This window comes from Haemophilus influenzae, from assembly GCF_019703545.1.
Taxonomy (GTDB): Bacteria; Pseudomonadota; Gammaproteobacteria; order Enterobacterales; family Pasteurellaceae; genus Haemophilus; species Haemophilus influenzae_E.
Map to the genome: position 1 here is coordinate 980,415 of NZ_AP018771.1, position 57,671 is coordinate 1,038,085.

54 protein-coding genes and 5 tRNA genes (2 of these 59 cut by a window edge) are annotated in these 57,671 nt (G+C 38.0%); 32 read left to right on the forward strand and 27 right to left on the reverse strand.

The window, feature by feature from the left end; genetic code table 11:
- The 9 genes in view from K6J66_RS04895 to K6J66_RS04935 are tightly spaced (at most 41 nt apart) and all read left to right on the forward strand, a layout consistent with a single transcriptional unit that may run on beyond the window.
- Positions 1-651: the 3' portion of a phage tail tape measure protein gene (locus K6J66_RS04895; protein ID WP_105888545.1), read on the forward strand. Its footprint begins 1,419 nt before the window's first position; the window shows 651 of its 2,070 coding nt (coding positions 1,420-2,070); the start codon falls outside the window, past its left edge; it ends in the stop codon at positions 649-651.
- Between the two features lie 3 nt (positions 652-654).
- A complete protein-coding gene (locus K6J66_RS04900; RefSeq protein WP_015979431.1) occupies positions 655-990 on the forward strand; it encodes a DUF2590 family protein in 336 nt (111 codons plus the stop codon).
- On the forward strand, positions 983-2,152 hold the full coding sequence (locus K6J66_RS04905; RefSeq protein ID WP_110442724.1) for a baseplate J/gp47 family protein: 1,170 nt from the start codon (positions 983-985) through the stop codon (positions 2,150-2,152). Before K6J66_RS04900 ends, K6J66_RS04905 begins: the two co-directional genes overlap by 8 nt.
- 9 nt (positions 2,153-2,161) lie before the next feature.
- On the forward strand, positions 2,162-2,686 hold the full coding sequence (locus K6J66_RS04910; RefSeq protein WP_015979433.1) for a phage tail protein: 525 nt from the start codon (positions 2,162-2,164) through the stop codon (positions 2,684-2,686).
- A gap of 29 nt (positions 2,687-2,715) precedes the next feature.
- Positions 2,716-5,490, forward strand: a complete 2,775-nt coding sequence (locus K6J66_RS04915; RefSeq protein ID WP_110442723.1) for a phage tail-collar fiber domain-containing protein — start codon at positions 2,716-2,718, stop codon at positions 5,488-5,490.
- A gap of 11 nt (positions 5,491-5,501) precedes the next feature.
- The gene (locus K6J66_RS04920; protein WP_221260112.1) at positions 5,502-6,104 is read left to right on the forward strand and encodes a hypothetical protein; all 603 of its coding nucleotides are present in this window, start codon (positions 5,502-5,504) and stop codon (positions 6,102-6,104) included.
- 41 nt (positions 6,105-6,145) lie between these two features.
- Positions 6,146-6,913, forward strand: coding sequence for a hypothetical protein (locus K6J66_RS04925; RefSeq protein ID WP_103757482.1), 768 nt, complete (start codon positions 6,146-6,148; stop codon positions 6,911-6,913).
- Entirely contained in the window at positions 6,900-7,463 is a 564-nt protein-coding gene (locus K6J66_RS04930) for a baseplate complex protein (protein WP_015979437.1), read from the forward strand. Before K6J66_RS04925 ends, K6J66_RS04930 begins: the two co-directional genes overlap by 14 nt.
- Positions 7,460-9,061, forward strand: a complete 1,602-nt coding sequence (locus K6J66_RS04935; protein WP_110442593.1) for a type VI secretion system Vgr family protein — start codon at positions 7,460-7,462, stop codon at positions 9,059-9,061. Before K6J66_RS04930 ends, K6J66_RS04935 begins: the two co-directional genes overlap by 4 nt.
- Positions 9,062-9,608: 547 nt before the next feature.
- Here K6J66_RS04935 and K6J66_RS04940 read toward each other — a convergent pair.
- The 4 genes from K6J66_RS04940 to K6J66_RS04955 all read right to left on the reverse strand — a co-directional run bounded on the left by K6J66_RS04940 (position 9,609) and on the right by K6J66_RS04955 (position 10,004).
- A tRNA-Lys gene (locus K6J66_RS04940) sits at positions 9,609-9,684 on the reverse strand.
- 50 nt (positions 9,685-9,734) lie between these two features.
- Positions 9,735-9,821, reverse strand: a tRNA-Leu gene (locus tag K6J66_RS04945).
- A gap of 27 nt (positions 9,822-9,848) precedes the next feature.
- A tRNA-Cys gene (locus K6J66_RS04950) sits at positions 9,849-9,922 on the reverse strand.
- A gap of 6 nt (positions 9,923-9,928) precedes the next feature.
- Positions 9,929-10,004 (reverse strand) — tRNA-Gly (locus K6J66_RS04955).
- Positions 10,005-10,250: 246 nt separating this feature from the next.
- Here K6J66_RS04955 and K6J66_RS04960 point away from each other — a divergent pair.
- The 3 genes from K6J66_RS04960 to trxA all read left to right on the forward strand — a co-directional run bounded on the left by K6J66_RS04960 (position 10,251) and on the right by trxA (position 12,811).
- Entirely contained in the window at positions 10,251-11,360 is a 1,110-nt protein-coding gene (locus K6J66_RS04960) for a methionine biosynthesis PLP-dependent protein (RefSeq protein WP_038439586.1), read from the forward strand.
- 12 nt (positions 11,361-11,372) lie between these two features.
- Complete coding sequence (locus K6J66_RS04965) at positions 11,373-12,368, forward strand: 2-hydroxyacid dehydrogenase (protein WP_038439587.1); 996 nt, start codon at positions 11,373-11,375, stop codon at positions 12,366-12,368.
- Between the two features lie 119 nt (positions 12,369-12,487).
- On the forward strand, positions 12,488-12,811 hold the full coding sequence (trxA, locus tag K6J66_RS04970) for a thioredoxin (protein ID WP_005689970.1): 324 nt from the start codon (positions 12,488-12,490) through the stop codon (positions 12,809-12,811).
- Between the two features lie 49 nt (positions 12,812-12,860).
- On the opposite strand, the gene K6J66_RS04975 is transcribed toward trxA, so the two are convergent.
- From K6J66_RS04975 to K6J66_RS04990, 4 genes are all read right to left on the reverse strand, one after another.
- Positions 12,861-13,076 (reverse strand): hypothetical protein, encoded by a 216-nt coding sequence (locus K6J66_RS04975; RefSeq protein ID WP_246587776.1) that lies wholly within the window; start codon positions 13,074-13,076, stop codon positions 12,861-12,863.
- A gap of 70 nt (positions 13,077-13,146) precedes the next feature.
- On the reverse strand, positions 13,147-13,362 hold the full coding sequence (locus K6J66_RS04980) for a hypothetical protein (RefSeq protein WP_246587777.1): 216 nt from the start codon (positions 13,360-13,362) through the stop codon (positions 13,147-13,149).
- A gap of 103 nt (positions 13,363-13,465) precedes the next feature.
- Positions 13,466-14,254, reverse strand: coding sequence for a TatD family hydrolase (locus K6J66_RS04985; protein ID WP_038439590.1), 789 nt, complete (start codon positions 14,252-14,254; stop codon positions 13,466-13,468).
- Between the two features lie 54 nt (positions 14,255-14,308).
- The gene (locus K6J66_RS04990) at positions 14,309-14,818 is read right to left on the reverse strand and encodes a peptidylprolyl isomerase (protein ID WP_005690982.1); all 510 of its coding nucleotides are present in this window, start codon (positions 14,816-14,818) and stop codon (positions 14,309-14,311) included.
- 102 nt (positions 14,819-14,920) lie between these two features.
- Between K6J66_RS04990 and cysS the strand changes: the two genes are divergently transcribed.
- Complete coding sequence (gene cysS, locus K6J66_RS04995) at positions 14,921-16,300, forward strand: cysteine--tRNA ligase (protein ID WP_038439591.1); 1,380 nt, start codon at positions 14,921-14,923, stop codon at positions 16,298-16,300.
- 160 nt (positions 16,301-16,460) lie between these two features.
- Here the strand turns inward: cysS and tesB are convergent, their stop codons facing one another.
- From tesB to nrdD, 5 genes are all read right to left on the reverse strand, one after another.
- Positions 16,461-17,321 carry an acyl-CoA thioesterase II gene (gene tesB, locus K6J66_RS05000; RefSeq protein WP_014326554.1) on the reverse strand — a complete coding sequence of 287 codons (861 nt, stop codon included), beginning with the start codon at positions 17,319-17,321 and terminating at the stop codon, positions 16,461-16,463.
- A gap of 129 nt (positions 17,322-17,450) precedes the next feature.
- Entirely contained in the window at positions 17,451-18,575 is a 1,125-nt protein-coding gene (locus K6J66_RS05005; protein WP_005663200.1) for a M20/M25/M40 family metallo-hydrolase, read from the reverse strand.
- 13 nt (positions 18,576-18,588) lie between these two features.
- Complete coding sequence (locus K6J66_RS05010) at positions 18,589-19,059, reverse strand: YjiG family protein (RefSeq protein ID WP_005663201.1); 471 nt, start codon at positions 19,057-19,059, stop codon at positions 18,589-18,591.
- Between the two features lies 1 nt (position 19,060).
- Positions 19,061-19,693 carry a nucleoside recognition domain-containing protein gene (locus tag K6J66_RS05015; protein WP_005649745.1) on the reverse strand — a complete coding sequence of 211 codons (633 nt, stop codon included), beginning with the start codon at positions 19,691-19,693 and terminating at the stop codon, positions 19,061-19,063.
- 150 nt (positions 19,694-19,843) lie between these two features.
- Positions 19,844-21,967, reverse strand: coding sequence for an anaerobic ribonucleoside-triphosphate reductase (gene nrdD, locus K6J66_RS05020; protein ID WP_110442594.1), 2,124 nt, complete (start codon positions 21,965-21,967; stop codon positions 19,844-19,846).
- A 281-nt stretch (positions 21,968-22,248) separates the two neighbouring features.
- On the opposite strand from nrdD, the gene K6J66_RS05025 reads away from it, so the two are divergent.
- Positions 22,249-22,680 (forward strand): HI0074 family nucleotidyltransferase substrate-binding subunit, encoded by a 432-nt coding sequence (locus K6J66_RS05025; RefSeq protein WP_110442595.1) that lies wholly within the window; start codon positions 22,249-22,251, stop codon positions 22,678-22,680.
- 1 nt (position 22,681) lies between these two features.
- A complete protein-coding gene (locus K6J66_RS05030; protein ID WP_005690991.1) occupies positions 22,682-23,026 on the forward strand; it encodes a nucleotidyltransferase family protein in 345 nt (114 codons plus the stop codon).
- Between the two features lie 12 nt (positions 23,027-23,038).
- Here the strand turns inward: K6J66_RS05030 and grpE are convergent, their stop codons facing one another.
- Positions 23,039-23,635: a nucleotide exchange factor GrpE gene (gene grpE, locus K6J66_RS05035; protein ID WP_146208514.1), complete on the reverse strand. Its 597-nt coding sequence runs from the start codon at positions 23,633-23,635 to the stop codon at positions 23,039-23,041.
- 99 nt (positions 23,636-23,734) lie between these two features.
- Between grpE and K6J66_RS05040 the strand changes: the two genes are divergently transcribed.
- On the forward strand, positions 23,735-24,625 hold the full coding sequence (locus K6J66_RS05040) for an NAD(+) kinase (RefSeq protein WP_005657722.1): 891 nt from the start codon (positions 23,735-23,737) through the stop codon (positions 24,623-24,625).
- A gap of 111 nt (positions 24,626-24,736) precedes the next feature.
- Complete coding sequence (gene recN, locus K6J66_RS05045; RefSeq protein ID WP_110442596.1) at positions 24,737-26,413, forward strand: DNA repair protein RecN; 1,677 nt, start codon at positions 24,737-24,739, stop codon at positions 26,411-26,413.
- A gap of 84 nt (positions 26,414-26,497) precedes the next feature.
- Here recN and glnE read toward each other — a convergent pair whose 3' ends face one another.
- From glnE to dksA, 8 genes are all read right to left on the reverse strand, one after another.
- Complete coding sequence (gene glnE / locus K6J66_RS05050; RefSeq protein ID WP_110442597.1) at positions 26,498-29,443, reverse strand: bifunctional [glutamate--ammonia ligase]-adenylyl-L-tyrosine phosphorylase/[glutamate--ammonia-ligase] adenylyltransferase; 2,946 nt, start codon at positions 29,441-29,443, stop codon at positions 26,498-26,500.
- Between the two features lie 5 nt (positions 29,444-29,448).
- Entirely contained in the window at positions 29,449-30,384 is a 936-nt protein-coding gene (miaA, locus tag K6J66_RS05055) for a tRNA (adenosine(37)-N6)-dimethylallyltransferase MiaA (RefSeq protein ID WP_110442598.1), read from the reverse strand.
- Positions 30,385-30,391: 7 nt separating this feature from the next.
- Positions 30,392-32,281, reverse strand: coding sequence for a DNA mismatch repair endonuclease MutL (gene mutL, locus K6J66_RS05060; protein ID WP_038439596.1), 1,890 nt, complete (start codon positions 32,279-32,281; stop codon positions 30,392-30,394).
- Entirely contained in the window at positions 32,282-33,580 is a 1,299-nt protein-coding gene (locus K6J66_RS05065; RefSeq protein WP_038439597.1) for a LysM peptidoglycan-binding domain-containing protein, read from the reverse strand.
- A gap of 7 nt (positions 33,581-33,587) precedes the next feature.
- Complete coding sequence (tsaE, locus tag K6J66_RS05070; protein ID WP_005657736.1) at positions 33,588-34,064, reverse strand: tRNA (adenosine(37)-N6)-threonylcarbamoyltransferase complex ATPase subunit type 1 TsaE; 477 nt, start codon at positions 34,062-34,064, stop codon at positions 33,588-33,590.
- A 75-nt stretch (positions 34,065-34,139) separates the two neighbouring features.
- The gene (gene folK, locus K6J66_RS05075) at positions 34,140-34,622 is read right to left on the reverse strand and encodes a 2-amino-4-hydroxy-6-hydroxymethyldihydropteridine diphosphokinase (protein ID WP_005657739.1); all 483 of its coding nucleotides are present in this window, start codon (positions 34,620-34,622) and stop codon (positions 34,140-34,142) included.
- Between the two features lie 8 nt (positions 34,623-34,630).
- Positions 34,631-35,989 (reverse strand): polynucleotide adenylyltransferase PcnB, encoded by a 1,359-nt coding sequence (pcnB, locus tag K6J66_RS05080; protein WP_005657742.1) that lies wholly within the window; start codon positions 35,987-35,989, stop codon positions 34,631-34,633.
- A gap of 247 nt (positions 35,990-36,236) precedes the next feature.
- A complete protein-coding gene (gene dksA / locus K6J66_RS05085; protein WP_005657744.1) occupies positions 36,237-36,674 on the reverse strand; it encodes an RNA polymerase-binding protein DksA in 438 nt (145 codons plus the stop codon).
- A 259-nt stretch (positions 36,675-36,933) separates the two neighbouring features.
- On the opposite strand from dksA, the gene K6J66_RS05090 reads away from it, so the two are divergent.
- From K6J66_RS05090 to K6J66_RS05115, 6 genes are all read left to right on the forward strand, one after another.
- Complete coding sequence (locus tag K6J66_RS05090) at positions 36,934-39,300, forward strand: DNA internalization-related competence protein ComEC/Rec2 (protein ID WP_105197542.1); 2,367 nt, start codon at positions 36,934-36,936, stop codon at positions 39,298-39,300.
- Positions 39,301-39,340: 40 nt separating this feature from the next.
- The gene (gene msbA / locus K6J66_RS05095) at positions 39,341-41,104 is read left to right on the forward strand and encodes a lipid A ABC transporter ATP-binding protein/permease MsbA (protein WP_038439599.1); all 1,764 of its coding nucleotides are present in this window, start codon (positions 39,341-39,343) and stop codon (positions 41,102-41,104) included.
- 72 nt (positions 41,105-41,176) lie between these two features.
- On the forward strand, positions 41,177-42,175 hold the full coding sequence (gene lpxK / locus K6J66_RS05100) for a tetraacyldisaccharide 4'-kinase (RefSeq protein ID WP_038439600.1): 999 nt from the start codon (positions 41,177-41,179) through the stop codon (positions 42,173-42,175).
- 70 nt (positions 42,176-42,245) lie between these two features.
- Positions 42,246-43,010, forward strand: coding sequence for a 3-deoxy-manno-octulosonate cytidylyltransferase (kdsB, locus tag K6J66_RS05105; RefSeq protein WP_038439601.1), 765 nt, complete (start codon positions 42,246-42,248; stop codon positions 43,008-43,010).
- A 146-nt stretch (positions 43,011-43,156) separates the two neighbouring features.
- Positions 43,157-44,986: an excinuclease ABC subunit UvrC gene (gene uvrC, locus K6J66_RS05110; protein WP_038439602.1), complete on the forward strand. Its 1,830-nt coding sequence runs from the start codon at positions 43,157-43,159 to the stop codon at positions 44,984-44,986.
- A 97-nt stretch (positions 44,987-45,083) separates the two neighbouring features.
- Positions 45,084-45,797 (forward strand): TerC family protein, encoded by a 714-nt coding sequence (locus K6J66_RS05115; protein ID WP_038439603.1) that lies wholly within the window; start codon positions 45,084-45,086, stop codon positions 45,795-45,797.
- 52 nt (positions 45,798-45,849) lie between these two features.
- Here K6J66_RS05115 and uxuA read toward each other — a convergent pair whose 3' ends face one another.
- The 3 genes from uxuA to K6J66_RS05130 all read right to left on the reverse strand — a co-directional run bounded on the left by uxuA (position 45,850) and on the right by K6J66_RS05130 (position 48,212).
- Positions 45,850-47,034, reverse strand: a complete 1,185-nt coding sequence (gene uxuA, locus K6J66_RS05120) for a mannonate dehydratase (protein ID WP_038439604.1) — start codon at positions 47,032-47,034, stop codon at positions 45,850-45,852.
- Between the two features lie 19 nt (positions 47,035-47,053).
- Positions 47,054-47,809 (reverse strand): FCD domain-containing protein, encoded by a 756-nt coding sequence (locus K6J66_RS05125; RefSeq protein WP_005672670.1) that lies wholly within the window; start codon positions 47,807-47,809, stop codon positions 47,054-47,056.
- A 100-nt stretch (positions 47,810-47,909) separates the two neighbouring features.
- Positions 47,910-48,212: a transposase gene (locus K6J66_RS05130; RefSeq protein ID WP_370684008.1), complete on the reverse strand. Its 303-nt coding sequence runs from the start codon at positions 48,210-48,212 to the stop codon at positions 47,910-47,912.
- A 321-nt stretch (positions 48,213-48,533) separates the two neighbouring features.
- Here K6J66_RS05130 and K6J66_RS05135 point away from each other — a divergent pair, with 321 nt between their 5' ends.
- The 6 genes from K6J66_RS05135 (at position 48,534) to K6J66_RS05160 (ending at position 55,541) form a co-directional block, all read left to right on the forward strand.
- Positions 48,534-49,379, forward strand: a complete 846-nt coding sequence (locus tag K6J66_RS05135) for an SDR family oxidoreductase (protein WP_038439606.1) — start codon at positions 48,534-48,536, stop codon at positions 49,377-49,379.
- 22 nt (positions 49,380-49,401) lie between these two features.
- Positions 49,402-50,229 (forward strand): HAD family hydrolase, encoded by an 828-nt coding sequence (locus K6J66_RS05140; protein WP_038440236.1) that lies wholly within the window; start codon positions 49,402-49,404, stop codon positions 50,227-50,229.
- Between the two features lie 10 nt (positions 50,230-50,239).
- Positions 50,240-52,000, forward strand: coding sequence for a glycoside hydrolase family 3 protein (locus K6J66_RS05145; protein WP_038439607.1), 1,761 nt, complete (start codon positions 50,240-50,242; stop codon positions 51,998-52,000).
- An 18-nt stretch (positions 52,001-52,018) separates the two neighbouring features.
- On the forward strand, positions 52,019-53,422 hold the full coding sequence (locus K6J66_RS05150; protein ID WP_038439608.1) for an MFS transporter: 1,404 nt from the start codon (positions 52,019-52,021) through the stop codon (positions 53,420-53,422).
- Between the two features lie 68 nt (positions 53,423-53,490).
- Entirely contained in the window at positions 53,491-54,894 is a 1,404-nt protein-coding gene (gene uxaC, locus K6J66_RS05155) for a glucuronate isomerase (protein ID WP_038439609.1), read from the forward strand.
- 8 nt (positions 54,895-54,902) lie between these two features.
- Positions 54,903-55,541 (forward strand): bifunctional 4-hydroxy-2-oxoglutarate aldolase/2-dehydro-3-deoxy-phosphogluconate aldolase, encoded by a 639-nt coding sequence (locus tag K6J66_RS05160; protein WP_038439610.1) that lies wholly within the window; start codon positions 54,903-54,905, stop codon positions 55,539-55,541.
- Between the two features lie 52 nt (positions 55,542-55,593).
- Here the strand turns inward: K6J66_RS05160 and K6J66_RS05165 are convergent, their stop codons facing one another.
- Positions 55,594-55,920, reverse strand: a complete 327-nt coding sequence (locus tag K6J66_RS05165) for a zinc ribbon domain-containing protein YjdM (RefSeq protein WP_010868923.1) — start codon at positions 55,918-55,920, stop codon at positions 55,594-55,596.
- A 102-nt stretch (positions 55,921-56,022) separates the two neighbouring features.
- Between K6J66_RS05165 and K6J66_RS05170 the strand changes: the two genes are divergently transcribed.
- Positions 56,023-56,577, forward strand: coding sequence for a YtfJ family protein (locus K6J66_RS05170; protein ID WP_005687488.1), 555 nt, complete (start codon positions 56,023-56,025; stop codon positions 56,575-56,577).
- A 56-nt stretch (positions 56,578-56,633) separates the two neighbouring features.
- On the opposite strand, the gene K6J66_RS05175 is transcribed toward K6J66_RS05170, so the two are convergent.
- A tRNA-Ser gene (locus tag K6J66_RS05175) sits at positions 56,634-56,723 on the reverse strand.
- 180 nt (positions 56,724-56,903) lie between these two features.
- On the opposite strand from K6J66_RS05175, the gene K6J66_RS05180 reads away from it, so the two are divergent.
- The gene (locus K6J66_RS05180; protein WP_005649826.1) at positions 56,904-57,566 is read left to right on the forward strand and encodes a Bax inhibitor-1/YccA family membrane protein; all 663 of its coding nucleotides are present in this window, start codon (positions 56,904-56,906) and stop codon (positions 57,564-57,566) included.
- 59 nt (positions 57,567-57,625) lie between these two features.
- Positions 57,626-57,671, forward strand: partial view of a YcjF family protein gene (locus tag K6J66_RS05185; RefSeq protein ID WP_038439611.1) — the 5' portion only. 1,019 nt of this gene lie beyond the right edge of the window; 46 of the gene's 1,065 nt are visible here — the first part of the coding sequence; its start codon is at positions 57,626-57,628; its stop codon lies beyond the right edge, outside the window.

A 57,671-nucleotide genomic window follows, 5' to 3' on the forward strand; every position in this document is an offset into this window, starting at 1 on the left:
AAAATCGGCGCAACTATTGGGCGTATTATTGGCTTATTTGGCGGTGCTTCTGATTCAGCTTATAGTTTTCAACAATTCGGTATTGATCTTGGTTATGCACTGGGCGTTGTGTTTAACACGGTGCTTGATGCAGTTGAATTGGTCGCACAGGCATTTAATTTTGTTGCAGATGTGTTTTCTATTGTGGTGAATAGCATTATAGATGGTTGGCAAGCCGTGCTAACCCTATGGGATAGTAGCGCACCGATTGATAGTTTTCTAAAAATTGGTGATGCATTAGGAAATATCTTTTTAAATGCTTTCCAAGGTATTGTGAATGCTTTTGTCAAAATGCTGAATTTTATTATTGAAAAAGCAAACTCATTACCTGGCATTAATATTCCGTTAATTCCAGAGTGGAAAGATAACCCTACCGCACAAGCATTAAGCCCCGCGCTAGCTACGGGGGTATCAGACGGTTCAAATTTCAGTTTAAGCGATAGTTTACAACCACAATTAAATTCGATGCCTCAAGGTTCTGTGACAAAAACATTGACACAAAACCGCACAGAACAACGCACCGTAAATTATGGTGGTGTCACTATCAATAGTAACAACAGTGAAGAAATTTGGCAGAAATTGCGCAATAAAGAACAGTTAGCGGCAGGGTGATAAATGGAAAAACTTTACCTTGATTTACTGATTACGGGCGAAGACATTACGCTAGATAGCGGCAATCAGCCGTTAATTTGCGATAACCGAATATCTATTGCGCAAGATATTAAACACGCCATTTTAGAAAGTGGATTGGCGACACAACTTATCGCAGAGCGTTCGCGCATTTTACGTCGCGATATTATTTTGCAAATGGTGTTATTGGTTGAAGAAGATGTGCGCTTGATTCCAGGTACTGTTTCCATTAGCGAAGAACGTTTAGGGCAGTTATTTATTACCGCTGAAACTTATGAATTTGGGCGACTTGATGAATTGGAGTTACGTTTAAATGAGTGAAAATTTTAAACAAATGTTAGCTGAAAGCGGATTGCCCACAGAAGAAACGCAAATCCGACAAGAATTTGAACGCTTAACTGCAGAAGAAGGATTGATTACTAACACAAGCCGAATGAGCCCATTCTGGCGATTAATCACTGCCATTGCGGTTAAGCCTGTGAAGTGGCTGACAGATCATTTAATTGCTGAAATTCTGCCGAATTTATTTGTAAAAACAGCAAAAGATAGTTGGTTACAAATTCAAGCCTGGGCAGTGGGCTTAGATTTTAAAGCCGCAACAAAAGTAGAAGGTGTCGTGCATTTTACAAAAGAAAGCGATGTAACCGATCTCACAATTAAAGCGGGCACAGTGATTCAGACAGAGCGTATTAATGATGTGATTTTCCGTTTGATGGTGACGAAAGATACCCTTATTCCTAAAGGTGTGTTGCGCGCGCCTGTGCCAGTAATCGCAGAGCAGGCTGGCGCAAATTTCAATTTGGCTGCAGGTTATTACCGTATTTTGCCAGAATCTATCGCAGGGGTAAGTGCGGTAGAAAATTTAGAAGATTGGCTAACATCGCCAGGTGCTGACAGAGAAACTAACGACGAATTACGAGAACGTTACCGCACACAATTTTCGAGTGTTGGGCAACACCATATTGACAGCGTTTACAAAGGCATGATTGCGAAAGTTGCCGCTTTATCGGTGGACAGAATTTATTTTAAACACGATGCGCCACGTGGGCCAGGTACAGCAAACGCTTATTTGTTATTAGACACAGGCGTAACCAGTCAGCCGTTTATTGATAAAGTCAATCGCCATGTGCGTGACGAGGGTTTTCACGGACACGGTGACGATTTAATTTGCTACGCCATGCCAGAAACTAAACATAATTTAACGTGCGCCATTTACTTCCAGCCATCTATTTTTGTTGGTGATGTGCGTAAACAAGAAATCGTGCAACAAGTGGAAAATATGATCCGCTGCGCATTTCGCGAAAATAATAATTATGGTGTAACAAGAACTTACCCTTTTAGCCGTTTTAGTTGGTCGAAATTAGGCGAAGAAATCCACGACAACATCAGCGAAATTGCATCTATCGTATGGGGGCAAAGCGACATTCAAAGCGAGTTATCTATTCCACGTATTCAGCAGTTATCGGTCACTGTGCAAAAGTAAGGGAAGCAAATGAAAATAAAATTGCCTTTTTGGATGGATAAAGGCGAATTAAGCAAAATCGCCGTGCTATTCGGAAAATGGTGGGATTATGTTTTAAGTGCGGTCAAGTTTCCCTTCAATATTTTAGATGAAGAACACTGCAGTGAACGCATTTTAAATTTAATCGCCTATCAACGCGACGTAGAACGATTTGAGGGCGAGCCGTTAGAACTCTTCCGTAAGCGTGTGAAATATGCCTTTTTAAATGCGAAAGATGCGGGCAGTAAAGCGGGCTTTATCCGCATTTTTGAACGCTTAGGCATTGGCTATGTAGAAATTGAAGAACGTTTTGACAGAGAAAATTGGGATGTTATCAAAATTCGAATCAGTGATTCACAATTAGCAAAGAAAACAGAATTACTCAATTTAATCATTCGAAAATATGGCCGCACTTGTCGGCGTTATACCTTTGAAGTGATCACTAAAGAAACTGTGAGTATTTATCACGGCGAATTTAACCATGATCACCAAAGTTTTTATGTGAAAGTAAACTGATAATAACAACAATAATAAGAGGTTTATTTATGGCTAGTTTAATTACGCCACAATTTGAACGCTACGTTGCAGAACAAACTATTGCACGTGGCACAGTACAGTTTGATGAATTTATTTTCGCCAATATTCCAGGTTTAAATGAGAACAATCTTACTCAACATCTTACGATCCCCACATCCGCACAAATTGTACATCGCCAAGCCGTATCGCAAAGTGGTGTGATTAATGAAAATGCCGTTGTGTATTCTGTGACTATTGGTACTGAAGTAGGCGATTTTGATTTCAATTTTATTGGTTTGATTAATCGTTCTAAAAATCTTTTAGCTGTTGCAGTGCAAACGGATACAGTGAAAAAAATCCGAAATAAAAATGCTGTGCAAGGCAACAGTATTACGCGCAATATGCTTTTAGAATTTAGTGGCGCAAAAGCTCTAACGGGCATTAATGTCAATGCGAACACTTGGCAAATTGATTTTACTGTGCGACTACATGGACTTGATGAAAAAATTCGTTTAACCAATCGTGATCTGTATGGCAGAGCAGTATTTTTCGATGATAGTTTTCTGGTTAAACGTAAAACAGGCAATCAATTTACGATTCAACCAGGCAATGCTTATGTTGAAGGCGTTCGTATGGATTTAGGCACAGAGCATCATCTTACTGCTAATAGCTTGCCTTGTTCTATTTATGCGGATGTGGTGCATCATTGCACCGTAACGGGCGAATATCAAACCGAAATTAAGTATCTCACGCAATCAAAAGCGGATTATGTAGATACTGCAAACCGCCAACATTATGTACAAATTCTGGCGGATATTGACAGCCAAGGCAATGTGACAGATCGTCGCTTGCTTTCGCCGTTTTTGGGTATGAATCCGCTCACATTAGATGACACAACCGAAAACACTAAAGATAAACTGGGTCATACGCACAAATTACCGATTGCCAGCATCAAGAAACGAGGCATCACGAAACTAAGCTCCGCCACTAACAGCGACAGCGAAACCCAAGCGGCAACCTCAAAAGCGGTTAAAACCGCCTATGACAAAGCAGTAGAAGTCAAAACTACGGCGGAGAGCAAAGTAGGATTAAGGGGCAATGAATCGATTCAAGGTACCAAAAGTTTTGAATCTAAAATCATTGGGTTTCGTGGCATTGGGGTGGCTGATTCGCAAACTTATGCAAATGCTAATCACCTCTTAAATATGGGGGCAAATGATGGCGACGGCTGGATAGAGTATAAAAAAAGTAACCGAGTTATCGGCACCATTCGTATTCGGGCAAATGGGGAATTGTCATATAACAATCAAAAAATCTATCACGCTGGGGCAAAACCGCAATTTAATACGGATATTGAAGGCAAGCCTAATACACTTGCAGGCTATGGTATTGGGAATTTTAAAGTAGAACAAGGGCAGGGCGATGCCAATGGCTATAAAACCGATGGCAATTATTACTTAGCAAGCGGTCAAAATCTACCCGAAAATGGGGCATGGCATATTGAAGTAGTGAGCGGTGGGGCAACAAATGCGGTGCGTCAAATTGCACGTAAAGCAAATGATAACAAAATCAAAACACGCTTTTTTAATGGCTCAAATTGGTCAGAATGGAAAGAGACAGGCGGCGACGGCGTGCCACTTGGTGCGGTGGTGTCATTCCCTCGTGCAGTAACCAATCCTATCGGTTTTTTACGTGCTGATGGTTCGACGTTCAGCCAACAAACCTTTCCCGATTTATACCGCACTTTGGGCAACAGCAACCAACTTCCTGATTTAACTCGTAGTGATGTAGGCATGACGGCTTATTTTGCCGTGGATAACATTCCTGCAGGCTGGATTGCCTTTGATTCAATCAGAACAACCGTTACACAGCAAAATTACCCCGAGTTATATCGTCACTTAGTCGGTAAATATGGCTCAATTGCAGCAGTGCCAAAAGCAGAGGATAGATTTATCCGTAATGCTGGCAATGGTTTGCAAGTGGGGCAAACGCAAGAGGATGAATTCAAGCGACATGTGCATAGAGTACCGATAGACTACGATTCTTGGTTTAATCACTCAAGTCAAGGAAGCAAAAATCCATATTTTGACTATACAACATTTGCCCAGTCTTCAGATTTGTGGAGCACTCTTGGTTATGACAATGCAGATAGCGATAATGGTTTTGTTTCCCCTAAAGACACCTCTCAAATGGCAACAGGTGGAAATGAAACTCGCCCTAAATCATTAATCCTCAAATTATGTATCAAGGCCATTAATAGTTTTGATGATGTTGTGTTTTGGATTAAATCGCACGGTGATGTAACTAATGCAGGATTGCTAGACGCGGGCAGACTTGCGCAAAATATGCAAGCGTTATCTGAGAGTGTTAAACAAAAAATAGAAGAGAATAAACAATCTACTTTACAAGAAATAAACAATGCAAAATCTGATATAAATCAGCAATTTTTGCAGGCAAAAGAGAATTTATCTCAAATTGGTACATTAAAAAAAGTCTGGGAAGGTAACGTGAATTCTGGGCAAATCGAAATAGCAGAGAAGTGCTTCGGTAAAACGTTAATTTTTTATCTCCAACTATCTGAAGAGAGTAATTATGATCCTGACACTACTGAATTAGTCAGTTTTGAGGTGGGTGCAGAAGATGAAGGCGGAGGTCGTTTGACTAGTATTCGTGAAATAGTATCCAGCTATAATTATCGTCAAACACTACCCAAAGAGTTCACTGTGTATATTGCTGGTGACGGTAAAACTATAAATATTGGTCAAATTGATAATCGTTATATAAAACGTATTTATATCCGATAAAGGAGTGATAAATGAAAGTCTATTTTTTAAAAGAAAATTTGAATAGTTATCAAATTTTCCCTATTCCGCAAAACTTAAATGATTTTGTGGAAATGGAAGTAGAAAACGAATCAGAGCTTGAGACTAAACAACTTATTGATTTTAAAGGCCAATATATTTTAGTTGGCAGACAACCAACAGAATTACACAAATGGAGTGGAAAGAGTTGGATTGTCGATGAAAAAAAGAAAACTGAAATTAAGCGTAAACTCATTAAAAATCTAGTTGATAGCATTGATGATACAGCGGCTAACATTAGTGCAAGATGGACAAGGTTTGCCGAGGAATACAAAGAACGTGAATCTGCAGCTCTGGCATTTAAAGAAGCGAATTTTACTGGCGAAGTAAGCATCTATATATCAAGTTTTGCAACTGTCGCAGGACTTGATAATAAATCAGCAACATTGCTAATTTTAAAACAGGCTGAAGGATTACGAACACTGCAAGAACAACTCGCGGTGCAGCGTATGCGTAAGTATGAGCTCAAGCACGAAGAATTGAGTGAAGAAGAATTACAGCAAATTCATAATGACATTATCAGAAAAATGAAAGCATTAGCGGAGGCGCAACAATGACGGAAGGTTTTAAAACTAATGAATTTTAGGTGATGTTTAATATGTGGAAACAACAAAAACTAAAAGTATCCCCACAGGCAAAAACAACATTACAAAACGCACAAAAGGGGATTCTTTCCCCTTTTTCGCTATCTGTAAGTGGCACTAAATTAGGCGTGCATAATTGGTCGCACGGCATCAAAGAAAAATCAAACCATTATTTGTCGCCAGAAAATGCCGTGAAAGCACTAGCGGCAAAGTTGGTTGATTATGCCGATCCGAATCGCCCTAAAGGTGTGCAGGATGTCGTGGTCATTATGGTGACAAGTAGCAATATTGATCAGTTTATTGCAGAGTTGGAAAAAGTGCGAGAGCTATTGCCAGAGCCAACATTTAAGCAAGCGCTAGACTATGCGAAATCAAGTAAAGATTTACAAGAAACAAAAATGATAAAAACGCCAACCATGGCAAGTCCATCATTTTCCAATAGTGCCGATATTACGCCAGGTTCCGCCCGCACGATGCAAAGTATTTTACGCAATGCGACATCTGCAGCGGTTGCGGCGCAAACTAAAGATCCGATGGCGATGATTGAGGCGTTAAAGGCGGCTAAAAAAGAACGCGATAAAGCCAATAATGAAAAAGTCGAAAAAATGTTGAATACATCGGCGAATGTATATGCTTTTGTTGTTTCAGATTATCTTGAAATCGCAGAAAGTAAAATGAAAGTGAATGTGCCGAAATCCAGTAATGTATTTACCGCTTGCGTAATGTTTATTGGCTCAGATTTAACCAATATTAGAGGAATGTTGCAACATGCAGAAACGTAATCCCAGTGTACAACTTGCACTAAATGGCACGCCAATTTATTTAAACAATATTTTAATGTCGGTTTCGGTCAAACGTGAAGAAAAAGACATGAGCGGTCAAAAATCAAGTACCAAAAAATCAGATAAAGGCGTAAAAGCCAAAGAGTTAAGCGTAACGGGGTTTATTCCATACAACAGGAAAGAGTGGCTGACGCAGCTTTTCAATTTAGCTGAAGCAGAAACGGGCAAAGGCGAGCAAACAAAATATCGGGTATCTTGTACTGTGGCTGAAGCCGTGAATATGCGCGAAGTGCAATTTAGTGGAGAGGTATCCGCAACTGAGCAAAATGGGCAGTTGGGGTGGTCGATTTCATTTAGATTGCGTGAAGTCAATTCCGTTGCCGAGAAAAAAGACCAGCGCAAGAAAAAACCAAAGGTAAAAACGCAAGGTGAGAACGCGCCAGTAGCAAAAAGTGCGGGTGAAAATTCGGGGAAATTAGAAGAACAGAAAGACGAAAGAAAAGGAATCGCAAAAGATATTGATGATTTTTTCGGAGGTATTGACGGATGAAAATAATTAAAACGTGCCTTATTGACGGCGAAGAATTAGAACTTGCCGATGAAATGATTATTTTGGAACTCAACAACACTGGGCGCGGATTTGTTACTGTGCGTACCGAAAAAGACTGTGTAGGAAAAAGTGCGGTATTTGAAATGGGCGAATACGATCACTATTACAAATGGTTTGACGGTATTGTTGAGCGTGAACAAAGTGCGGAAAACGGCTATAAAAAATTATTTATTCGCGAAAAAGTGGCTGTGTTTGAAAAGCCTTTAAACTGTTCTCACAGACACATAACCTTGCGTGATTTATGCGCATGGATTACAAGCCAAACAAAAATCCCAGTAAAGGTGCCGCAAGTGGATTATGCGGATACGCCGATTTCGTTATTCACTCATAATGGCAGTGGTTATCAGCTTTTAGCCAATATTGGGCGACAATATCAAATCGCTGATTATATGTGGCAACAATCGCCAGACGGTTCTTTGTTTGTTGGTTCGCATAAAGATTCACGCTGGGCAGGTAAGAATATTGAGTTTGACGAAAGCATGACATTAACAAGCGGCAGCAATGATATGACCATTCCAATTACTGCTGCTATTCGACCAGGTGCGATTATCAATGGCAATAAAATTCAGAAAGTAGAATTGTCTGGCGATGATTATGTGCTTTCGTGGGAAAATTTAGGCAAAGATGGTAAGCCAGAACAAAAAAGCCCAGAACGCCGCCAAATGGAAAAAACATTCCCCGAACTGGCTGGCGGTTATCATTTGCCGAAGTATGCTAAAGTTGTTGGTATAGCAGATCCCTCAAGTGGTGGCGATATTTCCGATCCATTCCGCCCAAAATATGCCGTCGAGTTGCAACTACTGGACGAAAACGGAAACGAGGATAAAACTGTGCCAGTTTATCCAGCCGTGCCTTTGCCTGTAACAAGTACAGGTTCACAAGGCGGAGATTTTGCTTTTCCTGAAGTGGGCTCAATGGTTGAAGTAGGTTTTGCTTATGGGCGAAGTGATCAGCCTTTTGTACGCACTATGTTAGCACAAGGAAAAACAGTACCGAGTGTTGCACCTGGAGAACAACTCAAGCAGCAACGCCCCGAAGTGTATGAGCGCACCGATGCCGCAGGCAATAAGATTCGCGAAACCGATCAGAAGATTACAGATAAATCCTTTGAACGACACATCGAAACAGATAGTGAAGTAAAACAAATTGGTACATCGACAAAAACAGTAGATTCAGATAGTACGCAAACTATAGGCGGAAATAAAACTGTTAGCGTATTGGGTAGTATCAATGACACGACTGCAAGCAATCGTACTGTGGGAACTGGTGGCACGTTACAAGAAAAAATCGTGGGACTAGCGCAACGTGTTTCGGACGAAAAGAATAAATTTGTGGCACCGCTAAGTTATATAGGAACAGAAAGTCAGAATATTTTTAGATTGTTAGAGGATACTATTCAGCTAGTAGGCGAAGTTGCAAGCACCTTGGCAACGCATACGCACAGAGGTTCACCTCCGCCAGATCAAGCAAGCACATTTAACCAGCAGGCAAACAAAGCAAAAACAATCAAAGGTAAACTCACGCCTATCATTGAGTAACAACCGCAATTTATATCAAACCAAAGCCGCACAATGTTGCGGCTTTTCTTTATGTTTCTGACATGTATGTCGGAAACATCAGCCACGGAAAATCTAAGTTATTGTTATAACAAATAAATCTACGTAATAAGCAATATAGAACAATTCCACGGAAATTTTTCACGTAAAAACACAAGGCACGGAAAATCCACTTCCTCCCCCGCCGAATTTACGTTAAAAATTTGTGTTTTTTCAGTTAGATTTCAAAATAAAAATTAATCTAACTTATTGAAGTAAAAGAGATCATTAATGCAACTGAATAGAGATCTTAACTGTAAAAATTTCAATCTTTTTCATCATTTTTCACTTAAAATAGATCATTGATAATAAGAATAACAAGATAACCTAATGATTTTTAAATTGTTTTTAAATTTTCCGTGTGAAATATGAGAGTAATTGATTTCAGTTAATTGACTGGCGGTTATCGCCATTGTTTAAAGATAGGTTTAAAAGTAAAGATAAAAACTAGATATTTATAACCGCCACTTTGTCGCCAGTTGAATATTATTGGTGGGTCGTGAAGGATTCGAACCTTCGACCAACGGATTAAAAGTCCGCTGCTCTACCGACTGAGCTAACGACCCAATTAGATGATTTTAAAGTGAATTTTAAAACCTTTAGATTGGTATTTAAATGGTGCCCGAAGCCAGACTTGAACTGGCACGCCTCGAAAGGCGAGGGATTTTAAATCCCTTGTGTCTACCGATTCCACCACTCGGGCATATAGACAACTAACATTTGCGTATTATGGAGGCGTGTCCCGGAGTCGAACCGAGCTACATGGATTTGCAATCCAGTGCATAACCGCTTTGCTAACACGCCACGAATTGGAGCGGGAAACGAGGCTCGAACTCGCGACCCCGACCTTGGCAAGGTCGTGCTCTACCAACTGAGCTATTCCCGCATTCGCTGTTAGTGGTGCGCATTTTACGGAAATTCAGATAACTGTCAATTACAGATTTAAAAAAATTGTCTAACCGTTTAAAAAAAGTTCATTTTGTTCAAATAAATCACAGAAAATGATGGAAAAATGAAATTTTATGTAATTTTCTAATTTCTACTTTTATCACTTTTTCCTTTGTGCCAAAATGCTAAACGTTTTTTAACACGTAAAGTGCGGTCAATTTTTTCATTATTTTTAGAGGATGTTATGACACAACAATATGCTATTGATACTTTATTAGCTCAAGCTGGCAATCGCAGTGATGAGCGTACGGGCGCGGTTTCTGCACCAATTTTTCTTTCTACGGCTTATGGTCATTGTGGTATCGGTGAAAGTACGGGATTTGATTACACACGTACCAAAAATCCAACTCGCACAGTATTAGAAGAAACGATAGCTAAATTAGAGAATGGAGATCGTGGTTTTGCTTTTTCTTCTGGGATGGCTGCAATTCAAGTTTTGATGACACTTTTTACCGCCCCAGATGAATGGATTGTTTCTAGCGATGTGTATGGTGGTACTTATCGATTATTAGATTTTTCTTATAAAAATAACAATAGTGTAAAACCTGTTTATGTTAATACAGCATCTGCTTCAGAAATTGAGGCTGCCATTAACCCAAATACGAAAGCGATTTTTATTGAAACCCCATCAAATCCTTTAATGGAAGAATGTGATGTGGTTGAAATTGCAAAACTTGCGAAAAAACATAACTTAATGTTGATCGTGGATAATACGTTTTTAACGCCTGTGCTTTCTCGTCCGTTAGATTTAGGTGCTGATGTGGTAATTCACAGTGGAACTAAATATATTGCTGGTCATAATGATGCACTTGTTGGTTTAATCGTTGCAAAAGGGCAAGAACTTTGTGATCGCATTGCTTATATTCAAAATGGTGCAGGTGCGGTGCTTTCTCCTTTTGATTCTTGGCTGACTATTCGCGGTATGAAGACCCTTTCTTTGCGTATGAAACGCCATCAAGAAAATGCACAAGCCATTGCGGAATTTTTAAGAGCTCAACCACAAGTGGAATCGGTGCTTTATCCGAATAAAGGTGGAATGTTGTCTTTTCGTTTACAAGATGAAGCTTGGGTTAATATATTCTTAAAATCCATCAAATTGATTACTTTTGCAGAAAGTCTAGGCGGCACAGAAAGTTTTATTACTTATCCTGCCACTCAAACTCATATGGATATTCCAGAATCCGAGCGTGTAGCTCGTGGGATTACTAATACCTTGTTGCGTTTTTCAGTCGGTATTGAAGATGTAGAAGATATTAAAGCGGACTTATTACAGGCTTTTGCAAACTTAAAATAATTGGAGCAAACCATGAAAATTGCAATCTATAGCACTAAAAGTTATGACAGAAAATATATTGAGCTCATTAACGCGAAATATAATTTCGATTTAGAATTTTTTGATTTTATGCTGAACGAAAGCACTGTGCGTTTGGCAGAACATTGCGAAGTAGTATGCATTTTCGTGAATGATAATGGTAGCCGAAAAGTATTAGAAAAATTAGCCGCACTTGGTGTGAAAATTGTGGCTTTGCGTTGTGCTGGCTTCAATAATGTTGATTTAAAAGCAGCTCAAGAATTAGGCATCCAAGTTGTCTGCGTTCCAGCTTATTCGCCTGAAGCGGTGGCGGAACATACCATCGGTTTGATGATGACACTGAATCGTCGAATTCATCGTGCTTATCAGCGTACCCGAGAAGCGAATTTCTCTCTTGAGGGGTTAATTGGTTTCAATATGTACGGACGCACAGTCGGCGTAATCGGAACAGGAAAAATCGGGATCGCAGTGATGCGAATTTTGAAAGGTTTTGGCATGAATATCTTGGCGTACGATCCTTTTAAAAATCCAGTGGTGGAAGAACTGGGGGGACAATATGTTGAATTAGATGAGCTTTATGCTAAATCTCATGTGATTACGCTTCATTGCCCGGCAACGCCAGAAAACTATCATTTATTAAATCGCGAGGCTTTTGCAAAAATGAAAGATGGCGTGATGATCGTTAATACGAGTCGCGGTTCTTTGATTGATACTCAAGCTGCAATTGATGCGTTAAAACAGCGTAAAATCGGTGCGTTAGGTATGGATGTTTACGAGAATGAACGTGATTTATTCTTTGAAGATAAGTCTAACGAAGTGATTCAAGATGATATTTTCCGCCGTTTATCTTCTTGCCATAATGTATTGCTAACAGGTCACCAAGCGTTTTTAACGGAAGAGGCACTAACCAATATTGCGGATGTGACTTTATCAAACATTTATAAATTGAAATCGGGTAAAGTGTGTGAAAATATTGTTTTGCCGTCTTAGCTTTTGGCAATTAAAACGATTAGTTTACATTTTTTAAAACGGTGTTATTCTGCACCGCACTTGTAAGTTTAAAAAAAGCCCTTATATAGGGATTCCATTCACAAAATAAGGAAAACAAAATGAGCGAAGTATTACACATTAATGACGCAGATTTTGAAAGTGTTGTAGTTAATTCAGATATCCCCGTTTTATTAGACTTTTGGGCACCTTGGTGTGGTCCTTGCAAAATGATTGCTCCAGTGTTAGATGAACTTGCACCTGAATTTGCAGGTAAAGTTAAAATCGTGAAAATGAATGTGGATGATAACCAAGCAACGCCAGCACAATTTGGTGTTCGTAGTATCCCAACATTATTATTGATTAAAAATGGTCAAGTTGTTGCAACTCAAGTTGGTGCATTAGCAAAAACTCAATTGGCTAACTTCATTAACCAACATATTTAATCGTTGTTTAAAGCTATAAGTAACTTTAGCGCATTGATAAGATTGCCCCTTAATGGGGCAATTTTTTTGTCTGAAATTTTGATATTTGCTCTGGTGGAAGGTAATTTAAGGCTTTTTCTGCGCGCTGAACAATTTGTGCTACAGTTTCCACTTCATCAGAACGAGGATTGATGACGCCTAAGCCTAAAATACATTTTTGTCTTAAGATTTCACTTTCTAATAACGAACTTAACTCTCCTGCTCTTGGCGTAGAAAATTCGAGCATTAAAATATCAGGTAATGCCGATTCAAATAAATCCACTAATAATGTATAAGGCCCACGCAATAATACGCTTTCATCTTTGCTCCAGTTGCCATGGCATACATGTAATTAGGGGAGAGTTCCACGCTACACGCCAGCTACGATCTAATGGCATATCGGTAATGCGCATAAAGCAAGAAACATTGCTACGCATACCTAAGCCATTCCAGCTATCAGCTTCAAAAGTTAAGCCTTGAGTGCCAAGTGGAAGCACCCAGTTATCAATAGTTTCGCCATTTTCGGAAGGCAAAAGTGCTAAATAATAAGAAGCATAATTGCCCGATGTCACCATGGATTTTAAGCCATTGAATACTGCAATTTAATTCAAAATAATTTCAGTAATGTGACGTGGATCAAGAAAAAATCTGGCAAGCATTTTCCCATGTAAGTTTTTTAATCAATTCAGCAGGTTCATTTCTTAAGGTGCAAAGGGCTTTAAAACTTTCCACAATACATTCTGGTCGATTAGGTTGGCCTTGAAAACCAAATACAGGCATATCAGGACTGTCAGTTTCTAATACCAATGAATCAAGTGGTAGCTTTGCAATCGCTTGACGAGTTTTATTGGCTCGTTCATAAGTGATAGTGCCGCCAACTCCGATTTTATAGCCTAAATCAACAAAGCGTTTTGCTTGATCGTAACTTCCTGAAAAACCGTGTACCACGCCAAGTTTAGATAATGGAATACGTTTTAAAAAAGTAAAAATTTGATCATGGGTTTTTCGACTGTGAATATTGACGGGTAAATTAAATTGCTTTGCCAAATAAAGTTGGCTTTCAAAAAAATGACATTGCTTTGCCCAAAATTCATCGGTGAGCAAATCAGGAATCGCGCGTTCTAAACCAATTTCTGCCACTGCCGTGCAATTTGCATCACGATTTTTTAAGGCTTGTTCTAACAGAATCAAATCATTTTCGGCGTGTTCTTGAATATAAAGAGGATGGAGCCCAAGCCCATAGCACAAATTATCAGGAAAAAGTGCGGTCATATTTTGGATTGTTTTAAAATCAGCTTCTTTCACCGCCACAACCAGTATTTTTTGCACATCGGCTTGCTTAGCATTATCAATAAGCTGTGACAACGGTTCCCCAGTAAATTGTTGGAGATAATTAAGATGCGTGTGAGTGTCGAAGAAAGGCATGAGCATTTTCCTTTAGGTCGATAAAAAATGGCGGAATTCATCCGCCATTCACCATTATTCTACTGAAACCGATGTAATCACTACATCTTCAGTTGGAACATCTTGATGAAAGCCTTTGTTGCCTGTTTTCACTTTTTTGATTTTATCAACAACATCCATCCCTTCAACCACTTCACCAAATACTGCATAGCCCCATTCTTGAACGACTTCTCGACCAAACATTTCTTTTGAACGATAATTTAAGAAATCATTGTCTGCCACGTTAATGAAAAATTGTGCGGTCGCTGAATGTGGATCTGATGTGCGTGCCATTGCAATGGTTCCACGTTTGTTGCTTAAACGATTGTTCGCTTCATTTTGGATTGGTGCTTTGGTTGCTTTTTCACGCATACCGCTTTCCATACCACCCCCTTGAATCATAAAGCCATCAATAACACGGTGAAAAATTGTGTTATTATAAAAACCTTCTTTGCAGTAATTTAAGAAATTTTCTGCTGTAACTGGAGCTTTATCAAAATCCAATTTAATTTTAATGTCGCCAAAATTTGTGTGTAATGTAACCATTTTGTTTTCCCTCTAAAAAATTAAGGGTCGTATTATTCCACAATCGAGGTAAAAGTGCTATAAAAGTGCGGTTTGTTTTTATTTCATTTTACGAGCTTAAAAATGCTAAAAATTTTCAATACCTTAACGAGAGAAAAAGAAATCTTTAAACCTATCCACGAAAATAAAGTGGGAATGTATGTTTGTGGCGTTACTGTTTATGATTTGTGCCATATCGGTCATGGACGCACTTTTGTGTGTTTTGATGTGATTGCCCGTTATTTACGTTCTTTGGGTTACGATTTAACTTATGTGCGCAATATTACGGACGTAGATGACAAAATCATCAAACGTGCATTAGAAAACAAAGAAACCTGCGATCAGCTAGTGGATCGTATGGTGCAGGAAATGTATAAAGATTTTGATGCACTTAATGTATTACGCCCTGATTTTGAGCCTCGCGCAACCCATCATATTCCTGAAATTATTGAAATTGTGGAAAAATTGATTAAACGTGGACATGCTTATGTCGCGGATAATGGCGATGTGATGTTTGATGTAGAAAGCTTCAAAGAATATGGCAAATTATCTCGTCAAGATCTTGAGCAATTACAAGCTGGTGCACGCATTGAAATCAATGAAATTAAGAAAAATCCAATGGATTTCGTGCTTTGGAAAATGTCGAAAGAAAACGAGCCAAGTTGGGCTTCCCCTTGGGGTGCAGGTCGTCCTGGCTGGCATATTGAATGTTCGGCAATGAACTGCAAACAGCTTGGCGAGCATTTTGATATTCACGGTGGTGGTTCTGATTTAATGTTCCCTCACCACGAAAATGAAATTGCACAATCTTGCTGTGCGCATGGTGGCCAATATGTGAATTATTGGATCCATTCTGGCATGATTATGGTGGATAAAGAAAAAATGTCGAAATCTCTCGGCAATTTCTTCACAATTCGTGATGTATTAAATCACTATAATGCAGAGGCGGTACGTTATTTCTTATTAACGGCACATTATCGTAGCCAGCTAAATTACAGCGAAGAAAACTTGAATTTAGCGCAAGGTGCGTTGGAACGTTTATACACGGCTTTACGTGGAACGGATCAAAGTGCGGTTGTTTTTGGCGGAGAAAATTTTGTGGAAACCTTCCGTGAAGCAATGGATGATGATTTCAATACGCCAAATGCCCTTTCTGTCTTATTTGAAATGGCGCGTGAAATTAACAAGTTAAAAACAGAGGATGCTGAGAAAGCCAATGGACTTGCCGCGCGTTTGCGTGAATTGGGTGCGATTTTAGGATTACTTCAACAAGAACCAGAAAAATTCTTACAAGCGGGTTCTAACGATGATGAAGTGGCAAAAATTGAAGCACTGATTAAACAACGCAACAAAGCTCGTGCAGCTAAAGATTGGGCAGCTGCAGATGCTGCGCGTAATGAGCTTACCGCTATGGGGATCGTATTAGAAGATGGGCCGAATGGAACAACTTGGCGTAAGCAATAAATTCAAACGTTAAATCATTTCCATTAAAAAGACTAAGTTCAGAATGTAATAGAACTTAGTCTTTTTATTTTTTCATCATTTCTTAATGTGGGATTTCAAGGTTTGCGCGGTTTCAACCTGTTGCCAAAATTGTGTAATAAGTGCGGTCATTTTTTCTCTCTTATTCGTTAAAACGGATCAAACCTTCTTGTTGTGTTGTCGCGATTAATTGACCATCTTGCGAGAAAATTTGCCCGCGAGCTAAGCCTCGCCCTCCAAAGGCATTATTGCTTTCAATTGCGTGCAAATGCCAGTGATTTAAATCAAACGGACGATGGAACCAAATACTATGATCAATGGTTGCCACTTTCATTCCTTTTTGTAAAAAGCCTTTTTCGTGTGGATGAAGTGCGGTCAAAATACAGTGAAAATCGGAAAAATAAGCCAATAAACATTGCTGGATTTTTATATCAAGCGGCGTTTCACCATTGGTTTTAAACCAAGAATATTGCTCGGCTGGCAATTTTGTCCCGTTAAATGGGTTATTCAAATATTTGGTACGTACCTCAAATGGACGCTCTGCCGCAAATTTTTCATTGAGTGGTTCTGGCAAGGTTTGAGCCACTTTTTGTAGCATCACATTTTCATCTGTAAAGTCTTCAGGCGTGCCAACATTTGGCATTGAATTTTGATGTTCAAAACCTTTTTCTGGCACTTGGAAAGACGCGGTTACATGACAAATGGTATTTTTATGTTGAATGGCTTTTACGCGTAATGCAGAAAAGTTACGCCCTTCACGCAAGGTTTCCACATCGTAAATAATTGGATATTGGCTGTCTCCTGGAGCAAGAAAATAGGCATGACAAGAATGCAAAATACGATCTTCTAGCGCTACCTGCATTGCTGCAGATAACGCCTGTGCCACTACTTGCCCGCCAAATACTTGACGAAAACCTAAATCTTGGCTTTCACCACGAAAGATTAAATCATCAATTTTTTCAAGTTTAAGAAGATGAATGAGGTTATTGAGAATATCTGACATATTACTTTCCTTGAAGATACGATAAAAGTGCGGTTATTTTAGCGGAGATTTTGGGGAATGCCAAAGTTGGAATAAAAAATGCCTGCATGAATTAGCGTGCAGGCAATTGGCTTTATCGGGATATATGTGCTATTTCTTGAGTAGCGTATTAATCACGCTTACTACAAGATTGCATTTTGGCACAACGGAATCAACTTTTAAATATTCTGATTTGGCGTGCATATTGCCACCAGTTGGACCTAATCCATCAATGGTAGGGCAGCCTGACGAAGCTGCAATATTGCCATCGCTTAATCCTCCAGCATCAACCCATTTGATCGGAATATTTAATTGTTCACCAACTTGAGCAAATACTTTTTTGATCACAGGTAAGTATTTTTCATCAATCATCGGTGATTCTTCATTAATTAATGTTTTGGTTGATTTCACCCCTTCAACAAAAGGATGATTAAGTATGCGGTGTAAGTGTTCTTCAAAAAACGCTACAGATGATGTTTTTTTATAGCGCATTTCAATTTCTAGAGCCGCATAATCTGCAATCACATTATGCCCACTTCCACCATGTGTCATAGCGCAATTGAAAGTGTGTTCAAGTTCAAAATCATTGAGCTTGTAGAATTCCGTGATGAAATTAGCCGCTTCAACTAAGGCGGAGCGTCCTCGCTCTGGACAATTACCCGCGTGAGCAGCGACACCATGGAATTCAATTTTATAAGTAACCATGCCTTTCCGTGTAGAGACCATCGATCCATCTTCACGAGCTGGTTCCATAACAAAACAATAACGTGCTTTACGGGCATAATCACGAATACTGTCCTTGGCATAGAGCGATCCATTTTCTTCATGGGAATTAAGGTAAATCCCAATGTTATATCGAGATAAATCTAATTCTTGCGCAACATAAAAAGAAAGTAACGCACCAGATTTATCATCAATGACACCAAGCGCATTAATTCTATTGCCGTTTTGGGTAAAAGGCACCTCCTTACCCGTTCCGACAGGAAAAACCGTATCCATGTGTGCAATAAAAAGAATATCAAATTGTTCGGCATTTAAATTATTGCTAACAAATAATCCTTCAGCTACTTTTGGTGAAGTCATAGGGATGCGTTGATAACTTAATCCTTGTTTCTCCGCTTTTTTAATAAACCATTCAGCCACACGATTAACGCCTTCAATTGAATCAGTTGGGCTTTCAATTGACGTAATTTCTTTTAACTCACTTAAAAAGATTTCGAGTTCTTTATTATTCATGGTCTAACCCTCGTCAAACTAATACACGCATTAATAACATGGCTAAATAAGCATTCACAATACAGATGCCAAAAAGTACTAAGTAATGTTTACCTGGCACACCGAGTACACCAAGAACACGCCCCATATATTGTACGGTAGAACCTACTAATGCCATTCCTGGAATAAGAATAGCAATATGTTGGGCATTTAATATGCCCTCTTGCACAAGCGCAACAAGCACGCCTGCCGCACCGCCCCAGCTTAGGAAGGAGGCAAGGAATACAGCGATAGATTCTCCCGGCAAACCAAGGGGTAACATCACAAAGCCCACATATTCCCCTAATAATTTTAATAGTCCGGATACATTCAGAACATAGATAATTACAAATGCCATTAATACATTTGGAATGGTGCTATGGATTGCAATATTCCAGCCTTTACGCGCACCTTCAACAAAGATATCAGTGATTAATTTTGATTCAGATTTAACTTGCTCGCTCATACTACACCTCATTTTCTTTTACAAATTTTTTAACATAAAGTCGCATTAAATTTGCTCCAAATATTTTGAATATGAAAATAACGCCCAATGCCATAGCAATAGAGACCGGAGCAACAGCACCAGCTTTATCTGTAATTAATAAAAGCGGAGCAAAAGAAGCAAGGAAATTTGTTAAAAATGCACCAGCACTAAATTGAAAGGCGGAGAAAATAAGAAGTTCACGATGGGTGATTTGACCTTCATCATATAAAAATTTAGCCGTAGAACTACCTGCATCGGTACTTTGTGTACTCGCAATTAAGGAAATAGAGCAATTGCCAGGAATTCCCATTAAAGGTTTTAGTACTGGACTGAGCCATTTTGAGGCCGCAACGAGCGCACTATAATGCTCAAAAATAGCAACAAAACCTAACGCTAACATTACGCTTGGCACTAAGGTGAGTGCAAAAAGAAAACCGCCCTTTGCACTTGTACCACCAGATGTTTTTAACCATTCGGGAAATTGCCCAGTTAATTTACTAAAGTCGAAAATTCCCCCAAGGAAATCTTTAGCGAATCCACCAAAAAAGATGATGGCGCATATCAGTGATAATGTGCCAATGACAAGGGGTTTAGTATCGATGTCTTTCTTCATATAACACTCCGTTATTGATTGAATAATAAAGCCTGACTGGAGTGTACGATAAAATAAATCATAAAACAGTGATGAATATCACAATATGAAAAGTGCGGTCGAAAATTTTTATATTTTGGATCGCACTTGGGAATTTAGTTTTGATGAGAATTAAAGATGTTTCACTCTCCGCTTCACTTCTTCCTGTTTTCCCGCATTAAATGGGCGGGCATCAGGGCTGCCTAGATAGCCACATACGCGGCGAGTGACAGACACTTTTGTGCTATCGTGATTGCCACATTTCGGGCAAACAAAGCCTTTACTGGTACATTCAAATTCACCAGTGAAACCACATTCATAACATTCGTCAATCGGTGTGTTTGTGCCGTAGTAAGGCACGCAATCGTAGCTATAATCCCACACATCTTCCAATGCTTTTAAGTTGTGTTGAATATTTGGATATTCGCCGTAGCAAATAAAACCGCCGCTAGCGAGTGGGGGATATGCCATTTCGAAATCCAGTTTATCGTAAGGATTCACTTTCTTTTCTACATCTAAGTGGTAACTATTTGTGTAGTAGCCTTTATCCGTTACTCCTTCAATCACGCCAAATTTTTTGGTGTCTAGACGGCAGAAGCGGTCGCATAAGTTTTCGCTTGGCGTGGAGTAAAGGCTGAAGGCATAGCCAGTTTCTTTTTGCCAGCGTTTTACAGCCTCGCTAAGGTGGCGAACAATAGCAATGCCTTTTTCGCGTAATTGCTCATCATCAAAAATATGCCCTTTGTTATATAGCGCATTAATTGTTTCGTGAATACCGATATAGCCGAGCGAAATAGAGGCACGTCCATTTTTGAAAATTTGTGCCACATTTTCATCCGCTTTTAACCGAACTCCGCATGCGCCTTCCATATAAAGAATGGGGGCAACGCGAGCTTTGGTATTCTCAAGGCGGGCAACTCGCGTCATTAATGCTTTTTTCGCAATAGCTAAACGTTCATCTAAAGTGCGGTAGAAATCTTCTTCGTTTTTAGACTCCAACGCGATACGCGGTAAATTCAAACTCACCACACCAAGATTATTACGCCCATCATGAATTTCATGTCCGTCTTCTTCGTATGCACCTAAAAAGCTACGGCATCCCATCGGGGCTTTAAAAGAGCCCGTGACTTTGACAACTTGATCATAATTGAGAATATCTGGATACATACGTTTTGATGCACATTCCAATGCGAGTTGTTTGATATCGTAATTTGGATCGCCTTTAGTTTGATTCAAGCCTTTTTTAATAGTGAAAACAAGTTTTGGAAATACTGGCGTTTTATGATTTTTTCCGAGTCCACGAATACGATTTTTTAAAATAGCTTGCTGAATTAAGCGGGATTGCCAGCTTGTACCTAAACCAAAACCAAAGGTCACAAATGGTGTTTGCCCATTTGAAGTATGTAGTGTATTTACTTCATATTCTAAAGATTGGAAGGCATCGAAACATTCTTTTTCAATCAATGCTTTGGCATAACCTTCAACATCAGGCACGTTCCATTCTTGGGCATGTTTGAGATGTTTTTCGTAACTGATTTGCACATAAGGGGAAAGCACTTCATCAATACGATTAATGGTTGTGCCACCGTAAATATGGCTGGCAACTTGGGCGATAATTTGTGCTGTCACTGCCGTTGCGGTGCCGATAGATTTAGGGGGTTCGATTTCCGCATTGCCCATTTTGAAACCACGAGAAAGCATCCCTTCTAAATCAACTAACATACAGTTAAACATTGGAAAGAACGGCGCGTAATCTAAATCGTGATAATGAATTTCACCTTTTTCGTGAGCTTCTACTACATCGCGTGGAAGAATATGGTGCTTGGCATAATGTTTTGCCACAATTCCAGCAAGCAAATCACGTTGCGTTGGGATCACTTTCGCGTCTTTATTGGCGTTTTCGTTAAGTAATTCTACGTTGCTTTGTTCAATCAAGCCTTCAATTTCTTTTGTCAGCTGACTACGTTTTTCGCGGGCTAAATCACGATCATGACGATATTCGATATACGCACGAGCAATTTCAGGATAACGACTTGCCATCAATTTATCTTCAACGATTTTTTGAATCTGATTAATATCAATCTCGCCTTGATGATGGATGAAAATTTCATTCCCTACTTCTTGCCCAATTTGGTGGCAATAAAATTCATCGGAAATATTGACCGCACTTGCGGCTTTTTTAATGGCATTGATGATACGTTGAATCTTAAACTCCGCACGAGAACCATCGCGCTTGATGACCCCAAAGTTACTCATGATATAGCTCCAATATATAGTGTTTTTGAAATGCGGATTGCACTATATATAGATCTAAAAAGATAATCAACACACAATATGTAGTGTTTTAGACCTTTTTGTCGTAAGATAATTTTGTTAAAGATTGATTTTATTAGAAAAATATCACATTAAGTTGTTGAGAGCTTTTCTCAAATATTTTTTGATTTTGTGATCAATATCACAATGTTTACTTTTGGGGTTATAGGTTTTGAGAAAAAATAGTCTATGGTAAAATAGATGAGTATTTAACAGAGGTAAAAATGATGACTGATAAGCTAAATTTAAATGTATTAGACGCTGCATTTTATTCGTTAGAGCAAACCGTAGTACAAATTTCAGACAGAAATTGGTTTGATATGCAACCCTCTATTGTACAAGATACTTTAATTGCAGGTGCAATTCAGAAATTTGAATTTGTTTATGAGTTAAGTTTAAAAATGATGAAACGCCAACTTCAACAAGATGCAATTAATGCCGATGACATTGGGGCTTATGGATTTAAGGATATTTTGCGAGAAGCATTGAGATTTGGTTTGATTGAAGATATGTCAAAATGGGTTGCTTATCGTGATATGCGTAATATTACATCACATACTTATGATCAGGAAAAAGCCATGGCTGTTTATGCACAAATTGATGATTTTTTAATAGAAAGTCGTTTCCTATTGGAACAATTACGTCAGAGAAATTAATATGACTAGTTTTGCACAGCTTGATATAAAATCTGAAGAATTGGCGATTGTGAAAACTATTTTACAACAATTAGTACCTGATTATACCGTATGGGCTTTCGGTTCTCGTGTAAAAGGAAAAGCAAAAAAATATTCCGATCTTGATCTTGCGATTATCTCTGAGGAACCTTTAGATTTTTTAGAGCGTGATAGATTAAAGGAAGCTTTTTCTGAATCAGATTTACCGTGGCGCGTTGATCTTCTAGATTGGGCTACAACGAGCGAAGATTTTAGGGAAATTATCCGTAAAGTTTATGTAGTTATTCAGGAAAAAGAAAAAACGGTCGAAAAACCGACCGCTCTTTAGACAAAATATAAATTAAGTAGCCACCATTACCATCGCTGGGCGAATGACTCGACCATTTAAGGTGTAGCCTTTTTGCAATACGACGCTAATTTGATTGGTTTCAAAGCCTTCAGCAGGTTGCATTGAAATGGCTTGATGTAAGTCAGGATTAAATGCTTCACCGACAACTCCCACAGCTTCCACGCCAAAACGCCCAACGGTTGAAACTAATTCTTTTAAGGTCAGTTCTACGCCGTCAAATAAGGCTTTTACGCTTTCATCTTCTTTATTTGTTGGAGTGGCAAGCGCACGCTCTAGGTTATCGATAGTATTCAAAATGTCTTTTGAAAATTTTTCCAAAGCGAATTTATGTGCTTTTTCTACGTCTTGTTCAGTACGACGACGAAGATTTTCAATTTCAGCACGAGAGCGAAGTAAAATATCCTGTTCTTTATTTGCCGCTTCTTCTATTTGAGTTTTTAGCTGCTCTTCAAGCTCTTGCACGCGAGCAATTGCTTCTTCTAAAGGATCAAATTCTTGAGAATGCTCTGCTTGTTGTGTTTCTTCCACAACGACTTCTTCTTGATTTTCTACTTCTGGGTTTTTAACTTTTTGTTCTTGTTCTGACATTTTTTTCTCCGTAAAACAAAATTGATTAATCGTAATTGGGCATAGTGTAGCAAAAAACGATATAATGACGAAAATGTTAAATTCAAGTGCGGTCATTTTATGAATCATTTATATCGTTCCTTTAAAACCATTGCTCTTGTAGGTAAGCCTCGCAATGATATTAACTTACAAATGCACAAAAACTTATTTCATTGGTTAATGGAACGTGGTTATCAAGTGTTGGTGGAAAAAGAAGTCGCCATAACACTTGAGTTACCTTTTGAACATCTTGCTACGTTAGAAGAAATAGGTCGCCGAGCCCAATTAGCCATTGTGATTGGTGGAGACGGCAATATGCTAGGGCGCGCTCGCGTATTAGCAAAATATGATATTCCATTGATTGGTATTAATCGTGGTAATTTGGGATTTTTAACGGATATTGACCCGAAAAATGCCTATTCCCAGCTTGAAGCTTGTTTAGAACGTGGCGAATTTTTTGTGGAAGAACGTTTTTTATTGGAAGCAAAAATCGAACGAGCAAGTGAAATCGTATCAACCAGCAATGCGGTAAATGAAGCGGTTATTCATCCCGCCAAAATTGCACATATGATAGATTTTCACGTATATATCAATGATAAGTTTGCATTTTCTCAACGTTCTGATGGATTAATTGTTTCTACTCCAACAGGTTCTACGGCTTATTCTCTTTCCGCTGGTGGACCTATTTTGACACCAAACCTTAATGCCATTGCATTAGTGCCAATGTTTCCACATACATTAACTTCTCGCCCTCTTGTTGTTGATGGGGATAGTAAAATATCGATTCGTTTTGCTGAACATAATACCTCTCAATTAGAAGTGGGCTGTGATAGTCAAATTACCTTACCTTTTACCCCAGATGATGTGGTGCATATTCAAAAAAGCGAGCATAAACTCCGATTGCTTCATCTGAAAAATTATAATTATTACAATGTGTTAAGTAGCAAATTAGGTTGGTTAAAATCATTTTGATTATGGTAAAAATTTTCGATTGAAATAGATTTGACAAAATACTGTAAAAAATCCTTTACTGTAAATTAAATCAGTTATATCATATTAAATATACAGTTAAAGGATTTTGCTATGCTTACTCAACTTACTATCAATAATTTTGCGATTGTTCGTCAGCTTGATATTGAATTGGCGAAAGGAATGTCTGTTATAACAGGGGAAACTGGTGCTGGAAAATCTATCGCCATTGATGCTTTAGGTTTATGTTTCGGACAAAGAGTAGAAACCTCAATGGTGCGTGAAGGGCAAGAGCGTGCGGAAATTTGTGCAATTTTCCAACTAGAATCGCAAAATCCTGCTTATCACTGGTTGAGTGAGCAAGAATTACAGGATCCAGATAATCCAACTGAATGTATTTTACGTCGCATAATTAATGCAGACGGACGTTCTAAGGCTTTTATTAATAGTACACCAGTATCCGCTTCTCAATTAAAAGAAATTGCTCAATATCTTGTTCATATTAATGGGCAACACGCTTCTCAATTATTGTTAAAAAATGACTATCAGCTTCAGTTAGTTGATAATTTTGCCGCTCATCCTGAATTACTTGTGAAAATGCGTGAAGATTATCAGACATGGAAAAATCTTCAAAATCAAGTTAAAACCTTTCAACAAAAAGTGGCGGAAAATGAAGCACGTAAACAACTTTTACAGTATCAAGTGGATGAGTTAGATGAATTTAACCTTCGACCAAATGAATATTTGGAATTAGAAGATGAACAACGTCGTTTATCTAGCAGCGAACAGCTAACTCAACTTTCCCAATCTGCACTGCAAATTTTAAGTGAAAATGACACCGTAAATATCGATAGTTTGCTTTATCGTGCGACACAATATATTGATGAATTAGCTGAACTTGATCCGCAATATGCTGAAGTGCAAAATATGTTGAATGATGCATTGATTCAAGTGCAAGAAGCAACCAGTGAAGTGCAAAATTTATCAAGTAATATCGAGCAGGATCCTCAACTTTTACATGAAATCGAACAGCGAATTAGTCAGGCTTTACAACTTGCTCGTAAACATCAAGTTAAACCTGAAGATCTTGTAGAACAGCACAAAAAATTAAAAGCAGAATTAACCGCACTTTTAGATTTTTCTGACAGTGAAGAGATGTTGATTGAGCAAGAAAAACTCGCATTTGAACAAATGCAAGCAACGGCTACAGCATTAACAGCAAGTCGTCAGCAATTTGCAACCCGCTTAGCACAAAATGTCACACAGTCGATAAAACAACTTGCAATGGAAAACGCTGAATTTTATGTAGAGTTGAATACGGATTTAGATAAAGTGAGTGCAAATGGTGCGGATAATGTGATTTTCACTTTGCGTAGTAATTTAGGACAACAACCGCAGCCATTAGCTAAAATTGCCTCTGGTGGTGAGCTTTCTCGTATTTCTTTAGCCATTCAAGTTTTAACTTCTGATCAATCAGCTATTCCAACCTTAATTTTCGATGAAGTGGACGTGGGCATTAGCGGAAAAACAGCAAGTGTTGTCGGAAAACTTTTACGTCAATTAAGTGAACGCTGCCAAGTATTATGCGTAACCCACTTGCCACAAGTTGCTTGTCATGGCCATCATCAGTTTAATGTGGAAAAATTTACTGTGGATAATAAAACTGAAACAAAAATGACCGCACTTTCACAATCTGAACGTGTACTAGCCTTGGCAAGACTCTTGGGCGGAAGTGAAATTACAGAATTAGCCTTAGCCAATGCACAGGAAATGTTAGATTTGGTTCATTAAAAATAGGATTGAATATTTAGTTTTTGCGAGGTTTCAAGAAGATTTGTGATGAAGGCTATTTTTGAAACGTCCACAAGCCATATTTTAGGATACAAATAACCTATCCCAAAATGCTTGAATAAATGACCGCTCTTTGACAAATTCACTGTCTTCCACAACGGAAGATTTACCCAACAAATTTAAATGATGAATGGTATTGCGTAAATCGACATAACATTGTTTTAATGTGTCGCAGTCTGTTTGGCTAATAATATCAGCCTCTGCCATATCATTAAAAATGCGAACATTGTCTGACCATTTTGTTAGTTGTGAGTTTTGTGGGGCATTGGCAAGCATTAAATATTGAGCGATAAATTCAATATCAGTGATACCACCGCGATCTGTTTTAAGATTAAATTCACCATCTTTTGAATGAGACAAATGGGCAAACATTTTTTCCCGCATTTCAACAATGTCTCGTTTTAATTGCTCAATATCTCGTGATGTAGAAAGTACTTGTTGGCGGATATGTTCAAATTTCGTTTTAAGAGATGTTTCACCAAATACTGGACGAGCACGCACAAGTGCTTGTTTTTCCCATGTCCAAGCATCATTCAATTGATAATGGGCAAATGCAGAAAGAGAGCAACCAATTAAGCCAGCATCACCAGAAGGGCGTAGGCGCATATCTGCCTCATAAAGTACGCCAGCAGAAGTATTTATGCTGAAAATACTTACAATTTTTTGTGCCAAACGCAGGTAAAATTGATTGCTATCAATCACTTTTTTGCCACCTGTTGTTTGACTTTCTACGGCATCGTACAAAAATACGAGGTCTAAATCGGATTTATAACCGAGTTCAATACCACCTAGTTTTCCATAACCAATAACTAAAAATCCTTTTTCGTTATTTTGTAAATGTTCAGGTACACCAAATCTAGAGGAAACTTGTTTCCAAGCTAGATTCACAACCACTTCAATAATGGCTTCAGCAAGATAGGTTAAATGATCGCTTACTTTCATTACTGGCAATGCACCTAAAATATCTGCCGCTGCCACTTTTAATAGGGTTGCTTGTTTAAATTGACGTAAAGCATCGATAAGCTGTTCTTCATCATCAGGGGGTAAACGAAGCAAATATTGGTGTAACTCTGTAGGATATTGGGTAAATGGCAAGGGATGGCGTAGTGCTTCCGTATTAAGCAATTCATCTAATAAGATAGGATGGCGCGCCAATTGTTCTGAAATAAGTTGAGACTGCGCACAAAGTTCAATAACTTGCTGAAGGGCACGAGGATTTTCCAATAATAATTCTAAATAAGTCGTACGACTCGAAATTTTTTCAATAATGTTCAGTATTCGGGGGAGCAAAGTGCGGTAATTTTCTTGTTCAAAAATGAGTGCAAGTATTGTTGGCATCAAATGACTCAAAACATCACGCCCACGCAAACCAATCACTCTGTGATTTAGGCCGTCTTTGAATTGAGCAAGCTTTTCTAAAACTTCATCAATATTATTTTCTGATACACCACTCTCTAATAATGTTTGTTCAATATCCTCAAAATCTGCTTCTAAAAAATCTTGCCATTGGCTATCAGTTTGTGAAGGCTCATCTTGTTCATCACCGATTAATTGAGTAAATACTGCCCGCACTTTTTCTTGTTTTTGTTGTAAAGTGCGGTAAAAATCGTCCCAATTTTCTATTGGATAATGTTTTTCAATGGTTTGATTATTTTCATTTAAACAGGTGAATGTTTTACATGCCTCGACTAAACGAATTTTATCTATTTCATCGGTTGGTAGTGTTTGCGTTTGTTGATCGTTAATGGCTTGTAGAATGTTTTCTACGCGGCGTAAAAAAATATAACTTTCACGTAAATCGTGGAATTGTTGTTCGGTAATTAATCCTAGTTTGGTAATTTCAGGCAAGATCTTTAAGAGTGAATGTTGTTGCAGATTGATTTCTCGCCCGCCTCGAATGAGTTGAAAAACTTGTACGATAAATTCGACTTCACGAATACCACCAGCACCTAGTTTAATATTATCTTTCAAACCACGACGGCGTACTTCTCGCTCAATTTTGCCTTTCATTTCACGTAAAGATTGAATCACACTAAAGTCAATATAGCGACGATACACAAAGGGGCGTAACATTTTTTGCAATTTAGATACGTTGGGATCCTTTGTTTGTACGCCCAATACTCGCCCTTTAATCATTGCATAGCGTTCCCAATCTCGACCTTGATCTTGATAATATTGTTCCATTGCTGCAAAGCTGAGAACAAGCGCGCCGCTGTCACCAAATGGGCGCAAGCGCATATCGGTTCGATATACAAAACCATCAGAGGTAAATTCATCTAAGGCAGAAATAAGGCGTTGTCCTAAACGTGTGAAAAATTTCGTATTATCTACAGAACGTCGAGCATTCGTATTTTCAATAGATGTTTCCCCTTGTGATGGATAAGTGAAAATTAAATCAATATCCGAGGAAAAATTTAGTTCAAAGCCGCCTAGTTTCCCCATTCCTAGGATATAAAGTTGTTGCGGATTGCCTTGTTCATCCATTGGTGTGCCTATCTCCGCACAGGCTTGATGATAAAGCCAATCGCGGGCAGCGATAATTAAACTCTCTGCAAGTTGTGAAAGCTGAACAAAAATTTCCTCAACAGTGGCAAGATTCAAACTTTGACAAAAACTTAATTTTGCCATTTCAATGTTACGGAATTGGCGTAATGTTTGATAGAGTGCAGTTTCGTCATGTACATTGGCTAACTCTCTATTCAAACGTTCAATATAGGCAGTGCAATCTGCAAAACAGGGGGATTTTTCCCACCATTGTTTCACTAAGTGCGGGTATTTTTGCAAGACTTTTTCCACAAAGTCAGACATTGCTATGGCATAGCCTAATTGATAAACAGGCAGTTCTGGATGATTTGAATTTTGTTGAATAGCTTCGTGAATTTTTTCTGGGGAAAGCTCTGGAAAAGATTGGCACAGGATTGTGCCAAGAGATTGTAATTTTTGTTTGATGAGGGCCGAAAGTGCGGTCATTTTTTCTAACCTTTTTGATAGGAATCTAAGTGACGTAATACGGTTTCTTTCGCTTGTTGAGGTTGCAAACTATCCAGCCATTGTATTGGTGTTTTCCAACCGCGTAGCCAAGTGAGCTGGCGTTTTGCAAGTTGGCGCGTTGCACAGATACCACGGAAAATCATTTCCTCGTGATCGTAATCGCCTTGCAAATATTCCCACATCTGACGGTAGCCTACACAGCGAATTGACGGCAGATTAATATTTAAATCGCCACGTGCATAAAGTTTTTCTACCTCTTCTTGAAAGCCCAGTTCAATCATTTTATGAAAGCGTTGTTCGATGCGTTCATGCAAAACATGGCGATCTTGCGGCGCAATTGCAAATTGCACAAAATCATAAGGCAAGGCTTCGCCTTTTTCTTCAGTCAGCTCTGTGAGTGATTTTCCCGTGATATAAAAAACCTCTAAAGCACGATTGATTCGTTGAGAATCACTCGGATTAATTCGGGCGGCAGACATGGGATCGATTTTGGCGAGTTCTGTATGCAATGCTGCCCAACCTTGTTGAGCTGCTTTTTGTTCAAGCTCGGCGCGAATATTTTCATCAGCAGAAGGCAAGGGAGAAAGCCCTTCAATTAATGCTTTGTAATACAACATCGTGCCGCCCACTAGTAACGGGATTTTGCCTTGTGCGGTAATATCCGCCATTTCGCATAGCGCATCATCGCGGAAATTCATTGCGGAATAGCTTTCTGATGGATCTAAAATATCAATCAAACGGTGAGGCGCAAGAGCAAGTTCTTCTTTTGATGGTTTCGCTGTGCCAATATCCATTCCCTTATAAATAAGAGCTGAATCCACACTAATCACTTCGACTGGAAGCGAACTTCGTAGTTGAATAGCTAAATCCGTTTTGCCTGAGGCCGTAGGGCCCATTAAAAAAATTGCGGTTGGTTTCATGAAGAATCTAAATTTCGTCTAATAAAGGCTGCCAATTAACAGGTTTGAGTAATTGGGTGAATGCCGTGCGATTTGTTTGCGTGAGTAAACGTTCCGTCTCGCTCAATAAATTGAGTGCATCCGCTAAAGCGTTAAAGGTTTTGCATTCTAATTGTGCGCAAAGTGCGGTTAAAAATGGTGATGAATTTTCATCTCTAGTCAGCATTGCCATCACGCATTTTTGTAGATTTTGTGTGCGTAATACACTTGGCACTTTATTTAAGGTTAAACGTAATTGTGCTTGATTTTCGATAAATTCAAAGCCAATTTTTTTGAAGTCATCTGAATATTGTTGCCATGCTTGAAATTGTGCTTCCGTTAAGCGAAACACGATTGGAATCAACAATGGTTGTTGTTCAATCTGTATTTGTTGTAAAGCCAATTGCCATTGCAAGCGTTGTAATTTTTCCAATGAAAGCAAAAAGAAATCTTGGTTCTGTTGTAATAAGAGCGCGCGATTTTCAATAAGTGAAAGGGCACGCAGATGTGATGAGCACTCAATTATTTCAGTTGAGATGATTTTAGCTGTATCTGAAATATTTTGTTGTGCTGTATCCGATATATCCTTTTGCGCTGTAGGCGGTAACGTGCGTAACAATTCAGCATATAAACGTTGCTCAGTTTTACTCGGTGCATCAGAACGGTAATCTCGATAACCAGTACTTACATGATTTGGCAACACTGGTGTGTTAGAAAAGTGCGGTTGATTTTGCTGTGGTTTTTCATAATATTTTGGCGCAAAGCTATTTTGCCCCGCAGCTGCACGATTAGGACGAATGCTATAATTCGGTTGGGGCTCACGCACTGTATTTTCTTCGTGATTTTCTACCGCACTTTGGTCTGTGTGCCAATTAAGCTGTTCTTGATTGTTTAGTGCATAACTTATGCCTTCGTAAATAAAATCATGAATGAGGCGTTGTTGATGAAAGCGTACTTCATGTTTGGTTGGATGAACATTGACATCTACATCGTGCGGGTTTAAATCAATAAACAACACAAACGCAGGATAAGCATCGGTTGGTAAATATTGAGCATAGGCTTGTCGAATCGCATGGCTGATCACTTTATCTCGAACCATTCGGCCATTAATATAGCAATAACTTAAATCATTTTGAGTTCGGCTAAAATTTGGTGTCGCCACCCAGCCAGATAAGTGCAAATCATCGTGTTTCCAATCAATTCGTAAGGCATTTTTGACAAAATCATCCCCACAAATCGCGGCGACACGTTTTAGTTGTTGATTGATTGCTTCGGCAGGACGGTATTGACGGATAATTTTCCCATTATGAGTCAATGTAAATGCCGTATTGAATTTTGTTAAAGCAATGCGGCGAATGACTTCATCAATATGAGCAAATTCTGTTTTATCTGTGCGCAAAAATTTTCGGCGGGCTGGCGTGTTGAAAAAAAGATTGGCGACTTCAACTGTTGTGCCGACAGGATGTGATGCTGGTTTGATTGTGGTTTCCATATCACGACCTTGCGCATAAACTTGCCACGCTTCAGTTTGTTCTTCGGTACGAGAAGTAAGGGTTAGGCGTGATACGGAACTGATACTAGCTAATGCCTCGCCACGAAAACCTAAACTTAAAATCGCTTCGAGATCGTCAAGATCGGCTATTTTACTCGTAGCATGTCGTGCTAAAGCGAGGCTTAATTCTTCTTTTGGAATACCACAGCCATTGTCACGAATGCGGATTAAATTTGCCCCACCATTTTCGATATCAATTTGGATTTTATTTGCACCTGCATCAAGGCTATTTTCCACTAATTCTTTTACCACTGATGCAGGGCGTTCTACCACTTCTCCAGCAGCAATTTGGTTAGCAAGTTGTGGGGAAAGAATTTTAATAGGCATTTATTTTTCTCTTAATTTTATTTTTTGTCCTGTAATAACTTTGCCATTTTTTAAATGTGGATTTAGGCTCAATAGTATATTTACTGGAATGTTATATTCCCTCGAAATAGCATAAAGTGTTTGATTTTTTGTTACTTTATGATAGAGCGGAATTATATTTTTTTGATTATTAGTTTGTGTATTTTTCTCTTTTTTTAAATCTTTATTGGTATTATTTATTGAGCTATTTTGTTTTTTATGAAAATCATTTTCTTTAATTGTTAATGATTTATTTTTTATCTCGACATTATCAGGGATTTTAATACTTTCATTTAGCCAAAGTGTTTTTCTCTTTAATTGATTTAATTTAATAATATCAGAGACTTTTACGTGATATTTATTTGATAAGCTACCTAAACTTTCTCCTTTTTTTACAATATGGCGAATGCCACTGTCTTTAATATTATCTTCATTTATATTTTGTTCTGAAGTGCGGTTATTTTTCCCTGATTTTTTTATATCGTTTTGTTTGATGTTTTGCACTAAATTGTCTTTAACTAAAGTGTTGGTTTTACCGCTACGGAATGCAACTAAGCCTTCATAAATCATATAAGCAATGCGGCGACGATAAGTTTGGGAATTAAGTTTTTTTTCTTCTTCTGAATTGGAAAGAAATCCAGTTTCTACCAACACAGAAGGAATATCTGGCGAACGTAGAACACCCAAACTTGCATGTTGTGGTGTACTACGACTCAAGGTTGTTATTTTCGCAAAATGGTGCAAAATATGTTCGCCTAACACATAGCCAGTACGTTGGCTATGTCCGAATTGCAGATCAAGTACAGTCTGGTCAAGATATTTGTCATTATTGTGTGAAAGCACCTTTCCCGCTCCACCAAGTAATTCCGAGCGTTTTTCATCGTCTTCTAACCATTGACCCATTTCATCATTGGCTCGACGGTTTGACAATACCCAAACAGAAGCCCCGCGACGATCAGGCGATTCAGATGAATCCGCATGAATGGAAATAAGATAATTCGCTTTAAATTTACGTGCGATTTCTGAACGTTCAGGCACGGAAATATAATAATCACTTTTACGCGTTAATACACCACGAAAATGTGGATCTTTATCTAATAAGGCTTTTAATTCTTTTGCAATTGAAAGGGTAACATTTTTTTCATAAATGCCTAAGTTTCGGCCGATTGCACCAGGATCTTTTCCTCCGTGACCAGGGTCAATTGCAATCGTAATAGGAGCTGCAAAAATAGAAAAGCTAAATGTCGAGAAAAAAAGAAAAAATAAAATTTTAGTTTTCATAAATAAGTTAATTAGAAAATGCGCTTATAATATTTTTACCCAAATTTGTTTGTGCGATTAATTCAATATTTCGTGCATCATCGTAATAATCAATATTCACTAAAATATCCGATTCCGGCAATATGCCTTGGCCTTTTTCAGACCATTCAATTAAGCAAATGCTACCCGTATTAAAATAATCTCTAATACCCATAAATTCGAGTTCTTCAGGATCTGCTAGACGATATAAATCAAAATGATAAATCATTTTGCCTGCAATATTGTATTCTTCAACCAGCGTATAAGTTGGGCTTTTTACATTACCTTGATGACCGATGCCTTGCAACATTCCGCGTGTCAGCGTTGTTTTTCCTGCCCCAAGATCACCGTTAAGATAAACCATAATGGCTTTTTCTGTATGCAATTTTAAAAGAATTTCGGCGAATTTTTTGCCGAAGCGAAGCATAGAAAATTCATCAGGGATATATTGAGTTAAGCTTTCCATAACGGGTCATGAATGAAGAAAAATGTGGGCTGATTCTACCGCACTTTTGAGGTTCATAAAAGTGCGGTGAAATTTCTAGGGATTTAATTTTATCATTTTGTGGTCAGCAAATTGCTTGACCAGCTCTGTTATGATTTGACTATTTGGTAAAACTAAATCCGATGCGATTTCAAACAACGGCACAATGACAAACTCACGGTTATGCATATCATAATGGGGAATTGTTAAGCGTTCGTTTTGAATGATTTCGTTGCCGTAAAGCAAAATATCTAAATCTAACGTGCGTTCGCCCCAGCGACGTAAACGCACTCGACCTTGCTCGTTTTCAATACGCTGTAATTCATCTAATAGAGCAAGAGGACTAAGCTCGGTTTTAATTTTTGCAACGGCATTCACATAATCGGGTTGATCTTGTGGACCGAGCGGTTTGCTTTTATAAAAAGAGCTCGTTGCTACTAAATGAGTGTTTGGTAACTGACTTATCGCTTTAAGCGCAGCATGTAATTGTTCTACAGGTGTGTTTAAATTGCTACCTAGAGCAATATATGCAGTAATCATCTTTTTCCTTATTCAGCTGAGCGCGTTGTTTTACGACGGCGTGGACGGTAGTATTTTTTCTTTGGTTTAGGATGTAAGCGTTGTTGCTCGTGTATCAATTGTTCACGCTGTTCGCCATTACTAAATTGATATTCGTGCCACCATTTGGCTAATTCAATGGTTTCGCCACCTTCAATTTCTGCACGCATAGCCAGTAAATCAAAGCCAGCACGGAATTTTGGATGTTCCATGGTACGCATTGGTGCTGATCTAGTACGTTTTAATAATTGCAGTTGTAAGAACCAAATGTCACGAATGACCGCAGTATGACGACGTGGTGCAGCCAAAGCACGGCAGAATAAATCTAAAACTTCATTGCCAGCCAACGCATAAGCATCATGATTATTTAAACCACCTTCATTTTTCAAGATTTCCACTTTTTCGCGTAATGGATACCAGAAAAATGCTGCAAATAAGAATGCAGGATTAATACGAAGTTTATCCGCAACACGTTCATCCGTAGAAGTAAGTGCAGTGACGATCATGCGTTCCGCAAAGCTATCTTCTTTCTCTGTAAAATATGAGCTTAATGCAGGGAAAAGTTGTTCAAATAAACCATATTGGCGTAATAACCGATAGGTTTTTACCCCTTGTCCTGCCTGCAATAATTTTAAACTTTCATCAAATAAGCGAGCTGGCGGAATATTTTTTAATAAAGGCGCAAGTTCACGAATTGGCTGTTCACTTGGTTTTTCAAGGAACATATCAAGTTTTGCCATAAAACGAATTGAGCGTAGCATGCGCACAGGATCTTCTTGATAACGTGTAACAGGATCGCCAATTAAGCGTAGTTTTCCTGCTTTGAGATCCTTAATGCCCTCGAAATAATCTCGTAACGTATTATCTTGTGGATTGTAATACAGCGCATTGACCGTAAAGTCTCGGCGCACTGCATCTTGTTCAATCGTACCGTAAACATTATCGCGCAGTAACATGCCTTCATTGCTCTGTTTCGCTTGATTTTCATTGCGAGCATCACTGTGATTGGCACGGAAAGTGGCGACTTCAATAATATCTCGACCAAACATAATATGTGCTAATCGGAAACGGCGACCCACTAAACGGCATTGGCGTTGAAAAATATTTTGGATTTGCTCAGGACGGGCGTTTGTTGCAACATCAAAATCTTTTGGTTTTTTACCGAGCAATAAGTCACGGATACATCCACCGACGATATAAGCCTCGAAACCTTGACGTTGCAGTTTTTCCACTACATTGAGTGCATTACGGCTAAAATCACGCGGAGAAATATCAAATTGAGCCGCTTTAATCACATTTTTATCATAGCGACGTGTTTGTTCTGATTTTTTTGCTCGCGCTTTTGGCATTTGGCTATTAGAACGCTCAACTCGTTTAGAATGAGCACTTGTTTTGGCAACCTCTTTTGATTTTTTTGTCTTCTTGCCAAACAAATTTTTGATATAAGTAAGAATAATTTACTCCGTTTTGTTGTTGGAAATAAATGACTTGGCTCTTTTCCTGTAAAGAAAAAGGCAAGTGGATTTTCCTGCATTTTTAAATGCAAAAAAGTGCGGCTAATTTTAACCGCACTTTTGTATTTTTCAATAGAATGAATTAACCAGCGACTTGTTTTTCGCGGATTTCAGCTAAAGTTTTGCAATCAATGCAAAGATCTGCTGTTGGGCGTGCTTCTAAACGGCGAATGCCAATTTCTTCACCACAACAATCGCAGTAACCAAAATCGTCAGTATCAAGTTTCTTCAAGGTTGCTTCGATTTTTTTCATTAGTTTACGTTCGCGATCTCGATTACGTAATTCTAGACTAAATTCCTCTTCTTGAGTTGCTCGGTCTGCAGGATCGGGGAAATTGGTTACTTCATCCTGCATATGTGCAACGGTGCGAGAAGCTTCTTCCACGATTTGCTCGTGCCAAGCATTAAGAATCTTTCTGAAATGAAGAATTTGCTCTTCATTCATATATTCTTCATCTTTTTTCATTTGATAAGGCTTAACGCCTGCTAAATCTAGCAAGCTCAATGATTCTCTTGACATCTCTCACTCCTAATACATACAGAATTTAAGCGTGGACTTCACGACTTCCTGTCTTGTTATTTTAGTTTGTTCCTGACAGCTCTTTTAGGAACCCAACTTTTGCGGGCGGTATAAATATCAGAAGTTGTTTGTTTTAGCAAGTAAATTTTCCTGAAAAATTTATTTTTACGATATGGATCGCAAAATTTGAAGCAATCGTTTGCATATTTAAATAAAACTAGCCTAGGCTTAGAGAGACTGGAATTAATCTTTTATAAAAATGAAATTAAACTTAATAACTTTAGCTGTCTTGTTAATTGTCGCGGATTTAACGTTGTTATTTCTACCGCAACCGTTGCTATTGCCTTGGCAAGTTGCTCTCGTTATTGCGCTTGTTTTGATTTTTCTTTTTATTTTCTTGCGTAGAAATTTCTTAGTTAGCCTTGCTTTTTTTGTTGCCTCTCTTGGCTATTTTCATTATTCGGCTTTGAGTTTATTACAACAAGCTCAAAATATTACCGCTCAAAAGCAAGTGGTAACTTTTAAGATTCAAGAAATTTTGCACCAACAGGATTATCAAACGCTTATCGCCACAGCAACATTGGCGAATAATTTGCAAGAACAACGAATTTTCTTAAATTGGAAAGCGAAAGAGGTGCCTCAATTATCGGAAATTTGGCAAGCTGAAATTTCTTTACGTCCCCTTTCTGCGCGATTAAATTTCGGTGGGTTTGATCGGCAACAATGGTATTTTTCAAAAGGAATTACGGCTGTTGGAACGGTAAAAAGTGCGGTGAAAATTGCGGATGTTTCATCATTGCGAGCAGAAAAATTGCAACAAGTGAAAAAACAAACAGAAGGGTTGTCCTTACAAGGTTTATTGATTGCCTTAGCTTTTGGCGAACGGGCTTGGTTAGATAAAACCACTTGGTCAATTTACCAACAAAGCAATACCGCGCATCTTATTGCTATTTCTGGCTTACATATTGGGTTGGCTATGGGGATTGGATTTTACTTGGCGCGTGTTGTGCAAGTATTTTTCCCCACCCGTTTTATTCATCCTTATTTTCCTTTAGCTTTTGGTGTTTTATTTGCTTTAATTTATGCGTATTTGGCTGGTTTTAGCGTGCCAACTTTTCGTGCCATTTCAGCACTTGTTTTCGTTTTATTTATTCAAATAATGAGGCGACATTATTCGCCCCTTCAGCTTTTTACGGTGGTTGTCGGATTCTTGCTTTTCTGCAATCCATTAATGCCGCTTTCGGTCAGTTTTTGGCTTTCTTGTGAGGCAGTTGGGTGTTTGATCCTCTGGTATCGTTATGTGCCTTTTTCACTTTTTCAATGGAAAAATCGCCCCTTTTCACCAAAAGTGCGGTGGATTTTGAGTTTATTTCATTTGCAATTTGGGTTATTGCTCTTTTTTACACCTTTGCAACTTTTTCTATTTAATGGCTTATCGTTGAGTGGATTTTTAGCCAATCTTATGGCGGTTCCAATTTATAGTTTTTTGCTTGTGCCATTAATTTTATTTGCCGTTTTTACTAACGGCACAATGTTTTTTTGGCAACTAGCAAACAAGTTAGCCGAAGGAAGTACTGGGTTAATTTCTGTTTTTCAAGGAAATTGGCTCACGGTTTCATTTAATTTAGCATTATTTTTAACCGCACTTTGTGCAGGAATTTTTATGTTAATTATTTGGCGTATTTATCGAGAACCAGAGGCTTCATCATCAACTTGGAAAATTAAACGACCAAGATTTTTTACATTGAATCTCAGTAAACCTTTGCTAAAAAATGAACGAATCAACGTTTTGCGATGTTCTTTCGGCATTATTCTTATGTGTTTTATGATTTTGTTGTTTAAACAATTTAGTAAGCCAACTTGGCAGGTAGATACTTTAGATGTGGGGCAGGGCTTGGCAACGCTGATTGTGAAAAATGGCAAAGGGATTCTTTATGATACGGGTTCTTCTTGGCGAGGTGGAAGTATGGCTGAGTTGGAAATTTTGCCTTATTTACAAAGAGAAGGGATTGTTTTGGAAAAATTGATTTTAAGCCACGACGATAACGATCACGCAGGTGGTGCTTCAACAATTTTAAAGGCGTATCCCAATGTGGAATTAATTACCCCTTCGCAAAAAAATTATGGGGAAAATTACCGCACTTTTTGTACTGCTGGGCGTGATTGGCATTGGCAAGGGTTGCATTTTCAAATACTTTCTCCTCACAACGTTGTGACACGAGCTGATAATCCCCATTCTTGTGTAATTTTAGTCGATGATGGAAAGCATAGCGTTTTGCTAACTGGCGACGCTGAAGCAAAAAATGAGCAAATTTTTGCCCGCACTTTAGGCAAAATCGATGTGTTGCAAGTGGGGCATCATGGGAGTAAAACATCGACAAGTGAATACTTGCTTTCTCAGGTTAGACCAGATGTAGCGATTATTTCTAGTGGACGTTGGAATCCGTGGAAATTCCCTCATTATTCGGTTATGGAAAGGCTTCATCGCTATAAAAGTGCGGTAGAAAATACCGCTGTTTCGGGGCAAGTGCGGGTAAATTTTTTTCAAGACCGATTAGAAATCCAGCAAGCTCGCACAAAATTTTCCCCTTGGTATGCGCGTGTAATTGGATTATCAAAGGAATAAAAGGTACAATGCACGCAATTTTTACTATTAGATAGCGATTATGCAAGAGCAAAAATTACAAGAAAATGATTTTTCAACCTTACAAACTTTTAAACGTTTGTGGCCAATGATTAAACCTTTTAAAGCGGGGCTTATTGCTTCAGGTATTGCGTTAGTTTTTAATGCATTGGCTGATTCAGGCTTGATTTACTTGTTAAAACCTTTGTTGGACGATGGTTTTGGTAAGGCAAACCATTCATTTTTGAAAATAATGGCTTTTGTTGTTGTGGGAATGATTATTTTACGTGGCGTGACTAACTTTATTTCTAATTATTGCTTGGCGTGGGTATCAGGCAAAGTTGTCATGACAATGCGTCGCCGCTTATTTAAACATTTAATGTTTATGCCAGTGAGTTTCTTTGACAGAAATTCAACGGGGAAATTACTTTCTCGTATCACTTATGATTCTGAGATGATTGCAAGTTCTTCTTCAGGATCTTTGATTACCATTGTGCGAGAAGGAGCATATATTATTTCGCTATTGGCAGTGATGTTTTATACAAGCTGGGAATTAACCCTTGTTTTATTTGTTATCGGGCCAATTATTGCAGTATTGATCACTATCGTTTCAAAAATTTTCCGTAAGTTGAGTAAAAATTTACAAGATTCAATGGGGGAATTGACGGCGACGACGGAGCAAATGCTGAAAGGACATAAAGTCGTGATTTCTTTTGGTGGTCAGTTTGTCGAGGAAGAGCGTTTTAATAAAGTGAGTAACAACATGCGTCGTAAAGGTATGAAAATGGTTACTGCAGATTCCATTTCCGACCCTGTTGTGCAGATTATTGCTTCTTTTGCTTTAGTTGCTGTATTGTTTTTAGCTACCACGCCATTAATTGCGGAAGATAATCTAAGTGCGGGTTCTTTTACGGTAGTTTTTTCATCTATGTTGGCAATGATGCGCCCATTAAAATCCTTAACGAATGTAAACTCTCAATTCCAACGTGGAATGGCAGCCTGTCAAACTTTATTTGCCATTTTAGACTTAGAACCAGAAAAAGATAACGGCACTTATAAAGCAGAACCTGCTAAAGGCGAGTTAGAATTTAAAAATGTGAGTTTTGCATATCAGGGAAAAGAGGAACTTGCATTGAATAATATTTCTTTTAGCGTGCCTGCAGGAAAAACCGTTGCTTTAGTGGGACGTTCTGGATCAGGCAAATCAACCATTGCTAATTTAGTGACACGTTTTTATGATGTTGAGCAAGGCGAGATTTTACTGGATGGCGTAAATATCCAAGATTATCGTTTATCTAATTTGCGTGAGAACTGTGCCGTGGTTTCTCAACAAGTCCATTTATTTAACGATACTATTGCGAATAATATTGCTTATGCAGCACAAGATAAGTATTCTCGCGAAGAAATTATTGCTGCAGCAAAAGCGGCTTATGCTTTAGAGTTTATCGAAAAATTACCGCAAGGTTTTGATACGGTAATTGGCGAAAATGGCGCGAGCCTATCTGGTGGGCAACGCCAGCGTTTAGCGATTGCTCGTGCTTTATTGCGTAATTCGCCAGTATTAATTTTAGATGAAGCCACATCTGCACTAGATACGGAATCTGAACGCGCCATTCAATCTGCATTAGATGAATTGAAGAAAGATCGTACTGTTATCGTAATCGCCCATCGTTTATCAACCATTGAAAATGCGGATGAAATTCTTGTGATTGATCACGGAGAAATTCGTGAGCGAGGCAACCATAGAGCATTGCTTGAACAAAATGGAGCTTATAAACAGCTATACAGTATGCAGTTTAGTGGCTAATTTATTAATTATCGAAAACGCGAGTTGAAAAACTCGCGTTATTTTATCCGCACTTATTAGAAAGGATTCCCTATGCCCTTCTGGTATTCCAATTCCAAACTTATTTGGCTCTTATCGCCTTTTTCTTTATTGTTTTGGTTGATTAGCCAACTTCGTCGCGCCTTATTCTCTTTGGGGATAAAATCTTCTTATCGTGCACCAAAACCAGTGATAATTGTGGGGAATTTGTCTGTGGGTGGAAATGGCAAAACGCCCGTGGTGGTGTGGCTTGTGGAAGAATTAAAAAAACGAGGTTTGCGCGTAGGTGTGATTTCTCGTGGTTACGGCAGTAAATCTAAAACTTATCCGTTGTTTGTTACTGAAAATACAAATCCAATTGAAGGTGGCGATGAACCTGTATTGATTGCTAAACGTACTAATGTTCCTGTCGTGATTTCCCCGAATCGCCAGCAAGCGATTGAATTACTCTTAAGCCAAGCAGAGTGCGATATTATTGTTTCTGACGATGGTTTACAGCATTATCAATTACAGCGTGATTTAGAAATTGTCGTAATGGACGCAGAGCGTGCGTTGGGAAATGGTTTTGTATTGCCTGCAGGCCCATTGCGAGAATTACCAAGTCGATTAAAATCCGTAGATTTTGTGATCACTAATGGTGGAAAAAATCAGTATTCAGATGCAGTTATGTATCTTGTACCCCATTTCGCGATTAATTTAAAAACCAATGAAAAACGCCAATTAAATGAATTTCAATCGGGTGTTGCCATTGCAGGGATTGGCAATCCACAGCGTTTTTTTACTATGTTAGAAAAGTTAGGGATTCAGTTACAGCGAACGCAAGCATTTCAAGATCATCAGCATTTTGAAGTGTCTCAATTAGAAAAACTTGCTGAAAATCAACCGCTCTTTATGACGGAAAAAGATGCCGTAAAATGCCAATCTTTTGCCAAAGATAATTGGTGGTATGTCCCTGTAGATGCAGAGATTATTGAGGCTGAAAAACAAGGTGAAAATTTACCGCACTTTTGGGACAAAATAGACAAACTTGTGGCGCAATATAGAAATGGCTGAAAGGATTAATCTCCAGTTGTTTTGATTGCTTGCCGATAAAGCTGAAATATTAAAGAATAAGGAATAAATTATGTCATTTACCGTGATTATCCCTGCTCGTTTTGCATCAAGTCGTTTGCCTGGAAAACCGCTTGCTGATATTGCGGGTAAGCCAATGATTCAACATGTATTTGAGAAAGCACTGCAGTCTGGGGCGAACCGAGTGATTATTGCCACCGATAATGAAAATGTGGCTGATGTTGCTAAAAGTTTTGGTGCAGAAGTGTGCATGACTTCGGTTAATCATAATTCTGGTACAGAACGTTTAGCGGAAGTTGTAGAAAAATTAGCGATTCCTGACAATGAAATCATTGTCAATATTCAAGGCGATGAGCCTTTGATTCCTCCCGTTATCGTGCGACAAGTGGCAGATAATTTAGCAAAATTTAATGTCAATATGGCAAGTCTTGCGGTAAAAATTCATGATGCTGAGGAATTATTTAATCCAAATGCAGTGAAAGTTTTGACGGATAAAGACGGCTATGTGCTATATTTTTCCCGTTCGGTTATTCCTTACGATCGTGATCAGTTTATGAATTTACAGGATGTTCAGAAAGTACAGCTTGCGGACGCTTACTTACGTCATATTGGCATTTACGCATATCGTGCTGGTTTCATAAAACAATATGTGCAATGGGCTCCGACTCAACTTGAAAATCTAGAAAAACTTGAGCAGCTTCGTGTGTTATATAACGGCGAACGCATTCATGTGGAGCTTGCGAAAGAAGTGCCTGCAGTGGGGGTGGATACTGCTGAAGATTTGGAAAAAGTGCGGCTGATTTTGGCGAAGGATTAAATGTTTGGCTCCCCTTGCTTGCGGGGGGAGCTGCCGAAGGCTGAGGGGGGATAAATTTAACATCGCAAGCCCCCTTCAGCTCTTTAGGCTCCTTCCCTCGAAAGCAGGGGAAGGCAAGATGTCTTTTGTTATTGGTAAAATATTCTATGTTCAATTACAAAAAATTCCTCGCTGATGTCTCTCACGAACCTGGTGTTTATCGTATGTATGACGATAAAGATCAGGTTATTTATGTTGGGAAAGCAAAGGATCTAAAAAAACGTCTTTCAAGCTATTTTCGTAAAAATCTGAGTAGTAAAAAAACAGAGGCGTTGGTGGCATCAATTCATCATATTGACACCATGCTAACTTCATCTGAAACGGAAGCTTTACTGCTAGAGCATAATTTTATCAAGCTTTATCAGCCTCGCTATAACGTATTATTGCGTGATGATAAATCCTATCCATTTATTTTATTAACCAAAGAACGTCATCCAAGAATCACGTCCTATCGTGGGTCTAAAAAATTTGCGGGTGAATATTTCGGGCCTTATCCTCACGCAGGCGCCGTGCGTGAAACCTTATCACTTTTGCAAAAACTTTTCCCTGTTCGACAATGTGAAAATTCCGTTTATTCCAACCGCTCTCGTCCTTGTTTACAATATCAAATTGGGCGTTGTTCTGCGCCTTGTGTACAGGGATATGTTTCTGATGAAGAATATAATCAGCAAGTTGAATTAGCCCGCTTATTTTTACAAGGCAAAGATCAACTGGTGTTAGATTATTTAATCGGGAAAATGGAGCAGGCAAGCAGAAATTTAGATTTTGAACAGGCGGCTCGTTATCGTGATCAGATTCAGGCGGTGCGTTCGGTTATTGAAAAACAATTTGTATCCAATGAACGTTTAGATGATATGGATATTATGTCCATCGCTTACCAACACGGTTTAGCCTGTGTACAAGTGATGTTCATTCGTCAAGGAAAAGTGCTAGGCAATCGCAGTTACTTCCCAAAAGTCCCTGCCAATACGGATTTATCGGAACTTACCGAAACTTTTGTGGGGCAATTTTATTTACAAGGTCATCAAGGGCGAAGTATCCCAAATAGTATTATTGTCGATCGTCAATTAGCTGAAAAATCAGAGCTTGAGCAACTTCTTACGGAGCAAGCAGGCAGAAAAGTGACGATTCAAGAAAGTGTAAAAGGCGATAAGAGTAAATACTTACAGCTCGCACAAGTTAATGCTAAAGCGGCTTTAAATGTACAACTTAAACAATCTTCACGAATGTCAGAGCGTTATCAAGCGTTGTGTGATCTGTTAAATCTCCCTGAAATTAAGCGTATGGAGTGTTTCGATATAAGCCACACGATGGGAAATCAAACGGTAGCATCTTGTGTTGTTTTTAATCAAGAAGGCCCACTGAAATCTGATTATCGTCGTTTTAATATTGAAGGCATTACTGGTGGGGATGATTATGCAGCAATGGAACAAGCGTTGCAGAAACGTTATGAGCGTGATTTAGAAGAAGATAAAATTCCTGATATTATTTTTATTGATGGTGGAAAAGGGCAATTAAATCGTGCGCTGAACGTGTTCCAACATCTTCAAGTAAAATGGGATAAAAATAGACCGCACTTAATTGGCGTGGCAAAAGGTGTGGATCGTCGAGCAGGGCAGGAAGTACTGATCATCAGCAAACAAGACCGCGAAATTCATTTGCCTGATGATAGTTTGGCATTGCATTTGATTCAACACATCCGTGATGAAAGTCATAATCACGCAATAAGCGGACACCGTAAAAAACGTCAAAAAGCCTTTACACAAAGTGGTTTAGAAACGATTGAAGGTGTGGGTGCTAAACGTCGTCAGGCTTTACTGAAATATCTTGGCGGTTTACAAGGTGTGAAAAAGGCGACCTTAGATGAAATAGCCTCTGTACCAGGAATTTCCCTTAAACTTGCTGAAACGATTTTTGAAACGCTCAAAAACGATTAATCAATTATCTCTTAAATGTAAATAACGATTGCTTTTCATCATAAAGTCATTATGATCCGAACTTTCGGATCTATTTAACTCTATTATAGGAAAAATTATGTTTGAATGGATTACTGATCCTGAAGCGTGGATATCACTTGCGACACTTACTGCTTTGGAGATCATTTTAGGGGTCGATAATATTATTTTTATTAGTATCCTAGTTGGGCGTTTACCTGAAAGCCAACGCCAGTTTGGTCGTATTATTGGACTTGGTTTAGCAATGCTAACAAGAATTTTACTTTTAATGTCACTGGCTTGGATGATGAAACTTACTGCGCCATTATTTACTCTGTTTAATCAAGAAATTTCTGGGCGTGATTTGATTTTATTAATCGGTGGTTTATTCCTGATTGTGAAAAGTTCAGGCGAAATTAAAGAGGCAATAAATCATCAAGAACACCATAATTCTGAAAGCAAAAACAAAGTGAGTTATTTTGGCGTATTAATTCAAATTGCTGTGCTAGATATTGTATTTTCTTTAGATTCTGTCATTACAGCGGTGGGTATGGCAAGCCACCTTCCTGTGATGATTTTGGCGATTATGATTGCCGTTGGCGTGATGATGTTTGCAGCAAAACCAATCGGCGATTTCGTAGATACGCATCCAACCTTGAAAATTCTAGCTTTAGCCTTCTTAGTTTTAGTGGGAATTAGTTTAATTGCAGAAAGTTTGGATATTCACATCCCGAAAGGTTACATCTATTTTGCAATGGGATTCTCTGTTGTGGTCGAAATGATCAATATTCGAATGAGAAGATTGATAAAATAAATTAGAAGTGCGGTCGATAAAAATAATGTTTTTTATGACCGCACTTTTTCTTTTACTTATTGAAATACACTTTTTTTAGTGCCATCTCTAAACCGCGAAATTCAGCTAGGCCTTTTAACCGACCAATGGCAGAGTAGCCAGGGTTGGTTTTTTTACGTAAGTCATCCAACATTTGATGCCCATGATCTGGGCGCATTGGGATTAAACGCGTTTCTCCTTGATTTAATCGACGATATTCTTCATTTAATAAGGCTTTTACCACATTAAACATATCTACGTCTCCTTCTAGATGAGCTGCTTCATGGAAGGTTAGTGGATTATCTTCACGTTGAGTAGAACGTAAATGTGCGAAGTAAATACGATCAGCGAATTGTTCTATCATTTTTACGAGATCATTATCGGAGCGTACGCCATAAGAACCCGTACACATTGTAAAACCATTTGCTGGTAATGGTTGAGTTTCTACAAACCACTGCATATCTTCAATAGTTGAAACTATGCGTGGTAAGCCTAAGATTGGGCGTGGAGGATCATCTGGATGAATCGCCATTTTGATTCCTACTTCTTGGGCAACAGGTACGATCTCATTTAAAAAATAAGCCAAATGCGTACGGAATTTTTCGGGTGAAATATCTTTATAGCGATTTAATTGAGTTTGAAATTCATCAAGAGTATAACCTTCTTCTGCCCCAGGTAAGCCCGCAATAATATTATGCGTTAATTGCGTTATATCTTGCTCTGACATCTTGTCATAATAGGTTCTTGCTGCAACTTGTTCTTCTTGATTATAGGCTTTTTCTGCATCAGGACGTTTTAAAATATGAAGTTCAAATGCTGCGAAAGCGATATGATCAAAGCGCAATGCTTTAGAACCATCTGGTAATTCATAAGCGAGATCAGTACGAGTCCAGTCTAAAACAGGCATAAAATTGTAACAAACAGTGTCAATTCCGCATTGAGCAAGATTGCGAAGAGTTTGTTTGTAGTTATTAATCCATTTTTGATAATTTCCAGTCTGAGTTTTTATCTCTTCATGAACTGGTACACTTTCCACTACTGACCAGCTTAAACCTGCATTCTCTATTTCAGTTTTGCGTTTTTTAATTTCTTCAATACGCCATATTTCACCGTTAGGAATATGGTGAAGTGCAGTGACTATACCAGTTGCGCCTGCTTGACGAATATCAGATAAAGAAACAGGATCTTTTGGTCCATACCAACGCCATGCTTGTTCCATTTTTAACTCCTATAGTTTTCTAACGATCAACAACAATTGGGCTCATATTAAATAGATAACCATCAAAATTAGGATCATCTACATCAGATAATTCAAAAAGTTTTTGCTTAACATTTTCTAAATGTTGCCACATTGCTTTTTTTGCCATTGCAGGATCTTTTTTCTGCAGGGCTGTAATAATATTTTCATGATCTTGTAACCAAAGGTGACGATAACTTTGATTTGGAATATGAAGATGTAAACCCTTCCACATTTGACTATTGGTACGAAGATCCCATAATGCTTTTTGCATCTGTAAGATAACTTCATTTTGAGTTATTTCTGCTATAGTGCGATGAAAATCTTCATCTGCCACATAATCTTCATCACCTTGTTCAAGAGTATTTCGCTCTCTTGCTAGAATGTCTTTTAATTTAGTAATATCTGCTCTTGTCACTTGTAATGCAGCAAATTCAGCCATACTACTTTCTAATAATTGGCGAGCTTGTAAAAGTTCAAAAGGGCCTACATCAACCTTATCTAAAAATTCATCATTACTTGCAGTGCGTTGTGGCAATGCAATCACATACACTCCAGAACCTTTGCGTACTTCAACAAGGTTTTCTAATTCAAGCATAATTATGGCTTCTCTAATTACGGTTCGACTCACATTGAAATAATTAGCTAAATCACGTTCTGCCGGCAATTTATCGCCTATTTGATATTGGTGATTTTCAAGTTGTTCTTTTAATTCATTTCCTATTTTTTTATAGGAGCGTAAGTCACTGAGCATCATTTCTTAATCCTATCTTTGTATTTTGGTTTACCAATTATACGTTAAATGCAATATGTAAAAAACATTTATCAATATTATTATTTTGGGTTGTACTAGATAACTATAGTGATGCATACTTAACATTTTGTTTTAAAATGAAAATTTTGGATTCAATGTTACTGTAATTAAAACGCCATTCGCATTCCTTCAAATATAGTTCAAAATGCACATTTGGGAATGTCGTTAAACTTGTGTAAATGGCGTTTTGCTTGATTCCCCAAATGTTAATGTGGTTATGATTTTCAGCAAAATGTATTCTGTGATTGATACGAAAATGGCTAAATTCACTCACATTAAGTACATCATAACTACGATAAGTATCAGTGTAAACCATGCTATCAAGCCTTACTTGCTCTCGAATAATCGGAAGTTGTGTTGCCGATTAAGTATTGGCAGTGGTATGAACCTTGCCATTACGTTTAAGAAGCCCGAATACAGCCACTTTGCTGGCCGTACCACGCTCACGTTTGCGTGTGCCACCGAAGTTACTTTCATCTACTTCAATTAGACATGATTTACATTAATACTTATCAGGTAAACCAATTCTCTCTTTTCTAGAAGAATATGCAAGATTGTTTTCTTAAAAATGTGATGTATGTCACAAAATTGAAATAAATCGGTTTACCAATTTATTTTGGTTGTGTACCATTTGGTCAGTGGTTAATCATTTATGGAAGAGGGAATTATGTCAATTGCTAGAAAACATGATCTTAAAAATAAACTCATCGTTATTACTGGTGCAGGTGGAGTTTTATGTGCCTTTTTAGCTAAGCAGTTGGTTCATACACAAGCTAACATCGCTTTATTAGATATTAACTTTGATGCGGCTAATGCTGTTGCTGATGAAATTAACCAACAAGGCGGGAAAGCAAAAGCATATAAAACGGATGTATTGGATATTGATAGTCTAAAAGTAGTTCGGGAACAAATTATGCTGGATTTTGGTACTTGCGACATTTTAATTAATGGTGCGGGAGGTAATAATCCGAAAGCGACTACAGATAACGAATATCATCAACTTAATCTTAACGAAAATACCAAAACATTTTTTAATTTAGATAAATCAAGCATCGAGTTTGTGTTTAATTTGAACTACTTAGGAACACTTTTACCTACTCAAGTTTTTGCTCAAGATATGATTGGTAAACAAGGTGCAAACATTCTAAATGTGTCTAGTATGAATGCCTTTACTCCATTGACAAAGATTCCTGCGTATTCTGGTGCGAAAGCCGCTATTAGTAACTTTACCCAATGGCTGGCAGTGTATTTTTCAAAAGTGGGCATTCGTTGCAATGCTATTGCTCCAGGTTTTTTAGTGAGCAACCAAAATCAAGCATTACTTTTTGATGAACAAGGAAAACCAACACCGCGAGCAAATAAAATTTTAACCAATACTCCAATGGGACGTTTTGGTGAACCAGATGAACTTGTTGGTGGTGTGCTGTTTTTAATTGATGAAGCTTACGCAAGCTTTGTAAATGGAGTGGTATTGCCAATTGATGGTGGTTTTTCTGCTTATAGTGGTGTTTAGTGACAGTGAATTAGGTGAAAAAATGCAAAATTTCAGTAAGCAAAAAGAGGTTATTGTTTGCGTAGATTCTGATGGATGTGCAATGGATACAATGAATCTTAAACACGAAAAATGTTTTGGGCCTTGTGCGGTAGATACCTTTCATATTGAAGATAGAGAGCGTTTTCTTTCTTTATGGAACAAAATTAATTTATTTTCTGAAACACGAGGTTGTAATCGTTTTAAAGGCTTAGTGTTATCTCTCGAAGAGTATGGATATCAAGGCGACATTTCTATATTTAAATCATGGGTGAGTCGCACTAAAGAGCTTTCTAATCGAGCCTTGAAACAAGAGATTGAGATTTCACCATCAGAGGATCTAACTCTTGCGTTGCGATGGTCGGAACAAGTTAATCAAAGTATTATTACGCTCAAAGAAGAATTTAAAACGTTTCCTAATGTGCAGCAAAATCTGGCATTTATTAAAAGATTTGCGGATGTTGCCGTAGTGAGTGCAGCTAATAATGAAGCCATTATTGATGAGTGGGGAAAATACCATTTATTAGAGAGCGTTAATATTATTTTTGGACAGGATCAAGGTAGTAAAGCAGATAGCCTAAACGAGCTGAAAAAATATGGCTATCTGCCAGAAAATATCTTGATGGTGGGCGATTCACCTGGTGATTTATTTTCAGCAATGGCAAATAATGTATGTTTTTTCCCTATTTTATGTGGCTTCGAAAGTCAGTCTTGGCAGCAATTAATTTTAGAGGCGTTAGGAAAATTAGTTTATGGTCAATTTGATACGGGATACCAGCAGACATTGATTGAACAGTTCCACCATAATTTGAATACACAATCAAATAATTAAGGAGACAAATATGACTGTTGATTTAAGTAAAAAACCATTTTATCTCAATGCTGAACAAATTGCTTGGGTAGAAAATACCATTGCAAATATGAGTTTAGAAGAAAAAATTGGGCAATTATTTGTCAATATGGGTTCAAGTCGTTCAGAAGAATATTTAACTAATATGGTTAATAAATATCATATTGGAGCAGTGCGTTATAACCCAGCTAAGGCTGAAGAGGTTTATGAACAAAATCATATTTTGCAAACGAAGAGTAAAATTCCGCTTTTGATTGCGGCAAATACTGAAGCGGGCGGAAATGGTGCTTGTACAGATGGCACGGAAATTGGTCTTCAAATAAAAATTGCTGCGACTCAAGATGCTCATTATGCCTATGAAATGGGCAGAGTAGCGGGGATTGAGGCTTCGGCTATTGGTTGTAACTGGAGTTTTGCCCCAATTGTGGACATTAATTATAACTGGCGCAATCCTATTATTTCTAACCGCTCGTTTAGTTCTGATCCTGATACCGTATTGGAAATGGCGCTTGCTTATATGAAAGGCATTCAAGAAAGTGGTATTCAACCTGCCGCTAAACATTTCCCAGGAGATGGTGTTGATGAGCGAGACCAGCATCTTTCCTTTAGCATTAATGACTTTTCATGTGAAAAATGGGATGAAACATTCGGTAAAGTTTATCAAGGGTTAATTGATGCAGGGTTGCCTTCTATAATGGCGGGGCATATTCATCTACCAAGTTATGAGAAATATTTTTCTCCAGAATTAAGTGATGAAGAGTGCTTGCCTGCTACACTTTCTAAACCGCTTTTAACAGATTTATTGCGTGGAAAATTAGGGTTTAATGGTGTAATTGTTACTGATGCAAGCCATATGGTTGCAATGACATCAAGCATGAAACGTAGTGAACTTGTTCCTCAAGCTATTGCTGCTGGTTGTGATTTATTCTTATTCTTCAATGATCCAGATGAAGATTTTGCTTATATGATGGATGGATACCGCAATGGTGTCATTACTGAAACACGTTTATATGATGCTCTTTGCAGAATATTAGGTTTTAAAGCGAAACTTAATTTGCATAAGACACCAAAAGAACAAATTCTACCTCCAAAAGAAGCTGCTATGGCAAAAATTGGACTGCCAGAAAATAAAGCGATTTTCCGTCAAGTTGCTGATAAAGCGATTACGCTTGTTAAAAATAAACAAGCAATTTTCCCGATTTCGCCTGAAAAACACCCTCGAGTGTTATTAGTGAATATTAAAGGGGTTGAGGGAGGCTTTGGAAAAATGGTCGCAGGAAGCTCAAAAAGTGCCATTGAAATTTTACAAGAGCAATTGACTAAAAAAGGTTTTTCCGTCTCAATTTATCAGTCTCCGATGGATAATATTCTAGCTCTTCCCGATGAAGAACAAGTACAAGCGATTCGCAACGAATACTCCCAAAAACGTCCAATCTCTGATTTAGTTGGTCAATATGATCTGATTATTAATGTAGCAAATGTACATATGAGTACCGTACAGCGCATCGTGTGGCAAGCAACTAAAGGCACGCCGGATATACCTTTCTATGTGCATGAAATTCCAACGATTTTTGTTTCTGTGCAATGTCCATTCCATTTGGCAGATGTTCCTCAAGTTAAAACTTACATTAATGCCTATGATGGAAAACAAGACACGATGGAAATGTTAGTAGAAAAATTAATGGGCTATTCTGATTTTAAAGGCGTAAGCCCGGTTGATGCATATTGTGGGTTTAAAGATAGTTATATTTAACCATACAAGGATAAATTTATGAACACATTAGAATCAAGACCTTTTGGTCTCAAAGATAAAATTGCCTATATGACAGGTGACATCGCAAATGATATGAGCTTTATGATGTCAGCTTTTTTTCTTATGCTATTTTATACCAATGTATTAGAAATTCCAGGGTATGTTGTTGGGTTACTCTTCTTAATATCACGTGTATTAGATGCTTTTACTGATATGGGAATGGGACGTTTAGTTGATACTATGAAGCCTTTTAAAGAAGGGCGCTTTAAAGGAATAATTAGACGTGCTGCACCATTTGTCTGTTTATCTGGTTTCTTGCTATTTCTTTATGTTGTAAAAGATTGGTCATATCCAGCCAAATTAGCTTATGTGAGCATTACTTATATTATCTGGGGGAGTTTCTGTTACACTGCGGTTAATATTCCTTATGGCTCAATGGCAAGCGTTATCAGTAGTTGTCCTGAAGATCGTGCTTCTCTATCTGTATTCCGTTCGATTGGTGCCAATATTGCGCTATTAACAATTTCTTTTATTGTTCCGTTATTGATTTATAAAAATGTGGATGGTAAACAAATTATTATTCCAGAGATGTTTACTATTATTATGGGTGTTTTAATGCTCATCGCATTTTATTTGTATCAATTCTGCTGGAGAAATTCAGTTGAGCGCATTCAATTGCCAGAAAAAGTAGGGCGCAGACATAATAGAAATGAGTGTTTTGGAGATGTCAAAGCTATTTTTGTTAGTCTTTTTTCAAATAAACCATTACAAATTTTTATTTTAATTGCCATCATTTTACTATTAGCTAATTTACTTATCGGTGCAATGAATCCATACCTTTATATTGATTACTTTAATAGTAAATTTGCATTATCTATTGGTGGAACATTACCTGTCATTGCTTCTTTCTGTGTTGCACCGTTTGCACAAACCTTGGTGAAAAAATTTGGTAAAAAAGAATCAGCATCGATTGCTTTATTGCTCACTGGAATTGGATATTTTATTCTATTCGGAGTTAAAACAACCGATGTATGGTTATATATGGCAATTGCTTTCATTTCTTTATTGGGACTCAATTATTTTATGGTGATTATTTGGGCGTTTATTACTGATATTATTGATTACCAATTCCTGAAAACACATCGCCGTGAAGATGGTACTATTTATGCGGTATATTCTTTTGCACGTAAAATTGGACAAGCACTTGCAGGCGGATTAGGTGGTGTTGCATTAAGTTTGGTAGGTTATATGCCTAATGTGCCAAGTCAATCAAGTGAAACTCTGAATTCAATTTATAATGTTGCAACGTTGGTTCCTGCAATCTCTTGCATTGCAATTTTTGTTATTTTAACTTTCTGGTATCCACTTTCAAAAGAAGTTGTCGATAATAATTCTCGTGAATTGGAGAAAATAAATAAATAATAATCTATCCCCTCTTTTAGAGGGGAATCTCCTTCTTCTTATTTACAGAATCATTCAAAGGTAACATTATGAAATCATTTATGGATGAAAATTTCCTTCTTTCAACGAATACTGCAAAAATTCTCTATCATGATTATGCCAAAAATAAACCTATTTTTGACTATCACTGTCATTTAAATCCAAGAGAAGTGGCGGAAAATCGTCAATTTAATGATTTAGCTGAAATTTGGCTAGAGGGTGATCACTACAAATGGCGTGCCTTACGTACAGCTGGAGTACCAGAAGAATTGATTACAGGGAAGGCTACTAACTATCAAAAATATTTGGCTTGGGCGAAAACAGTCCCTCTTTGTATTGGTAATCCAATTTATCACTGGACACATTTAGAATTACGCCGTCCTTTTGGTATAACCAATATGTTATTTAATCCGCAAAATGCGGAAAAAATTTGGCATCAATGTAATGAAATGTTGCAACAACCTGAATTTTCTGCGCGAGGCATTATGCAGAAAATGAACGTGAAATTAGTGGGGACAACAGATGATCCCATTGATTCTTTGCAATATCATCAAGCAATCAAGAATGATGAAAGTTTTGATATTGATGTTGTACCAAGTTGGCGACCTGATAAAGTATTCAAAATTGAGTTGCCACAATTTAATGACTACCTTGTACAGTTAAGTGAAGTTGCAGATGTAGATATTTATACGTTTGCAGATTTAAAAAAAGCGTTGTTAAAACGTCTCGAATATTTTGATGCTCAAGGTTGTAAATCTGCTGATCATGGTATGGAAATTGTCCGTTTTTCAGCTATTCCAGATGAATCAGTATTGAATAGTATTTTACAAAAACGTTTGCAAAATCAACCGCTCTTGGAAGAAGAAATCGCTCAATTTAGTACTGCAATTTTAGTCTGGTTGGCTTCGGAATATTGTAAACTTCACTGGGTAATGCAAATGCATATTGGTGCAATACGTAACAATAATAGTCGAATGTTTGCTTTACTCGGTGCAGATAGTGGCTTTGATTCCATTGGTGATCGAGCTTATGCATATCCCCTCTCTCGTTTGTTAGATGCAATGGATAAGGAAAATCAACTGCCTAAAACTATTTTATATTGCTTAAATCCTCGAGATAATGAAATGATCGCTAGTATGATCGGAAACTTTCAAGGCGATGGTATTGCAGGGAAAATACAGTTTGGTTCTGGATGGTGGTTTAACGATCAAAAAGACGGAATGGAACGTCAGTTACAACAGCTTTCTCAATTAGGGTTACTCAGTCAATTTGTTGGAATGCTAACTGATTCACGTAGTTTTTTATCTTACACTCGCCATGAGTATTTCCGCCGTATTTTATGTGAAATGATTGGTGGATGGGTTGAAAAAGGTGAAGCGCCAAATGACATTTCATTACTGGGTAAAATGATTGAAGATATTTGTTTCAACAATGCAAAAAATTATTTTAAATAGGGAAAATTATGTCATACACAACTCAACAAATTATTGAAAAACTTCGTGAACTCAAAATTGTGCCTGTAATTGCGTTGGATAATGCAGACGATATTTTGCCGCTAGCAGATACGTTGGCTAAAAATGGTTTACCTGTGGCAGAGATTACTTTTCGCTCTGAAGCAGCGGCAGATGCAATTCATTTACTGCGTACTCATCGACCCGATTTTTTGATTGCTGCGGGCACAGTTTTAACTGCGGAACAAGTAGTTTTAGCTAAAAGTAGCGGAGCAGATTTTGTGGTTACTCCTGGGTTAAATCCAAAAATTGTGAAATTATGTCAAGATTTAAATTTTCCAATAACGCCAGGGGTGAATAATCCTATGGCAATTGAAACTGCATTAGAAATGGGAATTTCGGCGGTAAAATTTTTCCCTGCAGAGGCTTCAGGCGGAGTGAAAATGATTAAAGCATTGCTCGGTCCTTATGCTCAATTACAGATAATGCCGACTGGTGGTATAGGGCTTCATAACATAAGGGATTATCTTGCTATTCCTAATATTGTTGCTTGTGGAGGCTCTTGGTTTGTGGAGAAAAAATTGATTCAATCCAAAAATTGGGATGAAATTGGACGATTAGTCAGAGAAGTGATTGATATTATTAAATAAATTTATTTCTTTAAAGTGCAAAGTGCGGTCTATTTAGACCGCGTTTTTTCGATTAAGCCTTTTTCAAAAACTCAGATTTCAACATGATTTTGCCGCAATCGACATTATGATCGCCATTTACTAAGCGGATGTTTTTGAATTTTGTACCTTTTTTCAATACTTCTGATGAACCTTTTAATTTTAAATCTTTAATCAAAAGTACATTGTCGCCTTCTGCAAGCAAATTCCCATTGCTGTCTTTTACGATTAGTTGATCGTCATCTGATTCTTGAATTTCATTATTATCCCATTCATTACCGCAATCAGGGCAAACAAAATTAATTGAATCGTGGTAAACGTATTCACTTTGACATTTTGGGCAATTAGGCATTTGATCCATTGGGTTTTCCTTCTTGATTACATATAATAGGCGCGCAAGTATAGCAAAAAGATGTCTTTCGCCAAAGCGTGAAAGTTTTTGATAAATTTTTGAGGAAAATGTATGAAAAAACAAATTCTTGCCTTAGTTTGTGGCGTAATGTTTAGTAGTTCGACTTGGGCACACAATTTGCAATTAGAGCAATCTTTACCAGCAGTGCAAGTAACGGAGTATGGTGAAATTGTGCTTTCAGGAAAAGATACTGCGTTTCAACCTTGGGGTTCTGCGGAATTAGCGGGTAAAGTGCGTGTTGTTCATCATTTAGCGGGTAGAACGGCTGCAAAAGAGAAAAATCAGTCGATGATTGATGCGATAAAAGCATCCCATTTTAATCCTGTAAAATACCAAACAACCACTATTATTAATGCGGATGATGCGATTGTTGGTACAGGTATGTTTGTAAAAAATAGTGCACAAAAAGGCAAACAGGAAAATCCACATAGTCAAGTTGTGTTAGATGATAAAAGTGCGGTAAAAAATGCTTGGGGATTAAATTCTAAAGATAGTGCAATTATCGTGTTAGACAAAACGGGAAAAGTAAAATTTGTGAAAGAAGGAAAATTGTTTGATAGCGATATTCAGACTGTTATTTCACTAGTGAATGGATTGACCAAATAACGTAATACAAAGTAAAAATCCCTAAGCCGTGTGACTTAGGGATTTCTTAATTCTGATGGCGGAGGAATAGGGATTCGAACCCTAGGAGGGCGTAAACCCTCGCCGGTTTTCAAGACCGGTGCCTTCAACCACTCGACCATTCCTCCGTGATTGATGGGCGTAGTATAATGAATATTTTATTGATGTAAATAGAAATTTGATGATTTAACTTTAGATGATGATAATTTATTCATTTTGATGAAATTAATTCCATTAATACCATTGACTTTTTTATCCCTAGCCCTTACTTTACAGAAGACTTTTTATTTATTTTACAAGGAGCTTTTATGCAATCACGTCTTATTGTGGATGCTCAAAAAGAATCGTTACTCAGCACACATAAAGTGTTGCGTAACACGTATTTTTTATTGGGATTAACCATGGCATTTTCAGCGGTTGTTGCGTTTATTTCAATGAGCTTAAACTTGCCATATCCAAATATTATTGTGTTATTGGTTGGCTTTTATGGCTTACTTTTCTTAACCAATAAATTAGCTGATCGCCCTGCTGGTATTTTGGCTGCCTTTGCTTTCACTGGATTTATGGGATACACCATCGGGCCAATTTTAAATATGTATGTGGCACGTGGAATGGAAGATTTGATTATGCTTGCATTCGCAGGAACTGCCATTGTGTTTTTCGCTTGTTCCGCTTATGTATTGACCACGAAAAAAGATATGTCATTCTTATCTAGTGCAATGTTCGCATTATTTATTGTGCTATTGCTTGGTATGGTGGCAAGTTTCTTCTTCCAAATTCCTGCGTTATCAGTCGCAATTAGTGCATTATTTGTTGTGTTCTCAACAATGACCATTTTGTATGAAACCAGTAATATTATTCACGGTGGAGAAACAAATTACATTCGAGCAACCGTGAACATCTATGTTTCAATCTACAATTTATTCTTGAGTTTATTAAGATTACTTTCTATCTTTTCAAGTGATGAATAATGATTGAATTTTGACTTTATGACCCCACTATTTAGTGGGGTTATTTTTTGGAATAGGCAATGGAAAAACAAATTTTTGAACATTCAGTTAATGTAGAGGAAGAAC

Coding starts and splice junctions, on each gene's coding strand:
- K6J66_RS04900 (WP_015979431.1), top strand. CDS start 655: ATGGAAAAACTTTACCTTGATTTACTGATTACGGGCGAAGACATTACG.
- K6J66_RS04905 (WP_110442724.1), top strand. CDS start 983: ATGAGTGAAAATTTTAAACAAATGTTAGCTGAAAGCGGATTGCCCACA.
- K6J66_RS04910 (WP_015979433.1), top strand. CDS start 2,162: ATGAAAATAAAATTGCCTTTTTGGATGGATAAAGGCGAATTAAGCAAA.
- K6J66_RS04915 (WP_110442723.1), top strand. CDS start 2,716: ATGGCTAGTTTAATTACGCCACAATTTGAACGCTACGTTGCAGAACAA.
- K6J66_RS04920 (WP_221260112.1), top strand. CDS start 5,502: ATGAAAGTCTATTTTTTAAAAGAAAATTTGAATAGTTATCAAATTTTC.
- K6J66_RS04925 (WP_103757482.1), top strand. CDS start 6,146: ATGTGGAAACAACAAAAACTAAAAGTATCCCCACAGGCAAAAACAACA.
- K6J66_RS04930 (WP_015979437.1), top strand. CDS start 6,900: ATGCAGAAACGTAATCCCAGTGTACAACTTGCACTAAATGGCACGCCA.
- K6J66_RS04935 (WP_110442593.1), top strand. CDS start 7,460: ATGAAAATAATTAAAACGTGCCTTATTGACGGCGAAGAATTAGAACTT.
- K6J66_RS04960 (WP_038439586.1), top strand. CDS start 10,251: ATGACACAACAATATGCTATTGATACTTTATTAGCTCAAGCTGGCAAT.
- K6J66_RS04965 (WP_038439587.1), top strand. CDS start 11,373: ATGAAAATTGCAATCTATAGCACTAAAAGTTATGACAGAAAATATATT.
- trxA (WP_005689970.1), top strand. CDS start 12,488: ATGAGCGAAGTATTACACATTAATGACGCAGATTTTGAAAGTGTTGTA.
- K6J66_RS04975 (WP_246587776.1), bottom strand. CDS start 13,076: ATGCTCGAATTTTCTACGCCAAGAGCAGGAGAGTTAAGTTCGTTATTA.
- K6J66_RS04985 (WP_038439590.1), bottom strand. CDS start 14,254: ATGCCTTTCTTCGACACTCACACGCATCTTAATTATCTCCAACAATTT.
- K6J66_RS04990 (WP_005690982.1), bottom strand. CDS start 14,818: ATGGTTACATTACACACAAATTTTGGCGACATTAAAATTAAATTGGAT.
- cysS (WP_038439591.1), top strand. CDS start 14,921: ATGCTAAAAATTTTCAATACCTTAACGAGAGAAAAAGAAATCTTTAAA.
- tesB (WP_014326554.1), bottom strand. CDS start 17,321: ATGTCAGATATTCTCAATAACCTCATTCATCTTCTTAAACTTGAAAAA.
- K6J66_RS05005 (WP_005663200.1), bottom strand. CDS start 18,575: ATGAATAATAAAGAACTCGAAATCTTTTTAAGTGAGTTAAAAGAAATT.
- K6J66_RS05010 (WP_005663201.1), bottom strand. CDS start 19,059: ATGAGCGAGCAAGTTAAATCTGAATCAAAATTAATCACTGATATCTTT.
- K6J66_RS05015 (WP_005649745.1), bottom strand. CDS start 19,693: ATGAAGAAAGACATCGATACTAAACCCCTTGTCATTGGCACATTATCA.
- nrdD (WP_110442594.1), bottom strand. CDS start 21,967: ATGAGTAACTTTGGGGTCATCAAGCGCGATGGTTCTCGTGCGGAGTTT.
- K6J66_RS05025 (WP_110442595.1), top strand. CDS start 22,249: ATGATGACTGATAAGCTAAATTTAAATGTATTAGACGCTGCATTTTAT.
- K6J66_RS05030 (WP_005690991.1), top strand. CDS start 22,682: ATGACTAGTTTTGCACAGCTTGATATAAAATCTGAAGAATTGGCGATT.
- grpE (WP_146208514.1), bottom strand. CDS start 23,635: ATGTCAGAACAAGAACAAAAAGTTAAAAACCCAGAAGTAGAAAATCAA.
- K6J66_RS05040 (WP_005657722.1), top strand. CDS start 23,735: ATGAATCATTTATATCGTTCCTTTAAAACCATTGCTCTTGTAGGTAAG.
- recN (WP_110442596.1), top strand. CDS start 24,737: ATGCTTACTCAACTTACTATCAATAATTTTGCGATTGTTCGTCAGCTT.
- glnE (WP_110442597.1), bottom strand. CDS start 29,443: ATGACCGCACTTTCGGCCCTCATCAAACAAAAATTACAATCTCTTGGC.
- miaA (WP_110442598.1), bottom strand. CDS start 30,384: ATGAAACCAACCGCAATTTTTTTAATGGGCCCTACGGCCTCAGGCAAA.
- mutL (WP_038439596.1), bottom strand. CDS start 32,281: ATGCCTATTAAAATTCTTTCCCCACAACTTGCTAACCAAATTGCTGCT.
- K6J66_RS05065 (WP_038439597.1), bottom strand. CDS start 33,580: ATGAAAACTAAAATTTTATTTTTTCTTTTTTTCTCGACATTTAGCTTT.
- tsaE (WP_005657736.1), bottom strand. CDS start 34,064: ATGGAAAGCTTAACTCAATATATCCCTGATGAATTTTCTATGCTTCGC.
- folK (WP_005657739.1), bottom strand. CDS start 34,622: ATGATTACTGCATATATTGCTCTAGGTAGCAATTTAAACACACCTGTA.
- pcnB (WP_005657742.1), bottom strand. CDS start 35,989: ATGCCAAAAGCGCGAGCAAAAAAATCAGAACAAACACGTCGCTATGAT.
- dksA (WP_005657744.1), bottom strand. CDS start 36,674: ATGTCAAGAGAATCATTGAGCTTGCTAGATTTAGCAGGCGTTAAGCCT.
- K6J66_RS05090 (WP_105197542.1), top strand. CDS start 36,934: ATGAAATTAAACTTAATAACTTTAGCTGTCTTGTTAATTGTCGCGGAT.
- msbA (WP_038439599.1), top strand. CDS start 39,341: ATGCAAGAGCAAAAATTACAAGAAAATGATTTTTCAACCTTACAAACT.
- lpxK (WP_038439600.1), top strand. CDS start 41,177: ATGCCCTTCTGGTATTCCAATTCCAAACTTATTTGGCTCTTATCGCCT.
- kdsB (WP_038439601.1), top strand. CDS start 42,246: ATGTCATTTACCGTGATTATCCCTGCTCGTTTTGCATCAAGTCGTTTG.
- uvrC (WP_038439602.1), top strand. CDS start 43,157: ATGTTCAATTACAAAAAATTCCTCGCTGATGTCTCTCACGAACCTGGT.
- K6J66_RS05115 (WP_038439603.1), top strand. CDS start 45,084: ATGTTTGAATGGATTACTGATCCTGAAGCGTGGATATCACTTGCGACA.
- uxuA (WP_038439604.1), bottom strand. CDS start 47,034: ATGGAACAAGCATGGCGTTGGTATGGACCAAAAGATCCTGTTTCTTTA.
- K6J66_RS05125 (WP_005672670.1), bottom strand. CDS start 47,809: ATGATGCTCAGTGACTTACGCTCCTATAAAAAAATAGGAAATGAATTA.
- K6J66_RS05135 (WP_038439606.1), top strand. CDS start 48,534: ATGTCAATTGCTAGAAAACATGATCTTAAAAATAAACTCATCGTTATT.
- K6J66_RS05140 (WP_038440236.1), top strand. CDS start 49,402: ATGCAAAATTTCAGTAAGCAAAAAGAGGTTATTGTTTGCGTAGATTCT.
- K6J66_RS05145 (WP_038439607.1), top strand. CDS start 50,240: ATGACTGTTGATTTAAGTAAAAAACCATTTTATCTCAATGCTGAACAA.
- K6J66_RS05150 (WP_038439608.1), top strand. CDS start 52,019: ATGAACACATTAGAATCAAGACCTTTTGGTCTCAAAGATAAAATTGCC.
- uxaC (WP_038439609.1), top strand. CDS start 53,491: ATGAAATCATTTATGGATGAAAATTTCCTTCTTTCAACGAATACTGCA.
- K6J66_RS05160 (WP_038439610.1), top strand. CDS start 54,903: ATGTCATACACAACTCAACAAATTATTGAAAAACTTCGTGAACTCAAA.
- K6J66_RS05165 (WP_010868923.1), bottom strand. CDS start 55,920: ATGGATCAAATGCCTAATTGCCCAAAATGTCAAAGTGAATACGTTTAC.
- K6J66_RS05170 (WP_005687488.1), top strand. CDS start 56,023: ATGAAAAAACAAATTCTTGCCTTAGTTTGTGGCGTAATGTTTAGTAGT.
- K6J66_RS05180 (WP_005649826.1), top strand. CDS start 56,904: ATGCAATCACGTCTTATTGTGGATGCTCAAAAAGAATCGTTACTCAGC.